Genomic DNA, 57,671 nt, shown 5'->3' with positions numbered 1-57,671 from the left:
GCCGCCGATTTCCTGCTCGCCTGACCGGGTCCGGTCAGGCGTAGGCGTACAGGGCGAGCGAGCCTGCCGCGAGCGCGAGATACGGTAGCGGATAACCGATGTCGGCGTAGGCGCGCGCCCACACGATGGTGGCGACCGCGAGCACGAAATACAGCACGAGACCGATGGCGGCGGCCAATCCGAGGCTCGGGAAGGCCAGCCCGGCAAGTAATCCCAGCGCGCCGACCGCCTTGATCACGGCCAGCGGGCCGAGACTCCACAACGGCAGGCCGTAGCCGAGCATGGTCTCGCGGACACGGTCGGCGGCGACCACGTCGTATCCGGCGGCGAAGGCCGCGGCCAGCGCCGCGAGGACGGTGACGACGATATAGGCGATGGACATGACTGGATACCCTCCGGTGGTCGACAGTGTGCGATCTGCCATCGTGGGTGCGCGTGCTCGACACCCCCCGTGGCCCGAGCGCGGTCGCGCCCGTCGTATCGGAGACGGATGCCGAGAGGGAAAGGTGACCGGTGATCGAACAGGACGTGCTAGCGCGGCGTTTCGAGGCCGAACGTGACCGTCTGCGCGCCGTCGCCTACCGCCTGCTCGGTTCGGCGGCCGAGGCCGAGGACGCGGTCCAGGAGAGTTGGCTACGGCTCGCTTCCGCAGACCCCGACGCCATCGAGAACCTGAGCGCCTGGCTCACCACGGTGGTGTCCAGGATCTGTCTCGACATGCTGCGCGCCCGGGCCACGCGGCGCGAGGATCCACTGGAACGGGTCGTCGAACTCGACGATACGACCGGTGCCGATCCGGAAGCCGAAGCGGTCCTGGTGGATTCGGTCGGACGCGCGTTGCTCGTCGTCCTGGCGACGCTGGGGCCCGACGAACGGGTCGCCTTCGTCCTGCACGATATGTTCGCGATGCCCTTCGATCGGATCGGGCCGGTTGTCGGCCGCAGCGCCGCGACCGCGAAGAAACTGGCCAGCCGTGCCAGGCGCCGCGTGCACGGCCCGGCAGCGGTGGCCGATCCCAGGCGCGTCCGCGAGCGTCGGGTCGTCGAGGCGTTCCTCGCGGCTGCCCGCAGCGGCGATCTCGACGCGCTCGTCGCCGTCCTCGCGCCGGATGTGGTGCGGACCTCCGACCTCGCGGCCCTGCGCCCCGGCATGGCGGCCGAGGTGCGCGGCGCCGACGCGGTCGCCGAGGAGACCGTGGTCCTGCGGCTGCGGGCCCGGTTCGCGGTCGCCGCGTGGGTCGACGGCGCGTCGGGTGTCGTCGTCGCGCCGGGTGGGCGCCTGCTGCTGGCCCTGCGGATGACCTTCGTCGGTGATCGGATCAGCGGGTACGACGTCGTCACCGATCCGGCGAGATTGCGGACCTTGGAGGTCGCGGTGCTGCCCGAGGTGTAGGGAGTCCGGTCAGAACGCTGGGACGCGCGCGAAACCCAGCGGCGGGGTCGGGTCGGGTCCGATCCGCAGGACCGGTCGGAAATCGGGGAGGGCGGTGATCACGTCGACATTGCGGGCGGCGTAGCACCGGACCTCGGGGAGCGCGCGGGCCACTTCCGCGCGTTCGACCGGCTCGGCGTCGATGAAGGCGACGGTGTCCAGTCGTAGACCCAGTGTGCGCGCGATCCTGACGATCGACGCGGATTTACGGCCCCAGCCGATCTCGAAGGCGGCGAACCTCTCGTGCACGCCCTCGCGGTACAGCTTGCCGACCGTTTCCTCTCGATCGCCGCGGCTGGCGACCGCGTGCCAGATGCCCCGGTCGCTCAGTATCGCCATGGTGCGCAGCGCCTCGGGTCTGGGCGCGGAACTGGTCGCATCGCACACCACTCCGTCCCACAGGGTGTTGTCCAGTTCCCAGACAAGACATCTCAGAGCCGGTCGCATCGCCTGCCCCTATCGTTGGTCGTCGTCGCGTGTCCTACCGCGTCGCACCCGGTGGACGACCGCGGGAGAGGACACTGCTCCCAACAATCCAGGGCACGACGCGTGCCGAGCAAGCCCCCGGTTTCGTGGGGCCGTTCCGGCGGGCTGATATTACCGGCATAACGGGGCATTTCCGGCGTCAAATCCCGTAATAGCCCCGGACCAGGCGTTCGTACATCCGTCCGGACACCAGTCGCCTTGTCCAGAAGGAGAGCCGAACGTCGTTGCCGCACAGATAGGTCTGGCGCGGTCTCGCGGCGGACAGGATCTCCTGCACTTTTCTGGCAACCGCGTCGGCCTGCTGTCCCTGCGCGAGGTATTCGCTCACCCTCGTCAGCACCGCGCCGCGATCCGCGTCGTACTCGGCGATGGGCCGGGTGACCCGCACCGACGCATCGATGATCGGGGTGACCGTCCACCCCGGGGCCAGTACCGAGACCTGGACGCCGAACTGTGAAACCTCCATCCGCAGCGCCTCGCCGAGACGCTCGACCGCGGCTTTGGTCGCCGAGTACCAGCCGCCGTAGGGCTCGGCGATCGCTCCCGCGCCCGAACTCACGACAACCACTCGGCCCGAGCCCTGAGCGCGCATGGTCGGCATGGCGGCCCGCACCACGCGGTGGGTGCCGAGGACATTGGTGTCGAACAGGTCGGCGGCCTCGTCCGGCCCGGTCTCCTCGACCGAACCGACGACGCCGTACGCCGCGAAGGTGACCACCGCGTCGATGCGCCCGTGCCGGTCGAGTACCGACCGCACCCAGGCGTCGACGGCCTCGGTATCCCTGACGTCGACGGTGGCGTGACCGTCGCCGTCGAGGCGATCGCACGCCTCGACCGTGTAGCCCAGGCCCGCCAGATATTTCGCGGTCGCCGCGCCCATTCCGTTGGCCGCGCCGGTGACCAGCACGACGCTCACGCCGCGCACACCTTCAGTACCCGCGGCAGCACTTCCAGGCGGGCCGATTCGACGACGGTGATCTCGCCATCCAATTCCAACGGGGCGGGACGGTCGGGACGCAGTTCGACTGCGGTGTCACGATGGCAGATCGCCGCCGACGACGTGCTGAACTTGCCGCGGTAGAGCCCCGCGATGAGGGCGAGGATGCGCGCTCGTCCCACGGCGTCCCAGATATTCACGTCGAAGTGGCCGTCGGCACGGGTCACCGGGGTGTCGTAGTACATGCCGCCCGCGAAATGCACGCTCTTGATCACCCCGATATTCGTGATCGGCGTCCGGTGTTCCCAATCGGTGCCGCGGATCTCGACGCGAAGCGGCGTGTGCGTGGCGATATTGGCCAGCGCGGTCGCGACGATGGCGGCCTCCACATTCCTGGACTTCAGCCAACCGACGAGACCGCTCGCGTGGTTGAACGAGTCGTTACCCGCGGCGACCAGGCCCATGCTGGCGTTGAGCAGGAAGTACCGCACCGCGCGTGTGCCGTCGGGCAGCAGCATGCTCACCTTGCCCACATCCACCCGTTCCGCGCGGTCCGCGTCGACGCGCACCGCCACGTCGGCGATCATCGCCTCGGGGCGGACCGGTTTGTGGAAGTCGTTGGAGCTGCCGAGCCCGACCGCGCCGAGTGCGATCTCCTCGGCGCCGCGACGCGGTCGATCGGTTTCCGGATCCATGACGGCGTTGAGCACCAGGTTCACCATGCCGTCGCCGCCCGCCGCGACGATCGGTCCCGGCGCGCGGTCCGCGCGGTTGTCGATATGCGCTCGGACCAGTTTCGTCGCCTGTTCGGCGTCGGCGGGCAGTTCCACGGTCAGCGCCGGATACCGCTGCCGCAGTAGCTGTTCCACCGGTTCCCAGCGCCGCAGCGCGGTACCGGCGTTGGATTGTGGATTCAGGACGACGAGCATGACCTCTCCTCGATACCCAGCCATTCGCGCAGCCGGGGCCAATTGCCCGTGGAAACCAGTCCGGTCCGCGAACATTCCGGGGGCACGGCGCTTTTCGCCGCACCGATCAGGAAGACCGGGATGCCCGCGCGGGCCGCAGGGGCATCGTTGGCGGCGTCGTTGCCGATCATCACGCACTGCCGCGGCTCGACGGCCAAGCGCTCGAGCAGTTCGTGGTAGAACTCGACCCTCGGCTTCGACCGCCGCATGGTCTCACCGCTGGTGATGAAGTCGAAATCGGCCGGATCGTATCCGCCCCAGCCCAATCGGGTGGTCGCCGAGGCCAGCGGCCAGAGCGGATTGGTCGCGACCACCTGCGCGACCCCCGTGGCGCGCAGGTCCGCGACCGTCGCGACGGCGGCGGGAAGCGGCGGGAAACACGCCCGCAGCCGGGCGAAATCCACCTCGGTCAACCGGCCGAGCCGCAGTCGGGCGATCTCGGCCGGGACGCCGAGTCCGCGCGCCAGCAATTCGACCATGAGATCGGTGTTGGTGTGCTCGGTGTCGTTGCCGCGCACCTGCCTCATGATGCCGGGCAGGATCCGCAGGAACCGGTGCGGCGGTATCAGATCGCGGAACGACAGTGCCGCGGTCAGCGGCATCACCGTCGTGAAGGTGCGTTTGCGCAGTCCGACGAGGGTGCCGTCCAGATCCCACAGAACCGTGCGCGGGTGCTGCCCCGCCGCGCCGGTCATTCCTGGCTGTCCAGCACGGCTTGCAGGTCGGCGCGGGTCAGGCCGAGTTCGGCCGCGTACTCCTCGATCCCGGGACGCACCGCCTGTCCGCGACCGCTCACCCTGCGCGTCGCCTCGGCTCCGTAGGCGGCGCCGAGATCGACGACCGTCTTGGCCAGAGCAGCGGGAAACAGCCAGCGGCCGAGGTCGCGCTGGAACACCCTGGTCAGTCGATACGGCGCCGAAACCCTCGCGCCGACAACCGAGAGCGGACTCGGCGCGCGCAGCGAACTCATCCGCGCCGCCTCGTCGCCGGGCACCACCAGCAGATCCTTCCAGAGCCGGGCGAAACTCTCGCGCTTCTCGTGCGCGAGCGCGGTCATGTTGAATTCGGTGTACGCCTTCTCGATACGGGAGGTGTGGGTGGAGCGGCTGCGCAGCAGGGCGGAGATGTCGGCGGTCTTGCGCGCGGTGTCGTAGCGGGTGAAGCGGGTGATACGCGGCCGCAACTCGGTGAGCAGGCGGGCGAAATCCGGTGACGGCACCAGCCGGTGCGACAGCGACAACGCGTGGTACATCAGGCTTTCGGTCCCCGCCCGGATGATCTCACGCTCGAGCAGGCCGTAGTCCAGATCGGTCGCGTGACGTGCGAGGTTCCAGATGTCGCCGAGTTCGCGCACCCCGGTCTTGTAGTAGGGCAGGTGGATGCCCAGGTGATGCAGATTGTCCTCGTCGGCCATCGCCCAGGCGGGCACGCCGTAGAAATCTATGCGCCGCACCCGATCCCAGATAGCGGCGTAGTCGATGGTGTACGGGGTCAGCGGGGTGATCAGGCCCCAGTGCGTGCCGACGACGAGCGCGCCGTCGCGCGAGACGAACGACGGCAGATGATGCGACCGTTCCGCACGCACCTTGGGCGCCTTGCCCAGCAACTCCGACGTGGCGAAAAGCCCGAATTCCCGGTAGATCTCGATCGCGGTCTCGACCTGATCCAGTTCGATCAGGATGTCGAGGTCGTTCATCCGCTTGTAGCGCGGATCGTGATAGATCTCGGCGGAGAACAGCATCCCCTTGAGGACGACGCAGCGCACCCCGCGTTCGTCGAAGCGCCGCAGCAGTTCCAGTGCGCCCGCCAGTCTGCGGTCGTTCACGGCGCCGATATGGTCTGTCACGGTACGGAATTCGGTGGCGACCGGTTCCGGCACGAGCCCGAACAGCTCCTCGGTCTCCAGTCGGCGCTGCACCAGCGGCACCGTCGCGTTGAGGCGGGCCAGCGCGAGGAATTCGGGCCAGTCCGTGACCTCGTGCGCCAGTTTCGCGAGTTCGACCCGTTCGTCGGCACTCGGGGCGGCGAGGGCCGCGAGGACCAGCAGCCGTTCGGCCGCCGAACCACCCGTCGCGATCTCGGTCATGCGTCGCCCTCCTGTTCTGGATGGAATCCGAAGTTCCGCGCGACGGCGGCGATCTGCTCGAGCGCGAAATCGAGTTGGTCACGGGTGAGCGTGGCCATCATGGAGATCCGCAGTCGCTGTTGTTCGCGGGGCACCGCAGGAAATTCGACGCCGTTGACGAAGACGCCCGCCCGGTGCAGGGCCGCCACCACCTCGGCGACCGCGAGTCGCTGCGGCACCAGGATCGGGATGATGGCCGTCTGCGGGTCGACAGCGAAGCCCATGCGGCGCAGTTCGCGCACGAAATAGTCGGTGTTGTCGTGCAATCGGCGAATCCGCTCGGGGTGCTCGTCGATGAAATCGATCGACGCCAGCACCGAGGCGACCACCGCCGGTGACAGCGACGCCGAGAACATGTAGGACCGGGCGAAGAAGCGCAGGGTGTCGACCAGATCGCGCGATCCGGCCACGAATCCGCCGGTGGTCGCGAACACCTTGGAGAAGGTGCCCATGTACAACTCGACCGCGCCGTCCGGCATGCCGAAATGTTCGGCGGTGCCGTGTCCCCGCGCGCCGAGCACCCCGGTGCCGTGCGCGTCGTCGATCGCCAGCCAGGCGCCGAACGAATCACACAGCGCGCGGATCTGCGGCAGTGCCGCGATATCGCCGTCCATCGAGTACACGCCTTCGACCGCGACGACGATATTCGCACCGGGATTGCGCCAGCGCACCTGCATCAGCCGGTGGCGCAGGTGGCCCATATCGTTGTGCTCGAACGCCATCGAGCGGACCCGGCCCAGTTGGATGCCGTCGTAGAGGCTCGCGTGGCTCTGCTCGTCGTAGAGCAAGATGTCGCCGTTGCGCAGCAGCCCGGTCACCCAGCCGACATTGGCGGCATAGCCGGAGGAGAAGACCAGGGCCGCTTCACATCCCTTGGTCTCGGCGAGGCGCTCCTCGAGTCGCCGGTGCAGCGAAGTCGTGCCGTTGAGCAGCGGCGGCCCGCCGCAGCCGATACCGAATTCGCGGGTCGCCGCGACGGCCGCCTCGATGATCTCCGGCTCGTTGCCCAGGCCGAGATAGTTGTTGGAGCCGAGCATGATCAGCTCGCGGATCTCGCTGCCGTCGGGATCGCGGACCCGCACCACGGGACCTGCGGGGCCGGTGATCTCGCGCAGCACGAATCCGGTGCCCCTGGCATTGGTGACATAGGGCCGGAAATCATCGAAACGCTGCTCGAAGGTGTGCGCCCCACCGTCGAGATAGTGTTCCAGACTGAAGTTCTCGCCGTGCCCCGCCGCGGGCGGGGATACCGGTGATGCGGTCATGATGGGTCCTCGTCCAGGATCGTCGCGGTGCCTGCGCGGCCGTCGAGTGCCAGCCGGTCACCGGTGGCGACCAATCGGGTGACGCCGGGAACGCCGACGACGGTGGGAATTCCGAGTTCGCGCCCGATGATCGCGGTATGGGAGAGCACGCTGCCCCGTTCACTGATCAGGCCACCGGCCGCGACCATCAGGAACACCCAACCGGGGTCGGTGGTGGAGGCGACCAGGATCTGTCCGTCGATCTCCACGTCGGGATCGGGTGTGCCCAGGACCAGCGCGGCGGCCTCGACCCGTCCCGGCGCGCAACCGATGCCGCGCAGAACCTTCTGCGAGGTGTCGGCGTCGGTCGGGGGCGCTTCCAGGGCCGGATCGTTGATCTCGGTCGCGGCGATCCCGGTGGTGACGATGCGCGACGGCATCGCCACGGCCCGCCATCGTTCATGGTCACCGTGGCGGGTCCGCACCGTCCTGGCGACGTCGGTGTCGACGGCGGTACCCCTGGTCAGCGCGGCGATCTCCTCGTAGGTCAGCCAGAAGATGTCGCGTGGCCGCTCCAGCAGCCCGGCATCGTGGAATTGCGTGCCGAATTCCCGGAACACCCGTTTGATCAGGCCGAAGGAACGGCTGCGTCCGAGTCTCATGTTCTCGCGCTGCTTGACATGTTCGCGGGCCCGGCCCAGCGCGAAACGGAACGCGAGCCGTTCGACGGCGCTGCCGCCCCGGAACAGAGCCGCCGCCGTGGCCTCGGCCGCACGCCGGATCGCCTTCTCGCGCGCGGCCATGTCATCGATGTTCTGACCGCCGCGCAGGTAGTTGCGCAGCATCGGCACGAGCTGTTGCGGGTGTTCGCCCAGCGGATCGGTCTCGAGTTTCAGTTCGTCGACGGTGCGGTCGCCGAACAGCGCGATGTGACGCAGATAGGCGGCCTGGAAGGCGCCGAATTCGTTCTGTGCCAGTGTCTTCCAGACGGCGTGTGCGTCCAGCGGGCCCTCGAAGAGTTCGCGCAGCTCCGCGTCGGCCCTGATGGTCGCGGTCAGCTCCAGTGCCGAACGGACCGGGTCCACGCTGTCGACGCCTTCCTCGCCGCAGAACAATTCGTTGCGCAACGTGATGGCCTCGGATTCGTCGAGACCCTTGCGCTCGAGCAGTTGCCCGACGACGTGGAAGAGTTGCTGGGCGAGGAAATCGTTGAAGATCTGCACCGAATAGGCGGGTACCAGTTCGTTCAGGCACCGCTCGGTCCATTGCAGCAACGCTTCGGGATCGCGTTCGCGCGCGGGCGTCTCCGGCGCGAGACGATGGTCGAGATCGGCGGTGAAGGCGGCCAGTTCGGTGAAGAAGGCCCGCAGTCGGCGCGGCAGCCGCAGCCAGCCGAAGGCGATGATCGCGATGACCCGCACCCGCAGCGCGTACATCCGCAATCGCGCGAATCCGCGTTCGGGAGCGGCGGGACGCCGGTAGCGGTTCTCGATATTGAGCGCGGCCTCCCACCCTTCGATCGCGAATTCCATGCCGGGGATCTGGAGGAAGAGCCGATACCAGTTGCTGATGTTGTAGTAGATCCGCCCGTGCGCGGTGCCGACCAGATACGGGTAGAGATCGGCGGCGTTGCGGTCCACGATCTCGGCGGTCGCGCCGAAGTCCCGGTGGCAGGCGCGGAACACCTGTTCGTAGGCCGCGCGCAGAATCGAGAAGGTCAGCGGGCTCGACAGTCCCGGATACGATTCGGCGACATTGACGTTGTCGAAGATGGTCTCGCGCGCGCCGGTCGCGGTGACCGGACGCGCCTGCAACAGGAACAGCGTGCCGTCGACATCGTAGGCCCATTCGATATCCTGTGGGGCGCCGAACGTTTCGGCGAGCCGCGCCGCGGTGCGCGCCAATTCGGTCACCTGCGCGTCGGTCAGCGCGGGCGCGGTGTCACCGCCCTCGATCGCGGCCACCACGGTGCCCTTCTCACCGTCGGCGACGACGCGGTTGCGTTTGTCGGCGACACTTCTGGACACGATGGCGCCCGAGGCGTTGTCGAGGAAGTAGGTATCGCATTCGACCGTGCCCGCGACCACGCCCTCGCCGAGACCGAGTGCCGCCGAGACCACGGATTCGGCGGGGTCGCCGGTCTGCGGATTACAGCTGAACGCCACGCCCGCGACGGCGCTGTCGACCAGCACCTGCACCAGCACGGCGCAGTCGACGCCGCCGTTGTCGAGCCCGCGGTGGGCCCGATAGAACAGCGACCGTTCCGAGTACGCCGACGCGAGGACACCGAGCAGGGCCCGGGTCACGTCGTCGGGCGCGACGTTGAGGAAGGTGTCGAGCTGTCCGGCGAAGGAGTCGGTGGCCGAATCCTCACCGCTGACCGAGGATCGCACCGCGAGCCGTACCGGCCCGTCGGCCAATTCGGCGAGCGCGGAATCGAGTCCGGCGGACACCGATTCCGGCAGCGACCGATCGAGGATCAAGGTGCGGATATCGGCGGACACCGAACGCAGTGACGCGGAATCGGTGTGGTCGAGGGTCGTCAGGATTTCGGCGACGGCGTCGGCCACCGGGGCCAGGATTTCCGCGCACGCTCGCGTCGGCACCACCACGAACGGCGGGACACGGTACCCGGCGGCGAGCAGCCTGCCCAGGTTCGCGGCCTTGGCGCCGAATCGCGCGGTGTCCTCCGGTGTCCCGGATTCGGCCAGTACCGAGGCGGGCACCACGGTGCCGGTATCTGTCGGATTCATAGAGTTCTGCCTCTTCATCGCGCGGCCTCGGCCAAGGTGTCCTCGGCGGGGGCCGCGTGCTGTCGGCGGGTGAGCCGGACCAGCACCGGATCGGGGGTATTGGAGATCTCGGGGTTCTCACGCACCCGCAGGCCGTTCACCAGTTCGATGTCGTAGCGCGACAACAACATCGCGAGGCCGACCCGCACCTCCACCAGGGCCATGTGCTGACCGACGCACAGGTGCGCGCCCCAGCCGAAGGGGAAGTAGCGGAACGGCGGACGCGCGCGGGCGCGTTCCCTGGTGAAACGCTCGGGATCGAAGGTGAGCGGCGATTGCCAGAAATCGGGGAATCGGTGGTTCACGAAGGGACTGATCACCACGATCGCCCCCGGTTCCAGATCGAAGGTGTCGAAACTGTCGGCTTCGATCGCGGTGCGGCTGAACGCCCACGCCGGCGGGTGCAGGCGCATGGCCTCGTCGATGGAGCGCCCGGTCGATTCGAGTGCGGGCAGCGCGTTCTCGATCGCGGTCACGCTCAGGGTCGTGTCGATCTCGTCGCGCACCCGCGCCAGCACCGCGGGATTGCGGCACAGCTCGTAGACCGTCCACGCCAGCGCGCCGCCGGTGGTCTCGTGCCCGGCCAGCAGGAAGGTCAGGACCTCGTGGCGCAGTTGTTCGTCGTCCATGGCGTGACCGGCGTCGTCGCGGGCGGCCAGCAACCTGGCGAGCAGCGAATGCGCCTGTTCCCCCGCGGTATCGCGATTGCCCGCGATGACGTCGTCGACCACCCGGTGCAGGCGCGCGAGTACGCCACGGAATCGGCGGTTCGCCGGCGTGGGCAGGCCGGGCGGCAGCTGGATCGGCGCGGCCATGTGGCGCATCACCCAGTCCACCCCGTCGCGGACGTCGTCCTCGATCTGGGGCAGGATGCCGTCGATATCGGCGCCCATCACCGCGCGGCACACCACGTCGGCCGCGAATCCCATGACCTCGGGCACCAGATCGAACGGCGCGCCTTCGGCGGCGCGGGCGTCGAGTCGTTCGAGCATGCGCTGCCCGCACGCGACCATGAGCGGGATCTCGGTGTCGACGTGCCTGCGCCCGAACGCCGGTTTGATCAGCGCGCGTTGACGTTTCCACAGTTCGCCGCCGCTGGTCAGCAGACCGGGCCCGAGCAGGTGATTCAGGCTCTGGTAGCTGATGCCCTTGCGGTACTTGGCCGCGCCGGTGACGAGCACCTGGTTGATGTGGTCGGGTTCGACGAGCAGGTGCACGTGCTGGTTGGCCAGCCGCAACCGCACGCTGCCCCGGTGGGCGACGGCCTGTTCGTAGAACAGTGTCAACGGGTCGGACCGGTAGGCGGGGTAGAAACCCAGCGGATTCCGGGACGAGGGACCCGTCAGTGTTCTCGGGCGTGCCCCGCTCATCCGGCTCCCCCGGCTCCGACCGGTTCGGGCGCGCCGCGCTCGACGAACAGCGCGCGGGCCTGGGCCCGCTGCACCTTGCCGCTGGTCGTCTTGGGAATGCCGCGCGGCGGTACCACCACCACGTCGGCGGCCAGTATTCCCGTGCGCTTGCTGACCGCGACCCGGACCGCGCGCCGCAACTCGTCGTATGCGGCCGGGTCGACGGCCGATTCCACGATCAGGTACAGGTCCTCGGACAATCCTTCGGCGTCGGCGTATCCGACCGCCGCGGCTCCGCCGGGCCGCACACCCGGCACCTCCTCGGCGGCGATCTCGAAATCGGTGGGCAGGTAGTTCGCGCCCCGGATGATGATCAGATCCTTCTGCCTGCCGGTGATGCGCAACCGGCCCGCGCGCAGATACCCGATATCGCCGGTGTCCCACCAGTCCTGGGCGCGCGACGACGCGGTCGCCTCCGGCAGCCGGAAGTAGCCCACCGTGGTCGACGGACCGCGGAACTGGATGCGTCCGACCACATCCTCGATGACCGGCAGGTTGTCGGCGTCGACGATCCGCACCTCGGTGCCCAGTACCGGCTCGCCGCAATCGACGATCTGCATGGCGTCGGGATCATCGACGTCGACGTCGACGACCAGCCCGTCCGCGGTGAGCGCGCGCCGCGAGATCGAGTCGAACGCGACCGGTGCGTGCGGACGGGAAACCGTTACGGCCAGTGACGCTTCCGCCATGCCGTAGCAGGGCACGAGTGCGTCTTCCGGCAGTCCCCACGCCTTGAAACGATCGATGAAGCGCTGCACCGTGGGGGCGTGGATCGGCTCGGCACCGCAGAACAGGAAGCGCCAACTCGACAGGTCGACCCCGGCCATCTCCTCGTCGGTGACCCTGGCCGCGGCATATCCGTAGGCGAAATTCGGTGCGGCGGTGAATGTCCCGCGATACCGGCCGACCGCGCGCAGCCAGTCGCCCGGTTTGCGCAGGAATCGGCTCGGCGGCATCACCACCGCGTCGTTGGCGGTGAAGACCGGGGTGAGGAATCCCCCGATCAGCCCCATGTCGTGGTGCAGGGGCAGCCAGCCGACCCAGGTGTCGCCGATATCCATCGACGCGGCCACCGCGATCTGCTCGCAGTTGGCGGCCAGATTGGCGTGGGTGATCTGCACGCCCTTCGGGGTGCCGGTGGATCCGGACGTCGACTGGATGAAGGCGATCTCGTCGGGTTCGGGCATTCGGGGGGCGAGGGCGGGCGCCGTCGGCGAGACGGCCGATCCGTGCAACGACGCGCTGTCGATCGCGGTGAGGTCGGCGCCGAGTCCGGCCGCTTCGAGCACACCCGCCGACGCGATCACCGCTCTCGGCTCCAGGTAGGCGGCCAATCTGCGGAATTTGTCGTAGAACAGGTCCGACGAACCGAATCCGCCCGGGGTGGCGACGGCGGTCGGCACGGCGCCGAGTACCAGCGCACCGAAGAACGCGGTCACGAATTCCGGTGAGGTGGGCAGGCACAGCATCACCCGGTCACCCGGGCGCACCCCGGCGCTCGCCAATGCCGCGGCCGACCGGCAGGCCGCCACCGCGAGATCGTCGTGGCGCCAACGGATATCATCGGCCGCGCTGTCGCCGACCCGCTCGGGGGCGAAGATCGTCGACGGTGCCTGTGCACCTCGTTCGGCATTCGCGAACAGCGCGTGCACGATGCTCGGATGCCGGGGACGCAGGGCGCTCACGAGTCGTCCCTGACATAGGCGACGATGTCGTCGACGGTGTTCAATCGTGACGCGGCGTCCTCGGGAATCTCGATACCGAACTCCTGCTCCAGCTGGATGGTCAGTTCGATGGCGGTCGGCGAGTCGAGGCCGTAATCGATGAGCTGCGCGGCGGCGCGGATGTCGTCCGCGGCGACCCACAGCACCTCGCCGACGATGGCACGGACCCGTGACTCGATCTCGGCGGTGGAACGGGTTTGTGCACTCATCCGAAGAGTTTTCCTTCCCTCACACAGGCGCGAACCGACTCGTCCAGATCGACGCCGTCGGCGGTGTCGATGCGATGGAATCCGATCTCGGGGAATGCCGAGGCCAGGGTGTCGCGAACCCGCAGGTATCCCTCGCGCAGCAGCGCCAGACGTTCCGCCGTCTCGTGCGCCTCCTCCATGCCCTCGCCGGATCGCAGCGCGCATCGGACCGCGGCCTGCTCGGGCGGAACATCGAGCCAGAGCACGGCATCGGGCAGGGTCGTGCGGAATCGGGCCGCGAAGCCGGCGACCGACGCCGTGATATCGCGTCCGACCAGGTCGGCGATCTCGGACAGCAGCGACCAGATGTCGCGCGCGCTGCCCAGCCGGGCCGCCTGGCTGTGCTGCCAGGCCAGAATGTCGTCGAACGTTCCGGGGCGATGCCGCTCCAGCACCGCCGCGATCTCGTGTTCGCGGTCGTGACCGTTCCAATCCGGCCCGGCCAGCGCCACATACAGCGGTCCGTAGACCTGGAGTTCGATCAGCGGATGACGTTCGAACACCAGCACGTCCGGAGACCAGGTGTCGAGGAAATGCCGTTCCACCGGACCGAACAGCGTCATCTGCAAATACATGGCGGTCGCCTTCATCTCCAGACTGGAGATCTCGTCGCAGCCGACGCTGAAGGCCTTGAGCTGCGTGGACAACTCGGTGAGCGGGACATCACGGGTGTGGTGGAAGTCCGGGCAGGTCATGGCGGCGAAGGCATCCGGATCCCCGGCCGGTGCGAGTTCACGCAGCCGGGCCATGACCGAGGATTTGCCCGCGCCGTCGATACCGACGATGGCGACGCGGCGGGTCATCGGTCGTCCTCCCGCAACTGCGCGAGGATGTCCTTGGTGATGGCGGCGGGCGCGTCGGTGCCGTCCAGTCGCACCCAGCCCAGTTCCGAGGACAGCGCCTCCAGCGCCTCGTGGCTCTGCTGCTGGAAGTCCAGGAACGCCTTCTCGTCGCCGTAACCGCTCTCGTAATCGCTGCGCAATTGCTTGCGGCCCAACGCGTCCTGCGGACTGAGGGTGAGATAGAAGGTGCGATCCGGTTCCGGGAATCCCGCGGTCAGCTGACGCAGCACCGTCGGATCGCCACCGTGGGCGACCTCGGTGGCGTAGTACTTGTACCAGTAGGCGTTGGCGAGCATGATGTCGACGCCGCGCGCCGAGGCGAGGTCGAAGGACAGCTGCATCGCGTGGAACAGGAAATGCGCCCGGCTCAGCGGCGACAGGATCTTGAGGTAGCCGTAGATCTCCGACGGGTTGCGCCACGGCAGTTTCGAGGAGACCTTCGGATCGAGGAAAGCGTCCCAGATGGTCACCGCGGCGACACTCTGGCCCTGCGCCTCGAATTCCGCGGCGATCCTGGCGACCTGCGTGGTCTTGCCGGAGCCGTCGGCCCCCGCGATGCAGATCAGGCGCTTGCGTGCGGTCAGTTTCTCATCCCTTCTCGGTACAGATCGGACGGCGTCCCTCGATGACGCGGGGGCGGATTCGGGGAGTGCCGTCACCGGGCGCGTCGTGGTCCGCGCGGTCGACGCGGCGGCGGCGCTACCCGCCATGGCGGGAACACGTTCCGCCGCATGGTCTTCCACACCGCCGGAGGTCGGTGTGGTGATACTGGTGTCGTCAGTCTCTTCCGTGCCCCCCGTCGGTGCGGATTTCGATTCGATCCGGCTCTCGTGCGGGACAACGACTTCCGCGGGCATCGGGACCGCTGTGGATTCCGTGGCTTCGGAGGCTTCCAGTACCGAGATCACACCGGCGCGGCCGTCGACGCGTACACGTTGTCCGGAGCGGATCGCCGTCGTCGCGCCCGCGACGTTGAGCACCGCGGGGATGCCGTACTCGCGGCCGATCACCGCGGCGTGGGACAGCATGCCGCCGACCTCGGTCACCACGGCGGCCACCAGGCCGAGGGCGGGTGTCCATCCGGGATCGGTGAAACGGGTGACGAGGATATCGCCCTCGCGCAATTGCTCGATATCGGCCAGCGAGGTGATCACCCGCGCGGTGCCCTCGGCGACGCCCGGGCTGCACCCGAGTCCGGTCAGATCGCCGTCGCCGATGTCACGGACCGCGCCGACCGTCACGCCACCGCCGAGTTCGTGCGGCGGGACCAGATCGCGGTACCCGGCGTACATCGCGCCGCGATAGGCGATGGCGTCGGCCAGTTCGGCCACCTCGACCCGACCCGAGACCAGATCGCTCAATTCGTTGATGGTCAGCTGGAATACGTCGTCGGCGTTGTCGAGCGTGCCCGCGGCGGCGAGGCGGACACCGGCTTCGACGACGTAGGCGCGCACGATCGCGTAGCACTGCGAGGAGAATTCGCGCATCCGTTCCCGCGCGACCAGATACCGCCGCATCCGGTCGACATTCTTCTCCAGCCCCTTGGCGAATTTCATCCGCACCAGCGGCTTGGCACGCACCCTGGCCCGGACCGCCGCGAGTTCGTCCTCGTAGCGTTTGCGCTGATCCACCAGCGACACATCGGGATTCGCGGGCGGGGTGCCGTGATCGAGCATGATCGAGATCATCGAGCGCACTCGCTCGGGCGACTCCGACCAGCGCGGGCAGGTCAGATCCAGTTCGGCGTCGGCGTGGAAGCCCTGTTCGGCGAGGAATTCCGCCAGCGCGGCGTCCCATTCGGCGCTGTCGAGTCCGCGGTCACGGGCCACACCGTGCAGGACGACGATCGCCCGCTGCAACTGCATATGGCTGATATCGGCCAGTCCGCCCATCAGGTCGATGGCCGAGGTCGTCCCGCCGGTCGCGGCGTCGACCTTGTCCAACGCCTGCTTGAAGTCGGTCTGCACGCTGGAGTTGTTGTAGATGGTGGTGAAGTAGGTGCGTTCGGTGACGGCGTGGAACGTCAGCAGGCAGTCGGCGAGGTCGGCGGCGAAAGTCGCTTCGTCGGTCTGTGCCAGATCCCGCACCCGGGTCCGCCATCCCGCGTACTTCGCGGGCCATTCCGCCGCGAACGCGTCGACCGCCGCGAGCTGATCGCGGTAGCTCTGCTGCACGGCGACCGCCGCGGGCAACGCCCTGGCGATGGTCTTGGCATTGGTCGGCGTGCGGTGCGGACCGTCGGCGCCGTATTCGTTCAGCACGCCGAGGTCGTCGTCGAAATGCTGTTCGTCGAAACCAGGAATCTTGAAGAAGCACTGCTTGACCGCGCTGACATTCCAGTAGGCGCGGCCGTAGTACATGGCCATCCAGTCCGGTTCGACTCCGGGATCGGCCAGCTTCAGCCGCTGGAAGAACGACTGCATCGAATACTGGAAGGCGTTGTCGTACAGGGAGAACATCAGCGGCGTGCAGACGCGCGCCGAGACGCCACCGTCGCGCAGATCGGCGTCGGAGAACTGATCGATATCGGTGCGCCAGCTGATGGCGGTGATGGCACGGGACTGGAGCAACCACAACTTGCCCGCGCCGTCGATGGCCCATTCGATGTCCTGGGGCCGGTGCCGGTAGGCCTGCACCGCCAGCATCAGGGCGGCCAATCCGGTCGTCGCCGCCGGCTCGAGGTCGATGTCCTCGCCGCCCGCGTCCCGATCGACGACACTGCCGTCGACCAGTCGCAGCGTGTACCGCGTCGGGGTCACGTGGCCCGAGACCAGGCGCTCACCCAGTCCGGCGCAGCATTCCACGATCGCGTCGTCCTCGTTGCCGCTGAGCGCGTCGATGCTGAAACCCACACCGGCGTAACGGGCTTCGACCATGCGCTGCACGAGCACGGCCACCGACGCCGTCGCCTCGGTGTAGCCGTGTTTGGCCAGATAGGTCCGGACGCGGTCGTTGTGCACCGAATCCCGGCACTCGGTGATATGCCCGCGCAGCGCGGTCACGTCGGTGATGTCCAGGTACGACTCGTACTGTCCGGCGAAACTGGCGTCGTCGAGATCTTCCAGCACTCCGCTCGAACGCGCGGCGACCGGGAAACCACCGACCGCCTGCACCCAGCGGGTGAGGTCGTCGTCGGTGACATCGTCCAGGTCCAGATCGGCGGGCAGGACGAACCCCGGCGGCACCTCGAAACCCGCGGCGACGAGTTCGTGCAGGGTAGCGGCCTTGCCGCCTGCTCGTTCCTGGACGAAATCGGCCGCGCCGAGAAACATCGGCGCGAGTGTCGGACTATCGGACACGATGGGGGCTCCTGTCGGAAGCAGAACCGGGCGTACCTCGTGGCGTGCCGCCAACTCGCGGGCCGCCCTGACGCCCGCGACGGTCAGTCCGCCGTAGGAGGGACTCACCGTCCCCGGCTCGAAACCGAGAAGCAGGGTCTCGGCCATGCACGCGTAGACGACACCGGCGGGCAGACCGGTTTCGGGAAAGGGAGGGGTCTGGCCGAGCGGAAGCGCCATGCGTCCGCCGGAGACGAGCGTGACGCCGGGCAGATCGGCGACGTCGGGATGCACGTCACCGGGGACGGCCAGGTCGTAGACCAGCACCGAGTGATCGGTGGCGAGCAGATCCGGAGTCAGCAGTGGCACAGCGGAATTCGTCGCGGTCAGCACGATATGGCATTCGCGTAGCACGGCGAGGTCCTCGCTGATCTCCAGCACACCGGGGCCGGTCACGCCTGCGAGGTCGTCGGCGACCTTGCGCAACCGCCTCGCCGATCCCGGCCTGCCGACCAGGACCACCGAATCGGCAAGCGGCGCGATCAATTCCGCCATCACCGCGCCGATATTGCCGAGCGCGCCGAGTATTCCGACGCGGCGCTGTCCCGGCGCCAGTCGTTCGAGCTCACTACGCACCACCTCGAAGGCGCACGCGGCGGTGAGCGAGTTTCCCGAAGTCACCGTGACGGCGTCCTCGACCACATCGCGGGAGGCGTTGGTGACTATCGAGGTGTAGCCGCCGAGTCCGATTACCGACGCGCCGAGGGTGATCGCCTGTTCGACGCCTTCCAGCACCAGATCACGCAGCCAGGCCCGGTGCCCGGCCCGTTGGCATTCGATGATCTGCTCGGCCGAGATCGGGACCGCGATCAGGCAGACCTCGACGGTGGCACCGGTCGGTGAGGTGACCAGCTGCCTGGTCAGCTCGAACGGCTCGGCCACGCCGCGCAGTCGCTCGAACAGCGCCGCGAACTGCTCGTCGGACCATTCGGCGAGTTCGGGTGCGAATCTGCGCAGGTCCGCCGCTTCTGGCAGATTGGCCAGGAAGACGACCCGGTTCGGCGCGTCCCACGCCCTGGCGACCTCCGGCAGCCGCCGTGGCGACGGCGATTTCTCCTCCGGCACCGGCCAACTCGTTTCGGCGGGCACCGCGAGATGCGCGAGCAGAGTGGCCAGATCGCCACGGTGCAGCAGGGCGGCGAGTTGGTCGAGCGCGTTCTCGACCCGGACCATATCCGCTTCGGACAGGAAGGCCGAAGGCTGGATACGCAGGGTGGTCGGCGCGGACAGCGTCGGCAGCATGCGGATCCGATGGGTGTGCAGCAGATAGCCCGCCACCACGTAGCCGAACATGTCGGGGTCGCAGATCTCGCGCAGCAGCGCCGATTCCGGTGTCGGCGGGAAGATTTCGATCCCCTGGAGCAGGCCGCGTCCACGCACGCCCGCGATGACGCTCGGCCACCGGACCGCGATCCCGTCGAGCCGCGCGCGCAGCCGCGCACCGGCATCGGAGATGCGGATCTGGTTGTCGTGCAACAGGTCGAGCGCGCTCTCGGCGACCGCGCAGGAGAGTTCGTCGTCGGCGAAGGTCGACGTGTGATAGCGACCGAAATCGGAGACCGACGCGGCCCGGTCGACCAGCAGGGCCGAGATCTTCATCAAGCCACCGCCGAGCGATTTCGACAGCAGGTAGTAATCCGCCGTGACCCCCGAAGGCGCCGAGGCGAGAAACGTTCCCGTCCGCCCCATACCGCACTGGATCTCGTCGAAGACCAGCGCCGCCGAATGCCGGTCGGCCAGCGCGCGCAATGCGGCCAGGGTTTCGACGGGAACTTCGCGCACGCCGCCCTCGCCCTGGATCGGCTCGGCGAAGACCGCGGCGACCGGCGAGACCGATGTCTGAGACATCGATGGCCTGCCCGCGCCGTCCACCGTGATTCGATACACGGTGCGCAGTTCCGCGGCGAACGCGCGCCCGACAGCGTCGGGCGACCAGTCCGCGAGCCGGTATCGTTCCGGCCCCGGAACGATGAGATCCGCAGGTGTATCGGCCTGTTCGGTCAGGGCGAAGGCGCCCGCGGACTTCCCGTGAAACGCGTTGGCCAGCGAAATGTACACGGGTCCCCTGGCCTCGACCGCATCGATGACACGCAGCGAATCCTCGAGGATTTCCGCGGTCGACAGGTTCGCGACGGCGCCGTGCGCGGGCACCGTCCCAGTCGCAGTGAAGGGACGCACCGTGTCCAGGCCGTCGCGGCGGACCCGCCGCAGCGCTCGTCGCAGTTCGGTTCGTAGGTCCGCGAGACGTCGCGCGTGTGCCACCGCGGCATGTCGCACCGCGGCCTCGACCGCGTCGGCACCGGTCGACCCGAGGGTCACCACGTAGTCCCGGCCGGTCGTCGAGCCCACCAGATCCGAGAGCCTTCTGGCCAGACGGGCGGCCCCCGGTCGGATGCTGCCCTGGGACACGAAGGGGTGCTGTTGGTTCAATCGCGCCGTCGCCACACGTACCAGCGCCGGGTGATTATGGCCGAAAAGCGCAGCTCCGAAGCCTCCGACCAGGTCGAGGACGCGGGTGCCGTCGGCCTCGATCAGGTGATCGCCCTCGGCGCCCGCGTACACCACGTCCAGGTGACAGGCGCGAAGCAACCGCGCCAGCCCGGGCCGATTGTGCCGGGCGAAATCGTCGAACAGTTCCCGCGTCACGTCCGATTCCCCGGGGACTCGGGCCGTGATCTTTCGCGCTATCGATGCCACGGACCCTATGCCCCGACCTCGGTGGGACTGCGGTACTTCGCCGAAACACAGTCGATCACGTCACGCGCGGTATGGAGCGTGGCGACCTCTTCGTCGAGCAGCTCGACACCGAAGGCGCGCTCGAGTTCGATGACGATTTCGGCGGATCGTACGGAGTCCAGGCCATAGTCCAGCAATGGCGTGTCGACATCGATGTATGCCACTTGAAGTCCGGCGCGGAAGAGTTCCCCCACGCGCTCGGTAATTTCATCGGACACGATTATTTCCCCCTCCGGCTACCTCGGAGCCCACCGATTCCGCGGCGGGCACTGCACCTGCGACGGCGGTGCCCGACGAGGGATGAAACATGAATAATCCCTGGTCGATGCATGATTCAACGCCACCCAAGACTGCGATCACTTGCCCTCCGACATCGACAACCGAGACTGTCACGCGTCATATCTCGTCACTTCGCGCACCTGTCAGCGATCACAGTTGCGCCATGTCCCAATCTGTACACCGCGGATCACATGCCTGCAATTCCAAATGTGCTGCCGGACAGCACCTCTCACCCATAGGCAAGTGATTGGCTATCTTTTTCGCCGCATGTGAGTCGGCATGCCATCACATTGCGCCGGACACATGGGCGCAACGCGTCCCAGACAATCTCCCCCAACAATTGGGGGCATCTTTATTTCGGGACACCAAGCACCCGAAGGCGCGAGAACTTCCGAATATCCGAAACCCCGCTGTTCACGGTCAGTTCATCGCACCGTGGGGCAGATAGCAAAAACCAACTCCTCGGTATTTAAAATGGAAAATTGGAGGTACCACAGCTACCAGGGCAATTACAATTTGTTAACGGTGTTTTTACGATCGCGAAGAGCGTTCCGGAGCAGTTTGAAACAGGCGGCAAACCATGTATCCGGCCGGCAAATGTGACGCCTCTCATTACCGATCGGTAGACAGGGCCGCCTCGCCGCGGGCGAAGACTCCTCGAGGCAGTTCCACTCTCGGACTCTCAGAACCACCCGAATCGATCCATTCGCCCCTCGCCACAGTTAGTGTGAACGCGTTGCACACTAATTTCAGGGGGCGGAAGGAGTCGTCAATGGCCGTCGATAGCTCGGCGCGACCGAGTCTTACCCTGTCGGGTAAGCCGATGTCGTCACCACTGCAGGACATACGCACGCTGTCACGCCAGATGGTGGGCCACTTCGTGGAGAACGTGGTGCCCTGCGGAACGCTACCCGGAGACGCGATCACCGGCGACGTCACCGCGATCACCCGGGTCTGCCTGGAGTTCGCGATCAGCATGCTCGACGGCAAGGACATCCCCACCAAACTCCAGCGGCTCCAGGACGCCGCGGCGGGATGGGCACGCGAAGGTGTACCGATCGACACCATCCACCACTCGATCCACGAGGGTTTCAAGATGGGGCTCGACCTCGTCGTCTCGGGCGCCTCGATCAAGGACTACGACAATCTCGTCGTCGGCGCCAAGGCCGTGCTGGAGATGCTCGACCAGATCACCTCCGCCATCTCGGTCGCCTACGTGCGCGAACTGCGCTCGGTGGTCAGCGAACACCACACCGCGGTGCACACGCTGACCTCGGCGCTGCTCGGCGGGCACAGCACATCGACCATGGCACGGGAATGCGGTATCGCCATCGCGGATTCCTACGCGGTGGTGGCGGTGGCGATTCCGCCGCATCGCGAGGAACACAATCCCGCGGTGGACAGCCAGGTCGTCGCACGCCGCAAACTCCGGCGGGTACAGGCCGAACTCGCGACCCGGTGCGGCAACAACGCGTTGTCGTTGCTCAGTGTGGACGGCGGCACCGTACTCGTACCGTCGGCCACCTTCGACAGCGCCGAACTCGACGCGCTGATCACCCAGTTGTCGCACGCGGCCCAGGTCGGTATCACCGCGACGATGATCGACGCGGCCCCCGCGCAGATCCCCGACGCCGCGGACCAGGCGCACGAACTCCTCGACATGGTGCAGCGACTCCAGGCCGTGCCCGGCATGTACCGCTTCGACGAGCTGGCGCTCGAATACCAGCTGACCCGCCCCGGCCCCGGCCGCGAATATCTCGGCTCCCTCCTCGATCCGCTGGACGCGCACCCCGAACTCCTCGAGACATTGCAGCGGCACATCGCCAACAACCTCAACCGGCAGCGCACCGCCCGGGTCCTGCATGTGCACACCAACACCGTCGACTACCGCCTCAAACGGATCGGCCAGTTGACCGGATTCGACCCGTCGCAGCCGTCCGGACTCTGGTACCTACGATCGGCCCTGGTCGCCCGCACCTATCGCGCATAACGGTGCGGGCGACCGGGCTTCTCGTCGCCGGGCGCTACTCCCGTGATGTCGCGGACAGCGCCGCCTCCTCGACGCCCGTCATGAACCGCTCCAGGATCGGGCCGACGACGGCCAGCGCGGCGGGATGGGTCAGTTCGAGGTGGCGCGCGTCCACCACCGTGTTGTGGACCTCGCCGGTGGCGTAGGGCCGCCACGTCCTGGCGATGGCGTCGTGGTCGCTGCGGTCCCGGCCCGCGGTGAACACGACCATGTCGCCGTCGAAGACCTCGGGACGGTAGTCGCGCGCGATATCGCCTGCCGTCTCGAAACTGGTCATCAACCGATCCACCTGGTCGGCGGTGAACATCCCGGTGGCGACGATCTGATCGCGGATGACACCCCATGCCTGCTCGTGGGTCTGTGCCGACACCGCGTCGCCGAGGTCGAACAGTTCCCGCCAGCCGCCGAGCAGGTCCGCCATCAGCTCGCCCGGCGTGTGGCCGTTGGTGGCGACGATGCCGGGATCGGGCTGCCCGTCGGCCCAGCCGACGACACTGTCGAGCACCGCCAGGGTGCCGACCTGATCGCCGTCACGCTGTAGGCGCACCGCCATGGCATGGGCGATCTCACCACCGAGCGACCAGCCGAGCAGGTGATACGGCCCGTTCGGCTGTGCCCGGCGAATCTCGGCCACATACCGCTCGGCGAGCGCGTCCACCGAATCCGCGCACGGTTCGCCCGCGACGACGTGCGGATCCTGCAACCCGAACACCGGCCGGTCCCGGTCGAGATGTTCGACCACGCCGCCGTAGAACCAGGCGAGGCCGCCCGCGGGATGGACACCGAAGATGGCGGGTTTGGACCCACCCGCGCGCAGCGGAAGCAGCACCTGGAGGCCGGAACCGCCCTCCGCCTCGTCCGCCCGGCGCGCCAGTGCTTCCGGCGTGGCATCGTCGAACATCCACGGCAGCGAGATCGTCACGCCACGGGAGCGCAATTCGATCACCACGCTCGTCGCGAGCAGCGAATTACCGCCCAGGTCGAAGAATCCGTTCGTCGCACCGACCCGCGCGACACCGAGCACCTTCTCGTAGACCTCGCACAGCACTTTCTCGGACCGGGTACGCGGAGCGACGAATTCGATGACCGACTCGCCGAAATCGGGTCCGGGCAATGCCTTGCGATCGAGTTTGCCGTTGATCGTCAGCGGCAGTTCGGGCAGCACCATCACCACCGAGGGCACCATGTAACTCGTCAGCACCCGCGCCGCCGTCGCGCGGATCTCGCCGGGATCGATACCGTGCCCGTCCAGCACCGCGTAACCGATCAACTGATCCACGCCGAGTTCGTGACGATGCACCGCGGCCGCGGCCTGGGTCACGGCGGGATGGCGCAGCAGCGCCGATTCCACCTCACCCAATTCGATACGGAAGCCGCGCAACTGCACCTGCGCGTCCGCGCGGCCCGCGTAGGACAACTCCAGTCCGTCCGCCGCGCGCCGCCAACGCGCGGTGTCGCCGGAACGGTACAGCCGGGAGCCCGCGGGCCCGAACGGATTCGCCACGAAACGGCTCGCGGTCAACGAACGGGCGCCGAGGTAACCGCGCGAGAGTTGGTCACCCGCGATGTACATCTCCCCCACGACCCCGATCGGGGCGGGACGGAGCCGATCGTCGAGCACGTAGGCGCGCAGGCCCGGCAGGGGCGTGCCGATTCCCGCGTTGTCCACCGCCGAACTGTCCACCGCCGAACTGTCCGCCGCCGAGTTCGCGCCGCCGAGTTCGGAATAGGTGACGTGCACGGTGGTCTCGGTGATGCCGTACATGTTCACCACGCGTGGCGCGTCCGGTTCGTGCGCGGCGAACCAATCGGTCAGCCTGGACGTGTCGAGCGCCTCGCCGCCGAGCACCACGTACCGCAGCGCGAGTTCTCCTGCCGCACCCTCGGATTCCCGGTACCGACGCTCGGCGTCGGCGAAACCGTAGAACGCCGACGGTGTCTGGCTCAGCACCGTGACCCGCTCCCGCGCCAGTATCCGGACCAGTGCGTCCGGTGTCCGGGAGGTGTCGTGGTCGACGACCACCACGCGTCCGCCGGAAACCAACGGGCCCCACATCTCCCAGACCGCGAAATCGAAGGCGTACGAATGGAACATCGTCCACACGTCGTCCGGACCGAGATCGAAACGCTCGGCGGCCCTGGCGAACAGGGTGACCACCTGGCGGTGGCTCACCACGACCCCCTTCGGCCTGCCCGTCGATCCCGAGGTGTAGATGACATAGGCGACATTGTCCGGTCCGGCCTCGGGCACGGCGGTGCGCCGTGCCCGAGGGTCGACCTGTACGCAGTCCTCGACGTACACCACCGGAGCCGAGCATTCCGGCACGTCCGACGCCGTCGCCGCGGCGGTGAGCACCACCACCGGCGCGGCGTCCTCGAGGACGAACCGCACCCGCTCGCGCGGGTAGGCGAGATCGAGCGGCAGATATCCCGCTCCCGCCTTGATCACACCGAGCAGCCCGACGACCAGATCCACCGACCGCGACAGCGCCACGGCCACCAGTGTTTCCGGACCCGCGCCGCATTCGGTCAACCGCGCGGCCACCGCCTCGGCACGGCGATCCAGCTCGGCATAGGTCAGCCGCACGACGCCGTCGCTCACCGCGACCGTGTCCGGGTGCGCGGCGACGCTGTCCGAGAACAGCCGCGCCAGAGTCACTTCCGGCACCTCGATGCCGTCGGAGCCCGCCGCCGCGAGGATCTCTAGCTGCTGCGCGGCGTCGACCAGACCGATATCACCGACGACCACAGCCGGTTCCTCGGTCACGGTCTCCAGGATCCGGACGAACGCGTCGACGAAGCGATGCATCGTCTCCTCGACGAACAGATCACTGGCGTAGGTCAGACGGCCCGACATCCCCGCCCTGGCGCCCTTGTCGTCGTAGCGATCGACCAGTTTGACGTTCAGATCCGCCTGTGCCTGTTCGTATCCGTGCTCGATCGGCTCGATGACCAGGTCGGGCAGCGTCAGCGCGGCGGCGCGCAGATTCTGGACGTCCAGGGTCACCTGGTACACCGGCAGGTGCGCCGTCGACCGAGGCGGATTGAGCATCTCGACCACCTGGTCGAAGGTCACGTCCGCGTGGGCGAACGCGGCCAGGTCCGCATCGCGCGTCGCGGCGAGCAGCTCCGCGAACGGTTGCCGCGACGCGACCCGCGACCGCAGCACGACGGTGTTCACGAACATCCCGACGAGATCGTCGAGTTCGCGTTCACCGCGGCCGGAAACCGGTGTGCCGACGGCGATGTCGTCGACACCGGCGAGCCGCGACAGCAGAACGGTGAGCGCGGCGTGCAAGACCATGAACACCGTCGCGTTCGCCGCACGCGCCATCTCGTCCATCCGCGACCACAGCGCCGAGGAGATCTCGAAGTCGACCGCGCCGCCGCGCATGGAGGCGATCGCCGGACGGGGCAGATCGGTCGGCAGTTCGAGCAGTTCGGGCAGGCCGGCGAGCGTGTCCCGCCAATACCGCAGTTGTTCGGAGATCACCGAATCGGGATCGTTCTCGTCGCCGAGCATTTCCCGACGCCACATCGAGTAGTCCGCGTACTGCACCGCGAGCTCGGGCCACAGGGGTTCGGTGCCGTGCGTGCTCGCCACATAGGCCGCGGCCACATCCCTGGCGAGCGGCATCATCGACTGCCCGTCCGCGCAGATGTGGTGCACGGTGATCGCCAGGACGTGATCGGTCGCGCTCAGGGTGAACAGATCCAGCCGGACCGGGGGTGCCTGGGTCACATCGAAACTCACCGACACCGCGGCCGCGGCCCGAGCCATCAGTTGCGTTTCGTCCACGACGACCGGGTCGAGAACGTGCGTGATCTCCGCCGCGTCGACGATCACCTGGTGCGGGGTTCCCCCCGTCATCGGGTACCTGGTACGCAGCGATTCGTGCCGCGCGACGACCATGGCGCACGCGCGCCGCATCGCGTCGATATCGAGTTCGCCCTTCAGCCGGACCAGCAGCGGCACGTTGTAGGCCGCCACCGAGGTGTCGAACTGGTTGAAGAACCACATGCGTTGCTGCGCGGGGGAGAGCGGCACCAGATCCGGGCGCGCCCGCCTGGTCAGTGGCGCCCGCTCGACCCGGTCGAGGGTGGCGAGGCGCGCGGCGAGCACGCCGACCGACGGCGCTTCGAACAGGTCGCGCACGCCGACCCGCGTCCCGAGGGCCGCACCGAGTCGAGCGGCCGCCCGCGTCGCCGACAGCGAATTGCCGCCGAGTTCGAAGAAACCGTCGAGCACGCCGACCTTCTCGACGTCGAGCACGTCCTCGAACACCTGGGCCACCACGCATTCGATATCGGTGCGCGGAGCGACCCACTCGCGGCGATCCACGAAATCCGGTGCGGGCAGCGATCGGCGATCGAGTTTGCCGGTGTTGGTGAGCGGAAGCGCCGCCAGGACGACGAAGACCTCGGGAACCATGTGCCCGGGCAGTCGCGTCCGCGCGGCAGCCGCCACCTCGGCGGTATCGGTGTCGGCGTCGGCGACGAGATAGGCGGCCAACCGGTCGACACCGCGGTCGTCCGCACGGAGCACGACCACGGCCTGACGCACCGCGGGGTGGTCGAGCAGGGTCGCTTCGATCTCACCGGGCTCGACCCGCTGACCGCGCACCTTCATCTGGAAGTCGCCGCGCCCGACGAATTCCAGCACTCCACCGTCACACCACCGGACGACGTCGCCGGTGCGGTACATCCGCTCGCCGTGGCCGAACGGCGCCGCGACGAACGCGGCCGCAGTCGCCCCGCCTCGGCCCGCGTACCCGCGTGCCGTACCCGGTCCCGAGACGTACAGCTCGCCGACCACGCCCGCGGGAACCGGACGCAACCACCGATCGAGGACCACACACCGCATGCCGCGAACGGGACCGCCGATCACGACGCGGTCCGCCGGGGACAGTCGATCCGAGATCATCGCCATGATCGTGGTCTCGGTCGGCCCGTATCCGTTGAACAGCGACCGACCGATACCCCATACCGCCACCAGTTCGGCCGATACCGCCTCGCCGCCCGCGACCAGCACCCGAAGGCAGTCCAGCCCCGCCGGCGACATCGTCGCCAGCACGCTGGGCGTCACGAACGCGTGCGACACCCGCTCACGGGCGATCAGTTCGGCCAGTTCGACACCCGCGAACACCTGCGGGGGCGCGACCACGAGCGCCGCGCCGCAGGCGTGCGCCATCAACAGTTCCAGCACCACCGCGTCGAAACCGGGAGCGGCGACGGCGAGCACCCGCGCGGAGCTATCGATGTCGTACCGATCACGCTGCTCGACAGCGAAATTCGCCAACCCCGCGTGTGTCACCATCACCCCCTTCGGCACACCGGTCGATCCGGAGGTGAACAGCACGTACGCCACGTCGGAGACCCGGCAGGGCCGCACCCGGTCGGCATCCGACACCGGCCCGGGTGAGTATCTCTCCAATTCCGAATCCAGGGTCGGATCGTCCAGCACCACCACCCGAACGTCCTGTGGCACCGCGCCCGCGTCCACCGACGCCGACAGCACCGTGCGCACGTCCGCGTCCCGCAGCATCGCCGCGACGCGGTCCACCGGATACCGGGGATCGACGAGGACGAAACCCGCGCCCGCCTTCGCGACCGCCCACATCCCGGTGACCAGTTCCGCGCCGCGGCCCATCACGAGGCCGACCACGTCGCCGGGTCCGACGCCCTCCGAGATCAACAAACGCGACAGTCGTGACGACCATCCGTCCAACTCGCCGAACGACACCGTCCGCGACTCCGAGACGACCGCGGGAGCCAGCGGATCACCCGCGCGCAACACATCGCCGAGCACACGCGGCGCCACACCGTCTGCGCCCGACGCGGGAACCGATACGCGGCGTTCGTCGGCCGACAGCAGGTCGACCTCGCGGAGCAGCGCCGAGGGATCGGTGGTGACGGCGCGCAATACGGTTTCCAGACGCGCGGCGAGACCTGCGGCCGTGCCGTCGTCGACGGACGCGCGCTGATAGCGGACCCGCAGGTGCAGTTCTTCGAGCAGATGCGCCTGCACGGTGATCGGGTAGTGCGCGGCGTCGGTTCCCGTCGCGCCGACCGCCCGCATGCCGTCGATATCGACCTCACCCAGCCCACTGCTGTCGACCGGGTACGACTCGAAGACGACGAGGGTGTCGAACAGCGCCGCCGCACCGGTGGCCGACATGATCCGCGAGAGTTCGACGTAGTGGTGATCGAGCAGACGGGTGTTGTCCGCCTGGAGACTCGCCAGCGACTGCTCGATCGTCCGGTCGCGGCGAACCCGCACCGCCACCGGCACCGTATTGATGAACAGACCGATCATGGATTCCACGCCCGGCAACTCGGCGGGACGCCCGGATACGGTGCTGCCGAACACCACTCGCTCCACGCCGAGCAGGTTCCCGAGAACGACCGCCCACGCGAACTGCACCATCGTCGCCATCGTCACCGAACGGGAACGGGCGAATTCCTCCAGTTCCGCGGTGACGCGGCGATCGAGGACGACCTCGAGATCGACGGGGACATCCGCCGTCGTCCCGAGCGCCGAATCCGACACCAGCGTCGGCGCGTCGACATCGCGCAACATCTCGCGCCACACGTCGAGGCTTTGCGACAGGTCTCGACCGTCGAGCCAGGCCAGGTAGTCGCGGTAGCTCGCCGGGGCGGGGAGCAGTTCGTGCCGAGCGTCGACCGCGTACAGCCCGATCAACTCTCGCCACAGCAGCGGCAACGACCAACCGTCGAGCAGAAGATGGTGCGCTGTCAGCACCAGACGGAAGTCACGCGGTCCGGCGGTGACCGTCAGCAACCGCAGCAACGGCGGCAGCGCGGGATCGAACGCACGGATGCGCTCCGCCTCGACCAGCGCCCGCACCGCCGCCTCGTCCCCGCTCGCGTCCGCCCTGGCGCAGCAGATCGCGCTTTCGGCGGGAACGATCTGCGCCGCGACGCCTCGCGTCGTCCGGGTGAAGGCCGCCCGCAGGTTCGGATAGCGCTCGAGCAAGGCGGACACCGCGCGCTCGAGCCGGTCCTGATCGAGCGCGCCCTCCAGCGTGAGCACCGATTGCGCCGTGTACACGTCGAGCCCGCCCACGGCGAGGTCGGCGTGGAACAGCAGGCCCGCCTGGAGCGGGGCCGGTGGCCACACGTCGGCGAGCGGCCCGTACCTGTCCGCGAAGATGTCGAGATCGGATTGACCGAGTTCGATGAGCGGGACGTCGGCCGGGGACAGGCCCCAGTCGCGGTCCAGCTCCGATTCGGTGGCGATCGCGGTCAGGGCGGCGACCCATTCGTCGGCGAGTGCCACCACGTCGTCCTGCTCGAGCAGACGCGAGGCGTAGCCGACGTAGGCGGACAGTCGCGGACCCGTTTCGGTCTCCTCGACGTGGACGTCGATCGTGAGGGCCGCGGCGGCGGGCATGTCCTGGTCGAACGCCGCCCTGCGGTCGAATTCCTCGTCCGCCGGGCTCCAGGCGTATTCGGACAGGGTCGTCACATCGACGCCGACCCGACCGAGATTGTTGAAACTGATCTGCGGCTCGGCCGCCGACGCGAGCCTGCCCGCGGTGTCCGGATTCAGGTACCGCAACAGGCCGTACCCGATCCCCTTGTCCGGGATCGCGCGCAACTGCTCCTTCACCGATTTCACCGTCGCGCGGATATCGGTTCCGGTGTCGCCCACTTCCAGCGCGACGGGGTAGGCGTTGGTGAACCAGCCGACGGTGCGCGACAGGTCGGCGCCTTCGGCGATCCGTTCCTCGCGTCCGTGGCCCTCCACGAGCACCTTGAGGCCGGTGTGTGTGACACCGCGCCGAGCGCGCCACCGTGCCACGGCGACAGCAAGTCCGGCGAGCAACGCGTCGTCGACACTGCCGTGCACGGCTTCCGGCACCGCGTGCAACAGGGCCGAGGTCACCGTCGTCGGCACGGATATCGTCACCTGGCGGACCGTGGACTGGATATCGAGTGCCGGGTCGAACGCGGCGGAACCCAGCTGCGGATCGACGGCGCCACTCGTCCGCTCCCACAGGTCGATCTCGCCCGCTCGGGCCGTGGCGGCCTCGGCGAGAGCATGTGCCCACCGGCGCATGGATGTGCCCTGCTCGGGCAGCGAGATGCCCTGGCCGAGCGTGTGCTGCTGCCACGCGGTCATGAAGTCCGGCACCAGGATTCGCCATGAGACGCCGTCCACGGCCAAGTGGTGGATGACGATGAGGGCGCGGCCGTCGGAGTCGACACCCGGTTCGGGCAGCAGGCAGACGATCTGCGCCATCCGTCCCGCCGCCGGATCCAGACGTCCGGCCGCCTCGGCGGCCGCGGCCTCGAGTACGGTGGTGAATCCGTCCCCACCGGGAGCCTGCGCCTCGCCGAACGTCCGAACCAGCACCGAGCCCGCGGCATCGGCGGCGGGCAGGACCTCGAGACGCCCGTCGCGCAACCTGGCCCGCAACATGTCGTGCTGGTCGAGCACCGCCTGTACGACGGCCGTCACGTCCTCGACGCGGGCCGCACCGGGCAGCCGCACCAGGACCGATTGCGCGAACCGGTCCGCGGTACCGATTCGTTCGAGGTACCAGGACACGATCGGTGTCGCCGGAATCTCGCCGACACCACCGCCCGGCAACTCCTCGAGTGCCCGACGCTCGGCGGCGCCCGCCACCCGCGCCAGCTCCCGCACCGTCTTGCGCTCGAAGATATCCCTGGCCGTCACGAGCACGCCCGCCGACTTCAACCGCGACGCCAGCTGGATCACCATGATGGAATCGCCGCCGTGCGCGAAGAACGACGTGGTCGCGCCCACCGCGGAGATCCCGAGCACTTCGGCGAACGCGGCGGCAACGGTCCGTTCCAGATCGCCCGACACCGCGACGAGATCGGTGACGGCACTGTCGAAATCGGGTTCGGGCAAGGCCTTGCGATCCACCTTGCCGGTCGAGGCGAGCGGCATCGTGTCCAGCACGGTGATCACGGCGGGCACCATATGCGCGGGCAGCACGGTCGACACCCGGGTGCGCAGGTCGACCGGGTCGACGGCGCTTCCGGCCTCCGCCACCACGTAGGCCGCGAGCGCGGGCTGACCGCCCGGTCCGCTGCGGACCACCGTCACCGCGGCGGCCACCGTCGGATAGGCGATCAGCGCGGCGTCGATCTCGCCCAGTTCGATGCGCTGACCCCTGATCTTGATCTGGAAGTCGACGCGGCCGATGTATTCCAGGGCTCCGCTACGGGTCCAACGCACGATGTCGCCGGTCCGATACATGCGAGAACCCGAGTCGCCGAACGGATTCGCGACGAAGGCACCCGCGGTCGGCGCCGACCGGTTCAGGTACCCGCGCGCCAGCTGCGGGCCCGCGAGATACAGCTCCCCCGCGACTCCGACCGGCACCGGACGCAACCCGGCGTCCAGAACCACCGCCGCCGCACCGCGGATCGGACCGCCGATGGTGATGGAGTCGGTGGGCAGCATCGGGTCACTGATGGTGATGACGATCGTCGTCTCGGTCGGCCCGTAGATATTGTGCAGCCTGCGCCCCGCCGCCCACGGCGCGATGGCGTCGACACCGACCTTCTCGCCGCCGACCGCGAGCATCCGCACCGATTCGAGACCGGTCGCCGGAATCGTCGCGAGGACACCGGGGGTGAGGAAGGCGTGCGTCACCCCGTGTTCGCGAATCAGGTCGTCCAATTCGGCGCCGCCGAAGATATCCGGCGGTGAGATCACCAGCGCCGCGGACGCCTGCGATGCCATCAACGATTCGAGCAGTACCGCGTCGAACGCGGGCGCCGACACGTGCAGCACCCGGGAATCGCACTCCACCCGGTAACGATCGCGCTGTTCGGCGGCGAAACCCGCGAGACCCTCGTGGGTGACGACGACGCCCTTGGGGGTACCGGTCGACCCGGAGGTGTAGACCACGTACGCCGCGTCCTGGATCCGCGGCGTCCTGATGCGCTCGGCGTCGGTGACGGCGGTCGCACGGCACGCGGCGATCTCGGAGGCCGTGTCCGGATCATCGAGGGCCACCCACCGGACACCGTCCGGCAACGCCGTCAGCGACGCGGTCAGCGTGATACCGATGCCCGTGCCGGAATCCCGCACCATGTGGTCGATGCGACGCGCCGGGTACCGCAGGTCCACCGGGACGAAGGCCGCGCCGGTTTTCGCGATGGCCCACATGGCGACGTGATAGTCGACCGAGCGCGGAACCGCGAGCGCGACGAAATCGTCCGGCCCGAGTCCCATGGTCAGCAGGTGACGGGCGAGGCGGTTGGCCCTGTCCTCGACTTCGGCGTAGGTCAGGGTTTCGGTGACGCCGATGAGGGCGATCGCGTCGGGGGCCGCCGCGACCGAATCCGCGAGCAGATCGGGGTAGAGCCGCGCGGGTCCGACCGGACCACCGGACGCGGGCACGAGTCGTGCCGTTTCCTCGTCGCCGAGCAGCGACACCGCACCGACGAGACGTGCCGGATCGGCGACGAGGCCGTCCAGGACGCGAAGGAACCGGTCCGCGAAGGCGTGTGCGGTCGCGGCATCGAAAATATCCTCGGCGTACACGATCTCGCCGCCGATGCCCGCGGCACGGTCGCCCGCGAGCCGTTCGGTGACCAGGACGGTGAGATCGGTCTTGGCCTGCGCGATACCGGGATCGAGGGGTTCGACCGCGATCTCGGGCAATTCGAAGCGCGACGCCGAGGCGTGCTGCCACCCCAACATCACCTGGAACAGCGGGGAGTACGCCGCCGATCGAGGCCGATCGAGGATTTCGACCAGTCGCTCGTAGGGCAGATCCGCGTGCGCGAGGGCTTCCAGATCGATATCGCGGATCTCCGACAGGAGTTGTGCGAAGGTCCGGTCCTCGCGGATCGGGGTACGCAGGACGACCGTGTTGACGAACATGCCGACCAGATCGTCGAGTTCACGCCGTCCACGCCCCGCGACCGGGGTGCCGATCGAGATGTCGGAACTGTGCGCGGTGCGCGCCAACAGGATCGCCAGCGCCGCGTGCAGGACGACGAAGACCGTCACGCCCTCGCGATGGGCCACCCGCACGATGTCGTCGTGCAGCCGTGCGGGGATGTCGAAGCGGACGCTGCCGCCGACCATCGACATGGTGGCCGGGCGTGGCCGGTCGGTCGGCAGGTCGAGCAGTTCCGGCGCGTCGCGCAGGGTGCGGGACCAGTATTCGATCTGCGTGGCGAGTTGCGAGACCGGATCGTCCTCCGAACCGAGCGAATCCCGCTGCCACAGGGCGTAATCGGCGTACTGGACCGCCAACGGTTCCCAGCCCGGCGCACGACCCGCCGTACGAGCGGCGTACGCGGAGAACACATCACGGGCCAGCGGGGGCATCGACGCGCCGTCCGCCGCGATGTGATGGACCACGACGACCAGCACGTGCTCCTGCTCGGAGGTCCGCAGGAGTCGGACGCGCAGCGGGACCGCCTGCGCGACATCGAATCCCGCCCGCACGGTCTCACCGATCCTGGCCGTCATCTCGGCCTCGTCGGCCACCGCGAGCGGTGCGGGCACCAGTTCGACGCCGATACCCGACAGGTCCCGCACCAACTGGCGCGGCTCACCGTCCACGACCGGGTAGACCGTCCGCAGCGGTTCGTGCCTGCCGATGACGTCCAGGAAGGCCGCACGGAACGCGTCGATATCGAGTCGGCCGGTCAGTCGGGCGGCGAAGCAGATGTTGTAGGCCGGTGAGGAGGTATCGAGCTGGTTGAGCAACCACATCCGCCGCTGGGCGTTCGCGAGCGGCACGACGGCCGGACGCGGTCGCGCGACGAGCGGCAGCTCTGTCGACGTCGAACGCGTCGCCAGCAGTTCGGCCAGTCCGGCGACGGTGGGGGCGTCGAAGATGTCGCGGATCCCCACGTCGACGCCGAGTGCCGTCTGCGCGCGCGCCGCGAGCCGGGCGGCGGAGAGCGAATTGACGCCGATCTCGAACAGATTCGCGCTCACGCTCACCCGATCGGCGCCCGTGAGCTCGGCGACCGTCCCCGCGAGTACCTCTTCGCGGTCGGTGCGCGGCGGCACGAATTCCTCGCGGTCGTCGAATACCGGTCGCGGCAGGGCGGCCCGGTCGAGTTTTCCGTTCGCGTTGAGCGGCATCGATTCCAGAACCTGCACACCGGCCGGAACGAGATAGCCGGGCAGCGAACGGGTGAGGCGGTCGCGGATCTCGCGGCCGTCCATGCGCGCCCCCGGCACCAGGGTGACGTATCCGACGATCCGCTCGGCGGTCACGATCGCCACCGCGCGGGCGACGTCGTCGATGGCGCGCATCGCGGCTTCGATATCGCCGGGTTCGACGCGCTGACCACGCACCTTCACCTGGAAATCGCTGCGGCCCCGGTATTCCAGCGTCCCGGACTCGGTCCACCGCACGCGGTCACCCGTGCGGTACAGACGCTGTCCGGGCGCACCGAAGGAATTCGCCACGAAGGCGCCAGCGGTGAGTGCTGCCCTGCCCTGGTACCCGCGCGCCAATTGCACACCGGCGACATACAATTCGCCGACGACGCCGACCGGCACCGGACGCAGCCCGGCATCGAGCACGTAGACGCGCATCCCGGAGATCGGCGCACCGATCGGCACCATCGCACCGGTGCCCGAATCCCCCGCATCCTCGCCGAGCCGCACCGACGTGACGACCTCCGCCTCGGCCGGGCCGTACCAGTTCACCGTATCGGCGTGCGTGAACACCGCCGCCGCGTCGTCGGCGACGCGGCGCGAGAGCGCCTCGCCCGAGACGAACACCCGGCGCATCGCCGCAAGCGCGGCGGCACCGACGAATTCGGTGAACACCTCGAGCATGGACGGCACGAAATGCGCCGTCGTGATCCGCTGCTCGGCGATCACCCGCGCCAGGTAGGCGGGGTCGCGGTGCCCGTCGGGCTCGGCAACGACGATCTGCGCACCGGTCCGCAAGGGCCAGAACAATTCCCAGACGGCGATATCGAAGGTGACCGGGGTCTTGTGGAGCACGACATCGGAGGTGTCGTGCGGCCACTGGCGCTGGGCCCACTCCAGCTGGCTCGCGGTCGCGGCGTGGGTCAGGGCGACGCCCTTCGGGATTCCGGTGGAGCCGGAGGTGAACAACACATAGGCGGTGTTGTCCGGCCGCAGCGTGGCCAGGCGCTCCCCGTCGGCGATCGGCGCGTCCGACAGCTCGCGCAGGTCGAGCCCGTCGACCGGAACGGTGTCGACGCCTTCCGGCAGGTCGGTGCCGTCCACGGAGGTCGTGAGCACGATCAGCGGTTTCGCGGTGTCGAGCACGTGCGCGATCCTGGCGGTGGGATGGCCGGGATCGATCGGCAGGAACGCCGCTCCCGCCTTGATCACGGCGTACAACGCCGTCACGAGTTCGGCCGACCGGCCGATCGCCACCGCGACCACCCGCTCAGGCCCCGCGCCGCGCGCGATGAGCAGACGCGCCAGGCGATTCACGCGCGCGTCGAACTCCCGGTAGGTCCAGGTGATTCCGCCGGGAACGCGCAGGGCCACGGCGTCGGGAGTCCGTGCCACCTGGGCGTCGAAGGCGTCGACCAGGGTGGCGCCGGGAGCACATGAGCCCCCGGTGTCGTTCCAACGCTCGAGGACGCGCGACCGCTCCCGCTCATCGAGCAGCGCCACCGCGCCGACCGCCGATTCGCTGTCGGTCGCCACGGCATCGAGGATCCGGATCAGACGTTCGGTGAAGTGGCGCACCGTGTGTTCGTCGAAGAGGTCGGTGGAGTAGGTCGCCCGCACGGAGATGCCCGCGGGCTCGTTGTGCGGTCCGTGTTCCTCGGCCACCATCAGCAGCAGGTCGTAGATCGCGGCGCTGTCGCCAGGATCGACGTTCTCGACGGTGAGTCCCGGCAGTTCGAGTCGGGCGCGCGCCATGTTCTGGTAGGCCAGCATCACCTGGAACAGCGGCGTGTGCGAGGTCGAGCGTGCGGGTTTCACCGCGTCGACCACCTGCTCGAAGGGCACCGAGGCGTGGTCGAACGCCTCGAGGGCGCCATGACGTACCTGCTCGAGCACCTCGGTGAACGAGTCGTCGAGTTCGACGCGGGTCCGCATCACCAACGTGTTGACGAACATGCCGACCAGGTTGTCCAGCGACCGATCGCCTCGGCCCGCGTGCGGCACCCCGATCGTGATGTCGTCGCTGCCCGACAACCGCGACAGCAGCACCGCGAGCGCGGTGTGGACGACCATGAACGTCGTCGATCCCGACCGCCGCGCCAGCGATTCGATCCGCCCCTGCAGATCGGCGGGGATCTTCGCGCGCAGTACCGCGCCGCGCTGGGTCCGCTCGATGGGCCGCGGTCGGTCGGACGGCAACTCGAGCAGATCGGGCACACCCGCGAGCCGCGATCGCCAGTAGGCGAGGTCACGCGCGACCGGCGACGCCGGATCGTTCGCGGCACCGAGAACGTCGAGCTGCCACAGTGCGTAATCGGCGAATTGCACGGCGAGCGGGGCCCATTGCGGCGGCCTGCCGAGTGCGCGGGCCTGGTAGGCGGTCATCACGTCGTTCGCGAGCGGCGCGACCGAGAAGCCGTCGCAGCTGATGTGATGCATCGCCATCGCGACGAACCATTCCCGGTCCGAGAGCCGGTACAGCGCCGCGCGCAGCGGCACCTCGGCCGAGACCTCGAATCCGGCCCCGACGAATTCGGCCAAAGTGGCGGGCAGTTCGTGCTCGTCGAGCACGATCGGTGTGAGGTCGTGTCGCCCGACGACCTCCGCCGCGTCGAGCACGACCTGCGACGGGACCCCGTCGATCGCGGGGTAGACGGTGCGCAGGCTCTCGTGGCGTTCGACGACATCGCCGAACGCGGCGGCGAACGCCGCCACATCGAGGTCGCCGGTGAGCCGGATCGCCAGCGGTACGACGTATCCGGCCGATTCCGGTTCGAACTGGTTGAGGAACCACATCCTGGTCTGTGCCTGTGACAGCGGCACGCGCGCCGGGCGCTGCCTGCGGGTCGGTGCGGGCAGGTTCGGCACCGACCGCAGGTGCGCGATCCGTTCGGCCAGACCGGCGACGGTCGGGGCCTCGAAGATCGCCCGAACCGGAATCGCGACGTCGACCATTTCGCCGATGCGGCTGAGCGCGCGGGTCGCGATCAGCGAATTGCCGCCGAGTTCGAAGAAGCTGTCGTCCGCGCCGACCTCGGGCCGGTCGAAGAGCTCACCGAAGACCCGGGCGATGCTCTGCTCGACCACACCCGACGGCGCCCGGTATTCGGAGGCGAAATGGCTCGGGTCCGGTGTCGGCAGCGCGCGGTAGTCGAGTTTGCCGTTCACCGTCAGCGGTACCGCGTCGATCCTGATGACGAGGGACGGCACCATGTAGGCGGGCAGCCTCGACATCAGCTCGCCGCGAATCTTCTTGGCGTCGAACGATTCTTCCGCCACCGCGTAGGCGATCAGTCGTTGTTCGCCGCCCGCGGCGCGGACCAGCGCCACGGCCGCGTCGATACCGTCGACGGCGACGAGGGCGGCTTCGATATCGCCGAGCTCGACCCGCAGACCGCGCACCTTGACCTGGGTGTCGGCGCGGCCGACGTAGTGCAGGACACCCGCGCCGTCGCGGCGGACCAGGTCGCCGGTGCGGTACATCCGGGCGGCGCCCCCGTCCGCGAACGGGTCGGCGACGAACGCCGCGGCTGTCACACCGGGCCGTCCGTGATATCCGCGTGCCAGCTGGGCGCCACCGAGGTACAGCTCACCCGTCACCCCGACCGGAACCGGCCGCAGGCGCGAATCCATCACGTGCACGGTCACATTGGCCTCGGGAACGCCGATGGGCACGGCGGTGCCGTCGAGCGAGTCGATCCGGTGCGCGGTGACGCTGACCGCGGCCTCGGTCGGGCCGTACAGATTGTCGATGCGGGCACCGCTGAGTTCGCGGAAACGACGGACGGTCTCGACGGGAAGCGCCTCGCCGATGCAGAGCACCCGGCAGTCGTCGGGAACGGTGTCGGGGCCCGCGGTCTCCAGGAAGGCCGCGAGCAGCGACGGCACGAAATCCACCGTGGTGATGGGGTATTCGTTCATCAGCGCGACGACGGCGGCGGGGTCGGTGTGCGCGTTCGGACCGGCGACGACCAGAGCCGCGCCACAGGTCAACGCGGAGAACAACTCCCAGACCGAGAGGTCGAAGGTGACCGGGGTGCGCAGCACCATCACGTCGTCGCCACCGAGCCCGTAGTGATTCCGCAGCCAGCGCAACTGGTTCACCACCGCGCCGTGCGGTACCGCGACGCCCTTGGGGACGCCGGTCGAACCGGAGGTGTAGATGACGTAGGCGAGATCGAGTGGATGTGGCGGCGGCCCGAACTCGTTTCCGCCCACCGCCGAGGTGGTCGCGTCGGCGTCGGTGAGTTCCTCCAGCGTCCACGGCGCCACCTCGTCGGGCAGGTGCACCGGATCGGCCGCGCGGACGATGATCCGGTCGGGCCGCGCCGCGGTGAGCACGGTCCTGATCCGCTCGACCGGGTGGTCCGGGTCGAGCGGCAGGTAGGCCGCGCCCGCCCGGTGGATCGCGTAGAGCGTCCGCAGCAGATCCACGGACCGATTCATCGCCACCGCGATCACCGAACCCCGGCCGACGCCGCGGCCGTTCAACTGCCGAGCCAACGCGTCGACCTGCGCGCCGAATTCACGGTAGGTGAACTGTCCGCCGGTATCGGCGTCGATCACCGCCGTGGCGTCGGGGCGGGCGCCGACCTGCGCGGCGAACAGTTCGGCGATCGTCGACGGCGGCTCGTCGGTGATCGGGCCGGTCGAGTGCGCGACCAGCGTGCCGGTCTCCTCGGCGGTCAGCAGGTCGACATCGCCGACCACCCGATCGGGTTCGGCGACGACCGCGTGCAGCAGCCGCGCGTACCTGTCGAATATCGAACGGATCGTGACATCGTCGAAAAGGTCGGTGGCATAGCTGAATTCGACGGCCATCTCCGCCGGTTCACCGTTGGGCCCGATGCTGTCGACCAGGCTCAGGTGCAGATCGTATTTCGCCACACTGGGATCGGCCATGTGGGCCGAGACCGTCATCCCCTCGAAACTCACGGTGGGGATCTCGATGTTCTGGAAGGAGAATCCCACCTGTGTCAGCGGAGCGTGGGAGGTCGTGCGCGGCGGATTGAGCACCTCGACGAGACGTTCGAAGGGGATGTCGGCATTCTCGAACGCCGACAGATCCGCCTCGCGTACCCGGTTCATGATCCCGAGGAAGGTCGCGTCGGGTTCGATCCGGGTACGCAGCACGAGGGTGTTGACGAACATGCCGACCAGACCGTCGAGCCCGGGCTCACCACGGCCCGCGATGGGCGTGCCGACGGCGATATCCCCGGTGCCCGAGAGCCGTGCCAACAGCGCGGCGAACGCCGCGTGCATCACCATGAAAACCGTCGCGTCGTGGCGACGTGCCAGCGCGACCACGGCGCGGTGCAGGTCGGCGGGCAGTGCCGCCGTGACGGTGGCGCCGCGGAACGACTGTTTGGCGGGCCTCGGACGATCGGTCGGCAGATCGAGTACCTCGGGCAGATCGGCGAGAGCCGACAGCCAGTAGGCGGTCTGCGCGGCGGTCGGGCTGTCGGGATCGTTATCGGCGCCGAGCAGCTTTCGTTGCCACAGTGCGTAATCCGCGTACTGCACGGGCAGCGGCGGCCACTGCGGCGCGGAGTTCCCGACCCGCGCGCGGTAGGCCGTCATCAGATCCGTCGCGAGCGGTGCGAGCGAGGAACCGTCGATGCTGATGTGGTGCACCACCATGACCAGCGTGTGCACCTCCGGCGCGCTGCGCAGCAACGTGATCCGGCACGGCACCTCGGCGGTGACATCGAAGCCGATCGTCGCCGCCGCGGCGATGGACGCCTCGAGCTCGCTGTCCGCGACACCGACCGGCTCGAGATCCGGCAGCACCTGGTCGACGGCGAGGACGACCTGGTGCGGGCCGCTGTCGCTGTCCGGGTAGACGGTCCGCAGCGACTCGTGGCGGTCGAGGATGTCACCGATCGTGGCGCGCATCGCGGCGATATCGAGTTCGCCGGACATACGGACGACGATCGGCACGTTGTAGACGGCCGACGTGGGGTCGAACCGGTTGAAGAACCACATGCGCGCCTGTGCGGGCGACAGCGGAATCCGATCCGGACGGTGCTGCGGCTCGAGTGGTTCGCGCGCCGGGGCGGACGCGGTGCGCAGATGACGCGCGAGTTCCGCGATCGTCGGCGCCTCGAAGATCGCGCGCAACGTGACCTCGGCACCGAATTCGGCGCCCAGCCGCGCGGTGAACCTGGTGGCTGTCAACGAGTTGCCGCCGAGCTCGAAGAAGCTGTCGAGAATTCCGACGCGCTCGACGCCGAGTACCTCGGCGCAGATCTGCGCCACCATCCGCTCGGCGGCGTCGCGCGGCGCCACGTATTCGGCCGCACCGGTGAAAACCGGTGCGGGCAGCGCGGCACGATCGATCTTGCCGACCGAGGTCAGCGGCATCTCGTCGAGCACGAGCACCGCGTCGGGCACCATGTGCGACGGCAGGCGGTTGCCCGCGTAGCCCAGCAGTTCCGTGGTGTCCACGGCGCCGGCGGCGGGCAGCACGTAGGCGGCGAGCCTGGTTCCGGCCTCGGTCGCGACACCGACCACGATCGCGGTGGCGACGCTGGGATGTGTGGCGAGGACGGCCTCGATCTCGCCGAGTTCGACCCGCTGGCCACGCACCTTCACCTGGAAATCGCCGCGCCCGATGAACTCGAGCACCCCGCCGTCGACCCACCGCACGAGGTCGCCGGTCCGGTACATCCGGGCCCCCGTGCCGAACGGCGCGGCGACGAACACACCGGCGGTCGCACCGCCACGTCCGATGTACCCGCGCGCCAAACCCGGTCCCGAGACATACAACTCACCCGTGGCGCCCGCCGGAACCGGTCGCAGCCGACGGTCGAGGACCACGCACTGCACACCCCGGACCGGGCCGCCGAGCACCACCCGGTGCCCGGGACGCAGCCGATCCGAGATCGCCACCATGATCGTGGTCTCGGTGGGGCCGTACCCGTTGAACAACGAGCGACCGGTTCCCCACACCTCGACCAGTTCCGCCGACACGGCCTCGCCACCCGCGACCAGCGCCCGCAGGCAGTCCAGTCCCTCGGGCGACATGGTCGCCAGCACGCTGGGCGTCAGGAAGGCGTGTGACACCCGCTCCCCCGCGATCAATTCCGCCAGTTCCGCACCGGCGAAGACCTCGGGCGGCGCGACCACCAGCGTTGCGCCGCACGCGTGCGCCATCAGCAATTCCAGCACCACCGCGTCGAATCCGGGCGCCGCCACCGCCAGCACCCGCGACGATTCGTCCACGCTGTACCGAACCGCTTGCTCCGCGGCGAAATTCGCCAGACCCTCGTGGGTCACCATCACGCCCTTGGGGACACCCGTGGACCCTGAAGTGAACAGCACATAGGCCACATCGGAAACCCGCGAAGGACGCACCCGATCCAGATCGGTCACCGGCTCGGGCGAGTAATCCGCGAGATCGGCCCGCACAGCGGGTCCGTCCAGCGCCACGACCCGCACCCCGCCCGGCACGACCGCGAGGGATTCCGATACCGACAGCGCGATACCGACACCGGCGTCGGCCAGCATCCCGGCCACGCGCTCCACCGGATACCGGGGATCGACCAGGACGAAACCGGCACCCGATTTCGTCACAGCCCACATCCCCGCCACCAACTCCGCGCAACGGCCCATCACCAGGCCGACGACGTCGCCCGGACCGACGCCCTCGGACATCAGCAATCGCGCCAACCGCGAGGACCACTCGTCCAACTCGCCGTACGACACCGACCGCGAACCCGAAACCACAGCCACCGCGTCGGCGTCACGCACACACAGCATGTCGCTCAGCACATGTGAACCGATACCCGCCACACCCGACGCGGGCACCAACGCCTGCCGCTCCCACGCGGACAGGATGTTCACCGCACCCACCGGCCGACGCGGTTCGGCGACGAATTCCGCGAGGATCCGAGTCCAGCGTTCGGCGAAGACCTCCATCGACTCCCGGTCGAACAGGTCGGTCGCGTAGTTGATCCGCACCGCGACATCGCCGCCGTCCGAGACGTTCTCCGCGACGGTGACGATCAGATCGACCTTCGCGGGCTCCGCGTCACGGTCGAGCACCTCGACCGTGAGATCCGACAGTGCCACCTTCGCGCGGCCCGTATTCTCGAGCACGAGATACACCTGGCACAGCGGCGCGTAGGCCATCGACCGACGCGGTTCGACGGCGTCGACGATCCGCTCGTACGGCAGATCACCGTGGGCGAACGCGTCGACGTCGTCGTTGCCGACCCGCGTCAGGAACGCGGCGAAGCTCTCGTCGGAACGGATCTCGGTGCGCAGCGGAACGGTATTGACGAACATGCCGACGAGCGGTTCGAGCGCGCGTTCACCCCGGCCCGCGACGGGCGTGCCGATGGTGATGTCCTGCTCCCCCGACAGCCGGGCGAGCAGCACCGCCAGCGCGGCGTGCACGACGACGAAAGTGGTCACATTCGACGCGCGCGCGAGCCGCTCGATCCCCGCGAAGGTCTCCGCGGCGATCGCGGCGGTGACGACCTCGCCGCGCAGCGACGGACGCGCGGGTCTCGGACGGTCGGCGGGAATCTCCAGCAGCGGAGGCTTTCCGACCAGCCGCCTGGTCCAGTAGTCGAGCTGACGATAGGACAGCGAGGCCGGATCGTTCTCGTCGCCGAGCAGTGCGCGATGCCAGATGCTGTAGTCGGCGTAGTGCACATCCAGCGGACGCCACTCCGGCGACTTGCCCTCCACCCTGGCCGCGTAGGCGCCCGCCACATCGGCCGCGAGCGGACGCAACGACCAGCCGTCACAGCAGATGTGATGCAGGACGACGACGAGGACGTGCCCGGCACGGTCCGGTGTCGACAACAGGGTGATCCGGATCGGCGGATCGGTGCGCAGGTCGGTGCCCGCGGAGACGAGTGTGCCGATGAGGGCTTTCATCTCGTCGGGATCGTCGGGGCCGACCATCGGCGTCAACTCGGCGACCACGGTGTGGGCGGGCAGGATGACCTGTGCGCCTTGCCCGTTCACGACGGGATACACCGTGCGCAGGGTCTCGTGGCGTTCGATCACATCCGTCAGCGCCGCGCGCAACGCGGCGATATCGAGTGCGCCGGTCAACCGCAGGACCAGCGGAATGTTGTAGGCGCCCGATGTCGGGTCGGCCTGGTTGAGCATCCAGATCCGGTTCTGCGCGGGCGCGAGCGGGATGGGATCGCTCCGGTGAACCGCGCGCAGTGGCGGCCGGGTCGTGCGCTCGGCCTCGCTCAGCCGCGTGGCCAGGCGGGCGACGGTCGGATGGCCGAACAGGTCGCGCACGGAGACCTCGCAACCCATCACCTCCGCGATGCGCACGACCGCGCTGGTCGCGGTGATCGAGTTGCCTCCGAGGTCGAAGAAGCTGTCGAGCACCCCGACGCGGTCGGTGCCGAGGACTTCGGCGAAGACGTCGGCGATCAGCCCCTCGGCGACGGTACGCGGCTCGACATAGGGTGCGGCGGATTCGAAGACCGGCTCGGGCAGTGCGCGCAGATCGAGTTTTCCGTTGACGGTGAGCGGCAATTCGTCCAAGGTCACGATCGCCACCGGGATCATGTATTCCGGCAGCACCGAACCGACGTGCGCGCGCAGGGTTTCCGGGTCGCAGGTCGTGCCCGGTTCCGGCACGACGTATCCGACGAGGCCCGCGGCCTCGGTGTCGGGATGGCGGACGATGACCGCGGCGGAAGCGACACTGTCGTGCCCGGTCAGCGCGTTGCGGATCTCGTCGAGTTCGATGCGGAACCCGCGCAGCTGCACCTGCTGGTCACCGCGACCCCGGTACTCGAGCTCACCGAGGTTGTTCCAGCGCACGATATCCCCGGAGCGGTAGAGCCGACCGCCGGGTTCCCCGAACGGGTCGGCGACGAACCGGCTCGCGCTCAACGACGGGCGGTTCAGGTAGCCGCGGGCGAGTTGTTCGCCCGCGACATAGATCTCACCCCAGGCGCCCAGCGGCACCGGCTGCAACCGCTGGTCGAGCACGTAGGTGCGCAAGCCCGGCAGCGCGGGACCGATCGCACTCGGCGCGCCCGCGACGGCGATATTCGACGACAGGCCGAGATAGGTCACGAAGACGGTGGTCTCCGTGATCCCGTAACTGTTGACCAGCATCGGCAGGGCCGGGTTCCGGTCGTACCAGTTCGCGAGCAGCGCCGGTTGCAGCGCTTCACCGCTGAGCAGGACCAGCCGCAGCGACAGCGGACCGTCCGGCTCGCCCGCGTCGGCGTAGCGCTGTCGCGCGGCCGCGAATTGGTAGAACGCCGAGGGGGTCTGGCTGAAAACCGTCACCCCTTCCCGCGCGACCAGGCGTACGACGTCCTCCGGTGACCGGGTGGTCCGGCTGTCCACGACCACGACACGTCCACCCGTGACGAGCGGTCCGAAGATCTCCCAGATCGAATAGTCGAAGGCATACGAATGGAAGAAGGTCCAGACGTCCCCGGCCCGAATTCCGGCCTCGGCGCAGGAATTCACCAGGTACGTGGAGACGCTGCGGTGGGTGATCGCGACACCCTTGGGACGTCCGGTCGAGCCGGAGGTGTAGATGACATAGGCGAGCTGATCCGAACGCAGCGGCGCGATCCGATCGGTATCGATGATCGGCCGAGCGACGAAATCTCCGTCGGCGCGACCCGTCCCGTCGAAGAGCACGACCCTGGCCGGATCGCCCGGCACCCGGTCACGGACATCACCGCTGGTCACGGTGAGGATCGGATCGGCGTCGGCCAGAATGTATTCGAGCCGGTCGGCCGGATGCGCGAGATCCAACGGCAGATATCCCGCACCGGTTTTCAGCACGCCGAGGGTGGCGGCGACGACCTCGGCCCCGCGCGGCATCGCGATGGCCACGAGCGATTCCGGGCCGACGCCGCGCGCGATGAGCCTGCGGGCGAACCTGTTCGACCGTTCGTCCAGATCGCGATAGGTCAGGGAGATGTCCCCCGAGGTGACGGCGATCGCCTCGGGCGTCGCGGCCGCCTGCCGTGCCAGCAATTCGACCAGCGTCTCCGACGGCCTCGCGCCGTCGCGGCCCGCGAGATCGCCGACGATACGGCTCCGCTCGGCGGTGTCGAGCAGATCGATGGCGGCGATCGGGGTACCGCGTGGCGATTCCAGCAGCCTGCGCAGGAATTCGATGAATCGGGCCGCGTGGGTCTCGAGTTCGTCCTGCCCGTACAGGTTTCCGTTGCCGTGCAGTTCGATCAGCAGGGGCGCGTCGGCGCCCGAGCGATACATGTTCAGTTGCAGGTCGTCGAGTGTGCCCGAGGTGAGCGCGCGGTACCGGCCCAGTGCCGATCCCATCCGGATCTCGGAGTCGAAGAACAGGATGTTGACGATCGGACCGAACGAGTTCGCCGAGGCGTCGAGGGCGTCCGATTCGCGGCGCAGATCCTCGAAGCGGTACAGCTGATGCCGCATCGCCGCGACCAGTTCGGACACCGAGGCCCGCACGATGTCCTCGACCGTGGTGCTCGCACCGACGGCGAAGCGGATCGGCACCATGTTCGCCAGCATCGCCGCGGCGTTGCGCAGGCGTTTGGTGACGCGCCCCGAGACCGGCATCGAGAGCACGACATCGTCGGTGCCCGTCATCCTGGCGAGGAACGCGGCGAAAGCGGCGATCACGACCTGCGCTTCGGAGGCGTGCAGATCCTCGGCGAAACGATCGAGCGCGTCGGACAGGTGCGACGGGAGTTCCTGACCGGCGACGCGGTCGTCCTTGGCCCAGCGCGCGGTGCGCCCCGACAGGCTCGCCGGTTTCGGCAGGCCGGACACCTTGTCGAGCCAATATGCCCTGTCCGCTTCGAATCTGGGACTCTCGCGATAGGCGCGCTCGGCCTCGGCGACATCGTGCAGTGTCGCCGCCACCAGCGGCGCGGGCGCTCGCCCTTCGAGTAGGGCGTTGTAGTGCTCGGCGCAGCGGGTCAGCGAATTGAACGCGCCGTATCCGTCCACGACGAGATGATGGGCGCGCGCGTACCAGAAGTACCGATCCGGTCCGACCCGGATGAGTCGCGTGACGGCGAGTTGATCGCGGCTCAGATCGAGCGCCTTGGTGCTGTAATCGGCGCTCATCCACTCCAGCGCCGCCGCGACAGGGTCGGCGTCGCCGCTGAAATCGAGTACGGGCTCGTCGTACTCCATGGTGTGGTCGACGAATTGATAAGGGCGACCGTCCGACTCGACGACGCGCACCAGGAGCGATTCCATCTCGTGCCCGGCATCGTTCACGGCGCGGGCGAACGCGTCGAGGTCGATCGGGCCCTCGATCTCCAGGTAGTGCGCGATATTGACCGGGGGTCCACCGGGCAGAGTATCGGCCAGCCACATGCCGTACTGCGCCCTCGACAGTGGAATGAGATCCACGATCGTGCCACCGGAAACGTCGGACTTCTGATTCATTCGTGTGACCCCTTTTTCATATTCGGAGGCACAGAAGCACAGCGCGATACCCGTGCGTTCCGCATCCGAATTTCCCCGAGTACGCGAGTTCATCCGTTTGACGCGGCGCCACCCCTGCTCTCGAAGCGCCGATCTCGAACCGCGTATAACCTGTACGCCCGCAATTGGACGCCCAATCGCGTCCTGATCGGCCTAGCTACAGCGACTCCCCACCTCCATTGCCCAAATATTGCCGACATCCCTGTTTGAAACGCGCAATTTTTACGTGCATGAAGCGATCGAGCTCGTAGAGCACCGGAGAACCGGCCGGATTCCGTCAGTGTAGACGCACACTACGACACGGTTGCGACGGGAATACCGGTCACATCGTGTTCGTTTCGCGTGGCAGAGGCGTTACAGCAGCACATCGCCGGGATGCCGTTCGTCTCGCCGACACCATACCCGCAGCCCAGAACAGCTTTTGTCATCACCCGATACCCGCGAGCACACAAAGAGGGTTGACCATAGTTTGCTGTACTGCTCGAGTGAGCGGGAAGAACAGTTCAGACCAACCGGTTGCTTTTACTCGATCGGGAAGTATTTATTCGGAGCGAAAAGGTGCTCGGATCGGAAGAAATCAGCCGTTGATTCGACACCCGGTTTCATACATCTGTGAGTAGAAGGATTTTCACAAATGGTCGCGAGTGACCTCGCGGCACGGACCGGACAAATCCGGCCGCGCACCCCCTGTCGAATCCGCCGGACCGCCGTTCGCTGAACTCCCGGTCCCGCGCACGATCCATTGTGGACCGCCCGAAAATGCCCGATGCCCACCGAGCGACGGTGCGGAGTCCGCTCGGTGGGCATCTCCATCGGACGGGCCGGGGCGGGAGCGGTCGGGGAACCGACAGCCGACCGGGGCCGTGCCGATGGGCGATGCGTCACACCGTCGGGATCGCGGAGAGTGGTCTCGATCCCGACGGCGCGACGCGGGTCTTGCGTCGGATCAGAGTGAACCGCCACCGCCGATCAGCCACGGATTGAATGTGCACGTCAACTGCGGATGCCCGACGGGATCGAGCGCGCGCAGCGCGATGGACAGCGCTCGGGGCGAATACATGAACGTCAGGTGGTCGGAGATATCGGAATCACATCCGTCCTGCAGAACGATGTTGTCGACCGTCGCACCGGGACCCGCCTTCAGGAAGGTCGAGTCGAAGGGCGTGGTGACCTCGTCGTACCTTGTACCGACCACGGTGTAGTCGACACCCGGCACGGTATCGCCGACCGCGTTCAGCCGGTTCGTGAAATCCGAACCGACGGTCTGCTGAATTCCGGCGTGCCCGACGAACAATTCGACGAAGCCGAGGATGTCGATGCCGAAGTTGTTGATGGCACGGCCGAGTGCGCCGATGCCGTCGAGGGTGGTGCCGTGATGGGTCGAGCCGAAGGTGACGAGTTTGCGAACCTTGTCCGCACCGCCTTCGTACTTGGCGTACCAATTCGCCATCGAGCCGCCCTGGGAATGGGCGACGATATCGACCTCGGACGCGCCGGTCGCGGCGCGCACCCGGTCCACGAAGACGGCGAGTTGTTTCGCCGCGTCCTGGATGTAGCCCGTGCCCATCACGCCGGGAAGCAGCGCGCCGACTCCGCCGCCCTGTATCAGCGACGACCTTCCGTAATTGAAGGTGAACACGCAGAATCCCGCGTCCTTCATCGGCTGGCCCATGTAGGCGAAACCGTTGTAGGCGTTCATCCACGTGCCGTGCAGCGCGACGACCGGCCTGCGATCGGGATCGGTGGTCTTGCAGTTCCAGTCGTTGGTGCCCGGCGGCGCGACATCGGGGTGACTCATGCCGTAAGCGAACGCCGACAGCCAGGCCGTCTGCGGTGGGCCGTAACCGACTGTGTCACTGGCGTATCCACCGGACAGACCGGAACTGCTCCCGGAACCGCCGTAGCAGTCGCCCGAGCCGTTTCCCGAACCCGCCCCACTGCCGGAGTTGCACGCGGACCCCGTACCCGCCACCGGCTCCGCCTTGCGGCCCGCGGCGATGTAGTCGGCCAGATTCTGCTCGGTGGGCGCGGGCTGCGGTTCGGCTCGCACCGAGGCCGCCGTGAAGTTCATGGCGAGGACGCAGACGCCCATCATGACAGCGGCACTGGTCCGAACTGTCGAACCACGACGGCGGATACGTCGTTTCATTCGATTGCCTTCCTGGAGAACATCGGTGTTCCGGGCCCGGTGGGCCACGACTTCGGTCGAAGGGACCGAAACTGCACCGAACGCTAGGTCCGCACCACCCCGTTCTCCCAGACAACGGACCGCCGTCTGGACAGCTCATCAACGACACCGACACGCGCTAGGTACGGCGCACAAGTCACGCATCGGAGCCGCGTCGGCACGCCGAGCGCACTGTTCTACCAAAACCGCTGCCGCCGAACGGTGAGTTGTCCTCACGATCGACCGATCCTGTTCACCCGCCGCCGTTTCGGGAACAGCATGGGCAGACAGATTTCACCGCGGTAGCCATTCCACGGCCGATCGACGGGAGTCGCGATGTCGGAGACGATCCCCGGCCTACGCCGAACGCATGCCCTCCGCCCGGCGCGCGCCGCCGAGGTGGTGCCGTCACCGGTCGTGTATCGCCACCTCACCACGGGACCGCATCCGATAGACGGTGACCTGATCCGCGAATTCTCGCGTGCGGTACGACATGTGCCGTCGACGCGGCGCAGCGGACTTCCCGACGGGTACGAATCACCCACCCTCGTCGCCCCGCCCGCGTGTACCGCGACCGTATTCACCCCGGTACTGGGCGACATCCTCGCCGAATTCGTTCCCGACGGTGGGGCGGATCGAATTCTGCACGTCGACCAGGTGGTCGAGTTCCGGCGACCGGTCGTCGAGGGCGATCGGCTGACGTGTCGCACCGCCGTCGAAGCGTTCCGGCATTTCGCCGACTACCACGTGCTGTCGATCAAATCCGTCCTCGTCGATCGGCAGGGTGCGGTCAAGCAGACCGCGACCACATCGTTGCTGACGCGGATGGGCGGCGCGAGCGGGCCGGTATCCGAGCCGAGGGTCGTCCGCGGCCACGTCTGCGCGGCGCGGACGCGCGGATCGGCGGCGAACCCGAGGCCGATCGCGCTCGACGGACTCACCGCGGGATCCGAACTGCCGCGCTGGGATGTCGGATTGAGCCACGACGACCTCACCGGCTACGCACGGCTCACCGGGGCCACCGACACCACACCGAGCACGATCGAACTCGGCCTGGTCGCCACCTATCTCGGCAAGGCCGTGGGCGCGGACACCGGAATCACCCGGCTGCGTACCCAGGCCGCGCGCCACACCCACTATCTCGGCCTGCCCGCCCCGGACTCGACGACACTGCGATTCCACGGCCACGTCACCGCCGTCGACGTCAAACACCGGCGCGCGTCGGTCACCGTCACCGTGCACGCCGATGATCGCGGGCTGTTCAGCTACGCCGCCGCCGATCTCCGGCTCCCGGATTAGCCTGCGCGAAAAACTGGTTCGGGTGCGGCGAGACCGACCAGGCGCGCCAGGCGCCGATGCGATTCCAGCCGGGCGCGACGATCGTATGTGCTGGTGTGGACCAGGATTTCGTCGGCGCCGGTCCGTGCGATCAACTGCTCCACGGCATCCGCCACCTGCTCCTCGGTGCCGTGGATGTGATCACGCAACGCGTCGTCGTAGAGGCGGCGTTCACGTTCGGTGAACTCGAGTCGCTCGATCTCCTCCGGCGCCGTCAGCGCGGGGAACTCACCGCGTGTGCGCGAATAGACGTACGACCAGGCTTCGGGCAGCAACAGCCGGTGGGCTTCCTCGACGCTGTCGGCGATGACGACGGCGGCCGAGATCATGACGTACGGCTCGGCGCCCCAGGGGCTTTCGCGAAAATCGCGACGGTACTCCTCGATCGCCGCCGCCATCGACGCGGTCCCCGCGACGGGTGCGATCACCAGGGGAAGACCGAAGCGGGCGGCGCGCTGCGCGCCGGAACCGGTGGCGAGCAGGAAGGTCGGCACCCGCTGGCCTTCGGCGGGCCAGGCATGCACACCCGCCCGTCCGCGCGTGAAATATTCGAGCACCTCGGCCAGGCGAGCGTCGAAATCGTCGGCGTCGGCCTTTCCGTGACCGAGCGCGCGGCGTACACCGTCGGTGAAGCCGACCGAACGGCCGAGACCCATATCGATCCGGCCCGGAAACAGCGATTCCAGCACTCCGAACTGCTCCGCCACCACCAGTGGTTGGTGGTTCGGCAGCATCACGCCGCCGGTGCCGACCCGGATTCGCGAGGTCGCGGCCGCGACGGCCGCCGCGAGCACGGTGGGCGCCGATCCCGCGACGCCGGGCACACCGTGATGTTCCGACACCCAGAATCGGTGGTATCCCCATTCCTGCGCGTGCCGGGCGAATTCGACCGTCTCGCGCAACGCCTCCGGATGGCTCTGGCCGCTCCGCACCCGGGAACGGTCGAGTATCGAGAAGCGGACGTCCCGCGGTGCCGAGGTCATACCTGTGTCAACGCGGGGCGTCCCGGCTGATTCCGCCGCGACGGGTCACTGTGCTCCCGGCAACCCCAACGCCGTCGACAGCACCTTCCACGCGCGCGGCAGCTGCGCCTGGAAATCGACCCAGGTGTGCATTCCCGCGTCGGAGTAGTCGACGGTCGCGGGAATACGCAATTCGCCGAGTCGCGCGACAAGCCGCTCGGTGCACGCCCGCGCGCCCGCCTCGAGCGCGACGCCACCGCCCGCGACGGTCAGCGCGTCGACGATATCGGGTGACTGGGCCACCGCGACGAGGTCGGCGTGGGTCGGCGCACCGGAGGCGGCGGACAGGTACACCGCGGTCCCGCGCAACCGCTCGGCGTTGAGCACGGTGTCGTGGGCCACCCATTCCGGGGAGTTGGCCGGACCCCAGAGATTGTCCGCGTTCCCGCCGCGTGAGGCCACGGTGATACTGGTGACGGCGTGGCCGAGCGGGTCCGCCGTCGAATAACAGCCGCTCATCCCCGCGACCGCGCGATACTGTCCCGGATGGCGCTGCGCCAGCATCATGGCCGCTTGGGCGCCCATCGATACGCCCGCGATCGCGCGATCGCCGTCGGATCGCAACAGCGATTCCACGATGGGCGGCAATTCGGTGGTGAGGAAGGTCTCCCAGCGATTGAGCCCGAGCGCGGCGTCGTGGCGTTCCCAGTCGCTGTACATACTGCCGGTGCCGCCGCTGGTCAGCACCACGTCGACCGGTTTGTCCGCGAAGAACTCGGCGGCGCCGCCCTTGGTGAGCCATCCCGAGACCGGATCGCCGTCGACACCGTCGAGCAGATAGAGGGTCGGTCGCGGCTGGTCACCGGCGCCGCGCAGCACGTCGACGTCGATGACGCGGCGCATGGCCGCGGACGCGATATGCAGACGTTCGTGCCTGCCGCCCATGTTCTCGCTGCTCAGCAGCCCGGTGCGGGTCATCTTCGGGTCGATCGGCGGCGGAGGCGTGACCGAGGGGACCGGATTCGTCGGTTCGGCATCGCTGACCTGCGCGCCGACGAAGGCGACCGAGGCCGCGACGGCGGCGGCCATGACGGCGGCGGTGGTGATCGGTACTCGTGTGCTCATGAGACGCGGGCGGTCCGATTCGCGCGGCGGGCTTCCGCGGTCTCCCGGCGGCGGAAGGGCGCGGCGCCCTCGTCGAGCAGTGTGATCACGAAGGCAGTGTGCGCTACCGAGCGGCGTTGTGCCACCCAGGCCATGCGGGCCGTTCCCCGGCGCCGATCCGTGGCGGTCCCGGCGGCGGGATGCCCGCGGTCGCGGCGTGGAACACCGTGCGGCGAAAGGACTTCGGGACAGGTAACGTCCGTGCCGCGCCATGTGTCGGATTTCCGCACGCACGGCACGTCGACGCTGGTCGACGGGGTACTCACTCGCAACTCCTTCTGCCTGACGTGGAGTCCGGGCACACTGTGAGACTAGGTCGGCCGAGCCCGTCTCGAAAGACGATTACCCAGCTGCTGGTCGGTATCACAATCGCGGAGTTCGGAGGGGTCGACCGGTCACAACCGGCCGGTTCAGCGGTCGCCGATCCCCACGGCGTCGGCTTCGACCACGGGGTCGGTGGACTCGACCGGATACAGTCCGGGCGGTCTTCGGTCCTTTCTGACCCGGTCGAGCAACTCGTGCGCGCGGGCGGCCAGCTCGGGGATGCGCTCGGTGCGTCCCGCGACGACCGTGGCGGTCAACGGCACCTCGGCCACCGCGCTGACCAGTTCCAGTACTTCGGCCGTCATCGCGAGCGGGGTCAGCGCGCTCGCCGCCTCGCTCGGTACCAGCACGGTCCCCCCGTCGGTGGACAGCAGCGCCAGCGCGCGGGAGCCGAACGGGTCGGCCAGCGCCGACTGGACCCTGCGCAATTTCCTGCGGGCGGCCGCGTGACCGCTGCCGGGCCGCTTCTCGTCCGGATGCCGGGGTATCGATACCGCGACCACCTGGTAGACCGGGGCGATCGTGATACCGGTCTGCTTGGCCAGCTGGGCGACGCCGTGCCCGCCGAGCAGTGCCGAGACCAGGGTCTGGGCCGCGGTCTGGTGCTCCTTGGCGACGAGCCGATGCTCCTCGACATAGGCCGCCGACGCGGCCACCGTCACCATTTCCAGCGCCTGCACGATGAGCCGGGTGCCCGCGACCACCTGTTCCGCGTCGCCGTCGCCCGCCGCGGCGGCCAGGAATTCGAGGCCGGAGCGAATGCCGTCGTGATAGGCGCCGAGGACCGATTCCAGCGCGATGCCCTCGCGCGCCCATCGCACCGCGGATCCGGCTATCTCGTCCGGTTGCCTGACCGGCGTCGACCGTGGACCGAGCGTTCGTACCGCCGCGGCCAGACAGTTGCGCGTGACTCTTGTCAGATCACCCGTCGGATCACCGTGCGCGGCGCCACGTGGACGAGATGCCAGATGTTCGACGAGTCTGCTCTCCAAGGTCTTGATTCCGGACCCGGTTTTCATACCCACCATGACTACCGAAGACTAGCCACCCTCGCCTGGAATTACACTCCGCACACCCCGAACTTGGTATCTCATCAGGCTTTACACCCGGCCTTGGGCGAAATCACAAGCAGATCACGACGTTTCGCCCGACGGCGTTCGCAACTGTCTCAGGTAATCGTCCGATACCGGAATTCGCAATAGTTTTCGCGAATTGACGAGCAACTCGTCAGCCACCGTTGCGCGGTGCGTTCACGACCCCCGCGACGCGCAGGGAGCGCGTCCGAGGTGGCGGGTGCGCGGCGCCGGCCGCGCAGATTCCGACGCCGCGCAGCAGCAACGGTAGAACTCGGGACCGGCGTCGGCGGCATGCTCTGTAACAGTCACCAGCGGAAGGCCGATCTATCGGGATCGAGCACAAGGACCATCCGGTGCGGCGCGAGCACGCGCCGCTACCCTGAAGTGAGTGGAGCGCACACCGCCGTGAGCTGTCGCATCAGTTTCCCAGTACAGCTGTGCTGCGCGTCTCATCACGACTAGCATCGAGCGCCGCACCCGAAAACGGCTTCACGCCGACGGACGGGCAGCAACACCGAGTTCGAAGGACAACGCAGAACAAATGAGCGGTACGCGAGAAAAGCTGGAGGAACTCCGGGACATCCTGGAGCTCGCCGAGGAACCCGCTGGCGAGACCGGCATCGCGAAACGCAAGAGCAAGGGCATACCCAGCGCTCGGGAGCGCGTTCGCGCGCTGTTGGATCCGGGGTCGTTCGTGGAAATGGGCGCACTCATGCGTATGCCCGGCACCACCGGCGCGATGTACGGCGACGGCGTCGTGACCGGACGAGGATTGATCGACGGCAGGCCGGTCGTCGTGATCGCCCACGATCAGACGGTGCACGGCGGCTCGGTCGGCGAGATGTTCGGCCGCAAGGTCGCCGCCGCGATGGAATTCGCGCAGGAGAACGCCTGCCCGGTGGTGGCGATCAACGATTCGGGCGGCGCCCGTATCCAGGATGCGGTGGCTTCGCTGGCCTGGTACGCGCTGATGTGCGTGCGCCAAGGCGATCTGTCGGGTTTCGTGCCGATGGTCGCGGTCATGCTCGGCAAATGCGCCGCGGGCTCGGTGTACGGCCCGGTCAACATGGACGTGCTGGTCGCGACCGAGAAGTCCTACATGTTCGTCACCGGACCCGAGGTCATCAAGGCGGTGACCGGCCACACCGTCACCGCCGAGGAACTCGGCGGCGCCGCCGTGCAGGCCGAGATCGGCACCATCCACCATGTCGCGCCCGACGAGCAGGCGGCCTTCGACTGGGTTCGGTCGTACCTGAGCTACCTGCCGTCGAGTTGCCTCGAACAGCCGCCCGTCGTCAATCCGGGGCTCGAGCCGGAGCTGACCGCGCACGACCTGGAACTGGACTCGATCATTCCCGACGCCGACAAGGTCGGCTACGACATGCACGAGATCCTGCTGCGGATCTTCGACGACGGGGCGTTCCACGAGATCGCCGCGGCGACCGCGCAGAATCTGATCACCGGTTTCGCCCGCGTCGACGGGCGCAGTGTCGGCGTCGTCGCCAACCAGCCACAGGTGCTCGGCGGCGCGCTCGACGCGCAGTGCTCGGACAAGGCGACCCATTTCATCCGGCTCTGCAACGCCTACGGACTGCCGATCATCTTCGTCGTCGACACCCCCGGCGTGCTGCCCGGTGTCGAGGAGGAGAAGGCGGGCGTCATCAAACGCGGTGGACGCTTCTTCCGGGCCGTCATCGAGGCGACCGTGCCGATCGTGACCATCGTGACCCGTAAGGCCTACGGCGGCGGCTACGCGGTCATGGGCTGCAAGCAGCTCGGCGCCGATATCAGCCTGGCCTGGCCCACGGCCCGGATCGCGGTCATGGGCGCCGAGAGCATGGTGGGAATCATCGGGCGCAAGCAACTGGAGGCCGCCCCCGCCGACCAGCGGCCCGCGGTTCGTCAGCAGATGATCGACTTCTACAACGCCACCATGGCGACCCCGTGGATCGCGGCCGAGCGCGGATACATCGACGCGGTGATCGAGCCGTCCCAGACGCGGCTCGAGATCCGCAAGGCACTGCGACTGCTGCGCGACAAGGACGCGGTGCGCAAGCACAATCCGCGCAAGCACAGCCTCTTTCCCGTCTGATCGTCGACCGGCCGGTCGCGCGCGGTCAGTTCGCGTCGCGACCGCCCCAGGTGATGCCGACGGTCTCCCATTCGGTTTCCCAGAGCCGCGACCGTCGTCGATCCAGACCGCGACGCACCAGCAGATAGGCGGCGGCGCAGGCGAATACCGTCGTCGCGACGACGGCGCTACAGGTGAGCACCGCGCGGCTCAACGGCCGCGTCGGCGACGGCGGCTGCACCGGACGGCCGGTGTCGTTCAACCAGATCGGCACCACCGCACCGACTTTCACCATGACGTCGCTGTGGTAGTCACCGGCGTGTTCGGTCCCGTCGGGGTCGCGCCACGACACCTGCACCGGGGTGATCGGCGCGTACAGCGGCGCCTTGCCGACCTCGGTCACCGTCGCGTCGACCCGGTGCAGCCGGGCGGTCTCCTGTTGCACCGCACGACTATCCGTGCCGTAGATCGGCCGCCCGATGAGCAGTACCGCCAGCGGCACGACCGCCACGGCCGCCACCGTGAGCAACAGCGCGACGACCGCCTGCCATCGGTCCTCGCGCCTGCGCATCGGATTGCGGTCCAGGCCGACGCGGCGGCAGGTCCGGCGGACGATATCGACAGACCCGATCGTCATGACCGTGACTCCTCGACTCGGATTTCGGTGACAAGCGCGCCGAGGGTCGCGAAGAATCGGTCGACGAGCCGGGGCAGCGCCGCGGGGTCTTCGCCGTCCGCCCATGCCCTCGACGCGGCGAGCAGCATGCCCGATCCCGCGGCGACCGCGGCGGCCGGACGCAGATCCGATCCCGCGTCGACACCGAGACGTGCGGCGATGATGCGCACCGACTCCTGCCCGCCCTCTGCCCTGATCCGCTGATAGCCGGCGAACAGCGCGGGTTCGGACTCGATCCGCCGGAACAATTCCCACCGACGAATCAACCGTGACGCGTCGACTCCGCCGTATTCCGCGGTCAGCCAATCGTCGACCGCGCCGCGGAAGGCGACCAGCGGCGGTTCGGTGGCCGGACGACGCGACAGCGCGTCGTTGAGCCGGTGCACGTCCTGGTCGACATCGCCGAGGACGGCTTCCTCGATCGAACAGAAATGCCTGCTGAAGGTCCGCCGGGTCACACCGGCGCGTTCGGCGATCTCCTCGACACCGAGCGCACCGAAGCCGCGCTCGGCCAGCAGGTCGAACGCCGCACGCGACATGGCCTCGCGACTGCGGCGGGTGCGCAGCCTGCGACCGTCCGGATCGACGTCACCCATGGTCGACGTCATCGTCGGTACCCATGGCACCATCCTACAACTATTGTCCCAATGAGACATTTGATTCGCGGTGCGGTCACCGGTGACGACCACGCCCGCTCCGCGCTCCGGACCCTCCCGCACCCTCATGCAGGACGGATAGCC

27 protein-coding genes (1 of these 27 only partly in view) are annotated in these 57,671 nt (G+C 68.3%); 5 read left to right on the top strand and 22 right to left on the bottom strand.

Annotation, left to right across the window (positions count from 1 at the left end; all coding sequences use genetic code 11):
- Positions 1 to 24 carry the final stretch of a GMC family oxidoreductase gene (locus tag JZ792_RS03870; RefSeq protein ID WP_308165129.1) on the top strand. Its footprint begins 1,560 nt before the window's first position, so only the last 24 of its 1,584 coding nucleotides appear in the window; its start codon lies beyond the left edge, outside the window; the stop codon is at positions 22 to 24.
- A gap of 10 nt (positions 25 to 34) precedes the next feature.
- Here JZ792_RS03870 and JZ792_RS03865 read toward each other — a convergent pair whose 3' ends face one another.
- On the bottom strand, positions 35 to 382 hold the full coding sequence (locus tag JZ792_RS03865; protein WP_216906879.1) for a DoxX family protein: 348 nt from the start codon (positions 380 to 382) through the stop codon (positions 35 to 37).
- Positions 383 to 513: 131 nt separating this feature from the next.
- Between JZ792_RS03865 and JZ792_RS03860 the strand changes: the two genes are divergently transcribed.
- Complete coding sequence (locus JZ792_RS03860) at positions 514 to 1,392, top strand: sigma-70 family RNA polymerase sigma factor (protein WP_216906877.1); 879 nt, start codon at positions 514 to 516, stop codon at positions 1,390 to 1,392.
- Positions 1,393 to 1,401: 9 nt separating this feature from the next.
- Here JZ792_RS03860 and JZ792_RS03855 read toward each other — a convergent pair whose 3' ends face one another.
- From JZ792_RS03855 to JZ792_RS03795, 13 genes are all read right to left on the bottom strand, one after another.
- Positions 1,402 to 1,878 (bottom strand): HAD-IIIC family phosphatase, encoded by a 477-nt coding sequence (locus tag JZ792_RS03855; protein WP_216906875.1) that lies wholly within the window; start codon positions 1,876 to 1,878, stop codon positions 1,402 to 1,404.
- 178 nt (positions 1,879 to 2,056) lie between these two features.
- Positions 2,057 to 2,833: an SDR family NAD(P)-dependent oxidoreductase gene (locus tag JZ792_RS03850; protein ID WP_216906874.1), complete on the bottom strand. Its 777-nt coding sequence runs from the start codon at positions 2,831 to 2,833 to the stop codon at positions 2,057 to 2,059.
- A complete protein-coding gene (locus JZ792_RS03845) occupies positions 2,830 to 3,783 on the bottom strand; it encodes a diacylglycerol/lipid kinase family protein (protein ID WP_216906873.1) in 954 nt (317 codons plus the stop codon). Before JZ792_RS03845 ends, JZ792_RS03850 begins: the two co-directional genes overlap by 4 nt.
- Positions 3,768 to 4,517, bottom strand: coding sequence for an HAD family hydrolase (locus tag JZ792_RS03840; protein ID WP_216906872.1), 750 nt, complete (start codon positions 4,515 to 4,517; stop codon positions 3,768 to 3,770). Before JZ792_RS03840 ends, JZ792_RS03845 begins: the two co-directional genes overlap by 16 nt.
- Positions 4,514 to 5,908, bottom strand: coding sequence for a nucleotidyltransferase domain-containing protein (locus JZ792_RS03835; RefSeq protein WP_216906871.1), 1,395 nt, complete (start codon positions 5,906 to 5,908; stop codon positions 4,514 to 4,516). Before JZ792_RS03835 ends, JZ792_RS03840 begins: the two co-directional genes overlap by 4 nt.
- Entirely contained in the window at positions 5,905 to 7,212 is a 1,308-nt protein-coding gene (locus tag JZ792_RS03830) for an aminotransferase class I/II-fold pyridoxal phosphate-dependent enzyme (protein WP_216906870.1), read from the bottom strand. The genes JZ792_RS03835 and JZ792_RS03830 overlap by 4 nt, the downstream gene beginning before the upstream one ends.
- Positions 7,209 to 9,944, bottom strand: coding sequence for a PEP/pyruvate-binding domain-containing protein (locus JZ792_RS03825; RefSeq protein ID WP_216906868.1), 2,736 nt, complete (start codon positions 9,942 to 9,944; stop codon positions 7,209 to 7,211). The genes JZ792_RS03830 and JZ792_RS03825 overlap by 4 nt, the downstream gene beginning before the upstream one ends.
- Positions 9,945 to 9,958: 14 nt before the next feature.
- Positions 9,959 to 11,353: a cytochrome P450 gene (locus JZ792_RS03820; RefSeq protein WP_216906866.1), complete on the bottom strand. Its 1,395-nt coding sequence runs from the start codon at positions 11,351 to 11,353 to the stop codon at positions 9,959 to 9,961.
- Positions 11,350 to 13,077 (bottom strand): fatty acyl-AMP ligase, encoded by a 1,728-nt coding sequence (locus JZ792_RS03815; RefSeq protein WP_216906863.1) that lies wholly within the window; start codon positions 13,075 to 13,077, stop codon positions 11,350 to 11,352. The genes JZ792_RS03820 and JZ792_RS03815 overlap by 4 nt, the downstream gene beginning before the upstream one ends.
- Positions 13,074 to 13,325, bottom strand: a complete 252-nt coding sequence (locus tag JZ792_RS03810) for an acyl carrier protein (RefSeq protein ID WP_216906861.1) — start codon at positions 13,323 to 13,325, stop codon at positions 13,074 to 13,076. Before JZ792_RS03810 ends, JZ792_RS03815 begins: the two co-directional genes overlap by 4 nt.
- A complete protein-coding gene (locus JZ792_RS03805; RefSeq protein WP_216906859.1) occupies positions 13,322 to 14,167 on the bottom strand; it encodes a nucleoside/nucleotide kinase family protein in 846 nt (281 codons plus the stop codon). Before JZ792_RS03805 ends, JZ792_RS03810 begins: the two co-directional genes overlap by 4 nt.
- On the bottom strand, positions 14,164 to 20,190 hold the full coding sequence (locus JZ792_RS03800; RefSeq protein WP_216906857.1) for an aminotransferase class III-fold pyridoxal phosphate-dependent enzyme: 6,027 nt from the start codon (positions 20,188 to 20,190) through the stop codon (positions 14,164 to 14,166). The genes JZ792_RS03805 and JZ792_RS03800 overlap by 4 nt, the downstream gene beginning before the upstream one ends.
- 56 nt (positions 20,191 to 20,246) lie before the next feature.
- Positions 20,247 to 20,498, bottom strand: a complete 252-nt coding sequence (locus JZ792_RS03795) for an acyl carrier protein (protein ID WP_157978374.1) — start codon at positions 20,496 to 20,498, stop codon at positions 20,247 to 20,249.
- Between the two features lie 833 nt (positions 20,499 to 21,331).
- Here JZ792_RS03795 and JZ792_RS03790 point away from each other — a divergent pair.
- Entirely contained in the window at positions 21,332 to 22,549 is a 1,218-nt protein-coding gene (locus tag JZ792_RS03790; RefSeq protein ID WP_109524370.1) for a PucR family transcriptional regulator, read from the top strand.
- Positions 22,550 to 22,583: 34 nt separating this feature from the next.
- On the opposite strand, the gene JZ792_RS03785 is transcribed toward JZ792_RS03790, so the two are convergent.
- Positions 22,584 to 47,114, bottom strand: a complete 24,531-nt coding sequence (locus JZ792_RS03785; protein WP_216906855.1) for a non-ribosomal peptide synthetase — start codon at positions 47,112 to 47,114, stop codon at positions 22,584 to 22,586.
- Between the two features lie 985 nt (positions 47,115 to 48,099).
- A complete protein-coding gene (locus JZ792_RS03780; protein WP_438804291.1) occupies positions 48,100 to 49,302 on the bottom strand; it encodes an alpha/beta hydrolase in 1,203 nt (400 codons plus the stop codon).
- 354 nt (positions 49,303 to 49,656) lie between these two features.
- Here JZ792_RS03780 and JZ792_RS03775 point away from each other — a divergent pair, with 354 nt between their 5' ends.
- Positions 49,657 to 50,619 carry an FAS1-like dehydratase domain-containing protein gene (locus tag JZ792_RS03775; RefSeq protein WP_216906853.1) on the top strand — a complete coding sequence of 321 codons (963 nt, stop codon included), beginning with the start codon at positions 49,657 to 49,659 and terminating at the stop codon, positions 50,617 to 50,619.
- On the opposite strand, the gene JZ792_RS03770 is transcribed toward JZ792_RS03775, so the two are convergent.
- From JZ792_RS03770 to JZ792_RS03755, 4 genes are all read right to left on the bottom strand, one after another.
- Positions 50,616 to 51,641, bottom strand: coding sequence for an LLM class flavin-dependent oxidoreductase (locus JZ792_RS03770; RefSeq protein ID WP_216906851.1), 1,026 nt, complete (start codon positions 51,639 to 51,641; stop codon positions 50,616 to 50,618). The genes JZ792_RS03775 and JZ792_RS03770 overlap by 4 nt on opposite strands.
- Before the next feature lie 45 nt (positions 51,642 to 51,686).
- Positions 51,687 to 52,745 (bottom strand): alpha/beta hydrolase, encoded by a 1,059-nt coding sequence (locus JZ792_RS03765; protein ID WP_216906849.1) that lies wholly within the window; start codon positions 52,743 to 52,745, stop codon positions 51,687 to 51,689.
- Entirely contained in the window at positions 52,742 to 52,879 is a 138-nt protein-coding gene (locus JZ792_RS03760) for a hypothetical protein (RefSeq protein ID WP_216906847.1), read from the bottom strand. The genes JZ792_RS03765 and JZ792_RS03760 overlap by 4 nt, the downstream gene beginning before the upstream one ends.
- 315 nt (positions 52,880 to 53,194) lie before the next feature.
- Entirely contained in the window at positions 53,195 to 54,136 is a 942-nt protein-coding gene (locus tag JZ792_RS03755) for an RsbRD N-terminal domain-containing protein (RefSeq protein ID WP_216906845.1), read from the bottom strand.
- Positions 54,137 to 54,725: 589 nt separating this feature from the next.
- On the opposite strand from JZ792_RS03755, the gene JZ792_RS03750 reads away from it, so the two are divergent.
- Positions 54,726 to 56,276 (top strand): acyl-CoA carboxylase subunit beta, encoded by a 1,551-nt coding sequence (locus JZ792_RS03750; RefSeq protein ID WP_216906843.1) that lies wholly within the window; start codon positions 54,726 to 54,728, stop codon positions 56,274 to 56,276.
- A 25-nt stretch (positions 56,277 to 56,301) separates the two neighbouring features.
- Here the strand turns inward: JZ792_RS03750 and JZ792_RS03745 are convergent, their stop codons facing one another.
- Positions 56,302 to 56,892, bottom strand: a complete 591-nt coding sequence (locus tag JZ792_RS03745; protein WP_216906841.1) for an Rv1733c family protein — start codon at positions 56,890 to 56,892, stop codon at positions 56,302 to 56,304.
- A complete protein-coding gene (locus JZ792_RS03740) occupies positions 56,889 to 57,539 on the bottom strand; it encodes a TetR family transcriptional regulator (RefSeq protein ID WP_216906839.1) in 651 nt (216 codons plus the stop codon). Before JZ792_RS03740 ends, JZ792_RS03745 begins: the two co-directional genes overlap by 4 nt.
- Positions 57,540 to 57,671: the final 132 nt, after the last annotated feature.

It is taken from the genome of Nocardia noduli, from assembly GCF_019038455.1.
In the GTDB taxonomy this organism is placed as follows: Bacteria; Actinomycetota; Actinomycetes; order Mycobacteriales; family Mycobacteriaceae; genus Nocardia; species Nocardia noduli.
This window is presented reverse-complemented; position numbering and strand designations above follow the sequence as displayed.

Coding starts and splice junctions, on each gene's coding strand:
- JZ792_RS03785 (WP_216906855.1), bottom strand. CDS start 47,114: ATGAATCAGAAGTCCGACGTTTCCGGTGGCACGATCGTGGATCTCATT.
- JZ792_RS03765 (WP_216906849.1), bottom strand. CDS start 52,745: ATGAGCACACGAGTACCGATCACCACCGCCGCCGTCATGGCCGCCGCC.
- JZ792_RS03755 (WP_216906845.1), bottom strand. CDS start 54,136: ATGGTGGGTATGAAAACCGGGTCCGGAATCAAGACCTTGGAGAGCAGA.
- JZ792_RS03740 (WP_216906839.1), bottom strand. CDS start 57,539: ATGACGTCGACCATGGGTGACGTCGATCCGGACGGTCGCAGGCTGCGC.
- JZ792_RS03775 (WP_216906853.1), top strand. CDS start 49,657: ATGTCGGAGACGATCCCCGGCCTACGCCGAACGCATGCCCTCCGCCCG.
- JZ792_RS03825 (WP_216906868.1), bottom strand. CDS start 9,944: ATGAATCCGACAGATACCGGCACCGTGGTGCCCGCCTCGGTACTGGCC.
- JZ792_RS03835 (WP_216906871.1), bottom strand. CDS start 5,908: ATGACCGAGATCGCGACGGGTGGTTCGGCGGCCGAACGGCTGCTGGTC.
- JZ792_RS03845 (WP_216906873.1), bottom strand. CDS start 3,783: ATGCTCGTCGTCCTGAATCCACAATCCAACGCCGGTACCGCGCTGCGG.
- JZ792_RS03855 (WP_216906875.1), bottom strand. CDS start 1,878: ATGCGACCGGCTCTGAGATGTCTTGTCTGGGAACTGGACAACACCCTG.
- JZ792_RS03790 (WP_109524370.1), top strand. CDS start 21,332: ATGGCCGTCGATAGCTCGGCGCGACCGAGTCTTACCCTGTCGGGTAAG.
- JZ792_RS03820 (WP_216906866.1), bottom strand. CDS start 11,353: ATGAGCGGGGCACGCCCGAGAACACTGACGGGTCCCTCGTCCCGGAAT.
- JZ792_RS03750 (WP_216906843.1), top strand. CDS start 54,726: ATGAGCGGTACGCGAGAAAAGCTGGAGGAACTCCGGGACATCCTGGAG.
- JZ792_RS03865 (WP_216906879.1), bottom strand. CDS start 382: ATGTCCATCGCCTATATCGTCGTCACCGTCCTCGCGGCGCTGGCCGCG.
- JZ792_RS03830 (WP_216906870.1), bottom strand. CDS start 7,212: ATGACCGCATCACCGGTATCCCCGCCCGCGGCGGGGCACGGCGAGAAC.
- JZ792_RS03760 (WP_216906847.1), bottom strand. CDS start 52,879: ATGGCCTGGGTGGCACAACGCCGCTCGGTAGCGCACACTGCCTTCGTG.
- JZ792_RS03780 (WP_438804291.1), bottom strand. CDS start 49,302: ATGAAACGACGTATCCGCCGTCGTGGTTCGACAGTTCGGACCAGTGCC.
- JZ792_RS03805 (WP_216906859.1), bottom strand. CDS start 14,167: ATGACCCGCCGCGTCGCCATCGTCGGTATCGACGGCGCGGGCAAATCC.
- JZ792_RS03840 (WP_216906872.1), bottom strand. CDS start 4,517: ATGACCGGCGCGGCGGGGCAGCACCCGCGCACGGTTCTGTGGGATCTG.
- JZ792_RS03810 (WP_216906861.1), bottom strand. CDS start 13,325: ATGAGTGCACAAACCCGTTCCACCGCCGAGATCGAGTCACGGGTCCGT.
- JZ792_RS03770 (WP_216906851.1), bottom strand. CDS start 51,641: ATGACCTCGGCACCGCGGGACGTCCGCTTCTCGATACTCGACCGTTCC.
- JZ792_RS03745 (WP_216906841.1), bottom strand. CDS start 56,892: ATGACGATCGGGTCTGTCGATATCGTCCGCCGGACCTGCCGCCGCGTC.